This is a genomic window from Vibrio sp. 10N.261.46.A3, assembly GCF_041472995.1.
Classification (GTDB): domain Bacteria; phylum Pseudomonadota; class Gammaproteobacteria; order Enterobacterales; family Vibrionaceae; genus Vibrio; species Vibrio coralliirubri.
On the sequence record NZ_JBFRRH010000118.1, the window covers coordinates 1 to 40,748 of the forward strand.

At 45.0% G+C, this 40,748-nt stretch carries 35 protein-coding genes, 5 tRNA genes and 1 pseudogene; 12 read left to right on the forward strand and 29 right to left on the reverse strand.

What is annotated here, in order from left to right; translation table 11 throughout:
• Positions 1-70: 70 nt before the first annotated feature.
• From AB4484_RS23400 to lolB, 9 genes are all read right to left on the reverse strand, one after another.
• Positions 71-147 (reverse strand) — tRNA-Met (locus tag AB4484_RS23400).
• Between the two features lie 77 nt (positions 148-224).
• A tRNA-Gln gene (locus tag AB4484_RS23405) sits at positions 225-299 on the reverse strand.
• A gap of 30 nt (positions 300-329) precedes the next feature.
• A tRNA-Leu gene (locus AB4484_RS23410) sits at positions 330-414 on the reverse strand.
• Positions 415-481: 67 nt separating this feature from the next.
• A tRNA-Met gene (locus AB4484_RS23415) sits at positions 482-558 on the reverse strand.
• Positions 559-838: 280 nt separating this feature from the next.
• Positions 839-1,930 carry a redox-regulated ATPase YchF gene (gene ychF / locus AB4484_RS23420; RefSeq protein WP_010439159.1) on the reverse strand — a complete coding sequence of 364 codons (1,092 nt, stop codon included), beginning with the start codon at positions 1,928-1,930 and terminating at the stop codon, positions 839-841.
• Between the two features lie 10 nt (positions 1,931-1,940).
• On the reverse strand, positions 1,941-2,531 hold the full coding sequence (gene pth / locus AB4484_RS23425) for an aminoacyl-tRNA hydrolase (protein WP_004739815.1): 591 nt from the start codon (positions 2,529-2,531) through the stop codon (positions 1,941-1,943).
• A gap of 208 nt (positions 2,532-2,739) precedes the next feature.
• Entirely contained in the window at positions 2,740-3,684 is a 945-nt protein-coding gene (locus AB4484_RS23430; protein ID WP_004739814.1) for a ribose-phosphate pyrophosphokinase, read from the reverse strand.
• A 27-nt stretch (positions 3,685-3,711) separates the two neighbouring features.
• Positions 3,712-4,587 (reverse strand): 4-(cytidine 5'-diphospho)-2-C-methyl-D-erythritol kinase, encoded by an 876-nt coding sequence (gene ispE / locus AB4484_RS23435; protein WP_162290825.1) that lies wholly within the window; start codon positions 4,585-4,587, stop codon positions 3,712-3,714.
• A complete protein-coding gene (gene lolB / locus AB4484_RS23440; RefSeq protein ID WP_372080599.1) occupies positions 4,584-5,231 on the reverse strand; it encodes a lipoprotein insertase outer membrane protein LolB in 648 nt (215 codons plus the stop codon). Before lolB ends, ispE begins: the two co-directional genes overlap by 4 nt.
• Positions 5,232-5,391: 160 nt before the next feature.
• On the opposite strand from lolB, the gene hemA reads away from it, so the two are divergent.
• From hemA to ybaK, 8 genes are all read left to right on the forward strand, one after another.
• Positions 5,392-6,651: a glutamyl-tRNA reductase gene (hemA, locus tag AB4484_RS23445; RefSeq protein WP_019821588.1), complete on the forward strand. Its 1,260-nt coding sequence runs from the start codon at positions 5,392-5,394 to the stop codon at positions 6,649-6,651.
• Positions 6,652-6,679: 28 nt separating this feature from the next.
• Positions 6,680-7,768 (forward strand): peptide chain release factor 1, encoded by a 1,089-nt coding sequence (gene prfA / locus AB4484_RS23450; protein WP_019821589.1) that lies wholly within the window; start codon positions 6,680-6,682, stop codon positions 7,766-7,768.
• 5 nt (positions 7,769-7,773) lie between these two features.
• Entirely contained in the window at positions 7,774-8,634 is an 861-nt protein-coding gene (gene prmC, locus AB4484_RS23455) for a peptide chain release factor N(5)-glutamine methyltransferase (protein ID WP_065675631.1), read from the forward strand.
• 194 nt (positions 8,635-8,828) lie between these two features.
• Positions 8,829-9,212 (forward strand): SirB2 family protein, encoded by a 384-nt coding sequence (locus AB4484_RS23460; protein WP_009848726.1) that lies wholly within the window; start codon positions 8,829-8,831, stop codon positions 9,210-9,212.
• A 27-nt stretch (positions 9,213-9,239) separates the two neighbouring features.
• Positions 9,240-10,049 (forward strand): SirB1 family protein, encoded by an 810-nt coding sequence (locus AB4484_RS23465; RefSeq protein WP_017064164.1) that lies wholly within the window; start codon positions 9,240-9,242, stop codon positions 10,047-10,049.
• Positions 10,050-10,071: 22 nt separating this feature from the next.
• Positions 10,072-10,926, forward strand: coding sequence for a 3-deoxy-8-phosphooctulonate synthase (gene kdsA, locus AB4484_RS23470; protein ID WP_372080601.1), 855 nt, complete (start codon positions 10,072-10,074; stop codon positions 10,924-10,926).
• 456 nt (positions 10,927-11,382) lie between these two features.
• The gene (ushA, locus tag AB4484_RS23475; protein WP_372080603.1) at positions 11,383-13,044 is read left to right on the forward strand and encodes a bifunctional UDP-sugar hydrolase/5'-nucleotidase UshA; all 1,662 of its coding nucleotides are present in this window, start codon (positions 11,383-11,385) and stop codon (positions 13,042-13,044) included.
• Positions 13,045-13,162: 118 nt separating this feature from the next.
• Positions 13,163-13,636: a Cys-tRNA(Pro) deacylase gene (ybaK, locus tag AB4484_RS23480; RefSeq protein ID WP_372080605.1), complete on the forward strand. Its 474-nt coding sequence runs from the start codon at positions 13,163-13,165 to the stop codon at positions 13,634-13,636.
• A 107-nt stretch (positions 13,637-13,743) separates the two neighbouring features.
• On the opposite strand, the gene rluF is transcribed toward ybaK, so the two are convergent.
• From rluF to AB4484_RS23495, 3 genes are all read right to left on the reverse strand, one after another.
• Complete coding sequence (rluF, locus tag AB4484_RS23485) at positions 13,744-14,877, reverse strand: 23S rRNA pseudouridine(2604) synthase RluF (protein WP_372080607.1); 1,134 nt, start codon at positions 14,875-14,877, stop codon at positions 13,744-13,746.
• A 176-nt stretch (positions 14,878-15,053) separates the two neighbouring features.
• Positions 15,054-15,635: a DNA endonuclease SmrA gene (gene smrA, locus AB4484_RS23490; protein ID WP_017062320.1), complete on the reverse strand. Its 582-nt coding sequence runs from the start codon at positions 15,633-15,635 to the stop codon at positions 15,054-15,056.
• A 170-nt stretch (positions 15,636-15,805) separates the two neighbouring features.
• Positions 15,806-15,946: a DUF3149 domain-containing protein gene (locus AB4484_RS23495; protein WP_017062321.1), complete on the reverse strand. Its 141-nt coding sequence runs from the start codon at positions 15,944-15,946 to the stop codon at positions 15,806-15,808.
• Positions 15,947-16,201: 255 nt separating this feature from the next.
• On the opposite strand from AB4484_RS23495, the gene AB4484_RS23500 reads away from it, so the two are divergent.
• Positions 16,202-16,278: transfer RNA gene (locus tag AB4484_RS23500), tRNA-Pro, on the forward strand.
• 551 nt (positions 16,279-16,829) lie between these two features.
• Here AB4484_RS23500 and AB4484_RS23505 read toward each other — a convergent pair.
• Together AB4484_RS23505 and AB4484_RS23510 are read right to left on the reverse strand one after the other, a co-directional pair.
• Positions 16,830-17,252 (reverse strand): hypothetical protein, encoded by a 423-nt coding sequence (locus AB4484_RS23505; protein WP_048611271.1) that lies wholly within the window; start codon positions 17,250-17,252, stop codon positions 16,830-16,832.
• Positions 17,253-17,373: 121 nt separating this feature from the next.
• The gene (locus tag AB4484_RS23510) at positions 17,374-18,261 is read right to left on the reverse strand and encodes a TraB/GumN family protein (protein ID WP_372080609.1); all 888 of its coding nucleotides are present in this window, start codon (positions 18,259-18,261) and stop codon (positions 17,374-17,376) included.
• Positions 18,262-18,666: 405 nt separating this feature from the next.
• Here AB4484_RS23510 and AB4484_RS23515 point away from each other — a divergent pair, with 405 nt between their 5' ends.
• Positions 18,667-21,318, forward strand: a complete 2,652-nt coding sequence (locus AB4484_RS23515) for a beta-N-acetylhexosaminidase (protein ID WP_372080611.1) — start codon at positions 18,667-18,669, stop codon at positions 21,316-21,318.
• 536 nt (positions 21,319-21,854) lie between these two features.
• Positions 21,855-22,547, forward strand: a complete 693-nt coding sequence (locus tag AB4484_RS23520; RefSeq protein WP_017064150.1) for an oligogalacturonate-specific porin KdgM family protein — start codon at positions 21,855-21,857, stop codon at positions 22,545-22,547.
• Positions 22,548-22,793: 246 nt separating this feature from the next.
• Here the strand turns inward: AB4484_RS23520 and AB4484_RS23525 are convergent, their stop codons facing one another.
• Together AB4484_RS23525 and AB4484_RS23530 are read right to left on the reverse strand one after the other, a co-directional pair.
• Positions 22,794-23,234 (reverse strand): DUF411 domain-containing protein, encoded by a 441-nt coding sequence (locus AB4484_RS23525; protein WP_333010136.1) that lies wholly within the window; start codon positions 23,232-23,234, stop codon positions 22,794-22,796.
• Positions 23,224-26,037, reverse strand: coding sequence for a copper-translocating P-type ATPase (locus tag AB4484_RS23530; protein ID WP_372080612.1), 2,814 nt, complete (start codon positions 26,035-26,037; stop codon positions 23,224-23,226). The genes AB4484_RS23525 and AB4484_RS23530 overlap by 11 nt, the downstream gene beginning before the upstream one ends.
• 288 nt (positions 26,038-26,325) lie before the next feature.
• Between AB4484_RS23530 and gltX the strand changes: the two genes are divergently transcribed.
• Positions 26,326-27,753, forward strand: a complete 1,428-nt coding sequence (gene gltX / locus AB4484_RS23535) for a glutamate--tRNA ligase (RefSeq protein ID WP_017069020.1) — start codon at positions 26,326-26,328, stop codon at positions 27,751-27,753.
• Positions 27,754-27,842: 89 nt separating this feature from the next.
• Here the strand turns inward: gltX and AB4484_RS23540 are convergent, their stop codons facing one another.
• From AB4484_RS23540 to AB4484_RS23600, 13 genes and pseudogenes are all read right to left on the reverse strand, one after another.
• Complete coding sequence (locus AB4484_RS23540) at positions 27,843-28,307, reverse strand: Sbal_3080 family lipoprotein (protein ID WP_048609587.1); 465 nt, start codon at positions 28,305-28,307, stop codon at positions 27,843-27,845.
• Positions 28,308-28,315: 8 nt separating this feature from the next.
• Positions 28,316-29,539, reverse strand: coding sequence for a beta-ketoacyl-ACP synthase (locus AB4484_RS23545; protein WP_048611281.1), 1,224 nt, complete (start codon positions 29,537-29,539; stop codon positions 28,316-28,318).
• Complete coding sequence (locus tag AB4484_RS23550) at positions 29,536-30,261, reverse strand: 3-ketoacyl-ACP reductase FabG2 (protein WP_048611283.1); 726 nt, start codon at positions 30,259-30,261, stop codon at positions 29,536-29,538. The genes AB4484_RS23545 and AB4484_RS23550 overlap by 4 nt, the downstream gene beginning before the upstream one ends.
• Positions 30,258-30,722 carry a hotdog family protein gene (locus tag AB4484_RS23555; RefSeq protein ID WP_048611285.1) on the reverse strand — a complete coding sequence of 155 codons (465 nt, stop codon included), beginning with the start codon at positions 30,720-30,722 and terminating at the stop codon, positions 30,258-30,260. Before AB4484_RS23555 ends, AB4484_RS23550 begins: the two co-directional genes overlap by 4 nt.
• A complete protein-coding gene (locus AB4484_RS23560) occupies positions 30,715-31,914 on the reverse strand; it encodes a beta-ketoacyl-[acyl-carrier-protein] synthase family protein (protein ID WP_372080615.1) in 1,200 nt (399 codons plus the stop codon). The genes AB4484_RS23555 and AB4484_RS23560 overlap by 8 nt, the downstream gene beginning before the upstream one ends.
• 5 nt (positions 31,915-31,919) lie before the next feature.
• Positions 31,920-32,543 (reverse strand): DUF3261 domain-containing protein, encoded by a 624-nt coding sequence (locus tag AB4484_RS23565; RefSeq protein WP_372080616.1) that lies wholly within the window; start codon positions 32,541-32,543, stop codon positions 31,920-31,922.
• Positions 32,540-34,912 (reverse strand): MMPL family transporter, encoded by a 2,373-nt coding sequence (locus AB4484_RS23570; protein ID WP_372080618.1) that lies wholly within the window; start codon positions 34,910-34,912, stop codon positions 32,540-32,542. The genes AB4484_RS23565 and AB4484_RS23570 overlap by 4 nt, the downstream gene beginning before the upstream one ends.
• Complete coding sequence (locus AB4484_RS23575; protein ID WP_372080619.1) at positions 34,884-35,570, reverse strand: outer membrane lipoprotein carrier protein LolA; 687 nt, start codon at positions 35,568-35,570, stop codon at positions 34,884-34,886. Before AB4484_RS23575 ends, AB4484_RS23570 begins: the two co-directional genes overlap by 29 nt.
• Positions 35,557-36,084: a thioesterase family protein gene (locus AB4484_RS23580; protein WP_050633639.1), complete on the reverse strand. Its 528-nt coding sequence runs from the start codon at positions 36,082-36,084 to the stop codon at positions 35,557-35,559. The genes AB4484_RS23575 and AB4484_RS23580 overlap by 14 nt, the downstream gene beginning before the upstream one ends.
• A 56-nt stretch (positions 36,085-36,140) precedes the next feature.
• Positions 36,141-37,685, reverse strand: coding sequence for a histidine ammonia-lyase (hutH, locus tag AB4484_RS23585; RefSeq protein ID WP_372080621.1), 1,545 nt, complete (start codon positions 37,683-37,685; stop codon positions 36,141-36,143).
• Entirely contained in the window at positions 37,663-39,468 is a 1,806-nt protein-coding gene (locus tag AB4484_RS23590; RefSeq protein WP_372080623.1) for a glycosyltransferase, read from the reverse strand. Before AB4484_RS23590 ends, hutH begins: the two co-directional genes overlap by 23 nt.
• Positions 39,461-39,823, reverse strand: coding sequence for a 3-hydroxyacyl-ACP dehydratase (locus tag AB4484_RS23595; RefSeq protein ID WP_048615742.1), 363 nt, complete (start codon positions 39,821-39,823; stop codon positions 39,461-39,463). Before AB4484_RS23595 ends, AB4484_RS23590 begins: the two co-directional genes overlap by 8 nt.
• A gap of 89 nt (positions 39,824-39,912) precedes the next feature.
• Positions 39,913-40,737 (reverse strand): annotated as a pseudogene (locus tag AB4484_RS23600) (AMP-binding enzyme); the annotation flags it as partial.
• Positions 40,738-40,748 lie beyond the last annotated feature (11 nt).

Consider the following 40,748-nt stretch of genomic DNA (forward strand, 5'->3'; position numbering starts at 1 on the left):
AATCTTTATAGTTATATCGAAATTGGTAATTCAATATAACGTTGTTTGTTCTTCTTTCATAAAGAAAGAATGGTGGCTACTGCGGGATTTGAACCTGCGACCCCATCATTATGAGTGATGTGCTCTAACCAACTGAGCTAAGTAGCCATCTGAGAGCGAAGTAATATAATATAATCTCGCTTCCAATGCCATTATCTTTTTAAAGATAATTACACTTTAAATTGTGGCTGGGCTACCTGGATTCGAACCAGGGAATGCTGGCATCAAAAGCCAGTGCCTTACCGCTTGGCGATAGCCCAACAATGATATCACTTAAGATATCTAAATAATGGTGCGGTCGGAGAGACTTGAACTCTCACACCTCTCGGCGCCAGAACCTAAATCTGGTGCGTCTACCAATTCCGCCACGACCGCTTTACTTTCCTAAAAACTCTTGTCGTTAATAAATATGAGTTTAATAACAAACAGAGTGCTTAGGAAATGGTGGCTACTGCGGGATTTGAACCTGCGACCCCATCATTATGAGTGATGTGCTCTAACCAACTGAGCTAAGTAGCCATTTCCAAATTGTCGTTCATTTCGAGACGTTGCCGCTTCGTTGTGAACGGGGCGCATTATGCGTAGTTGAGCGAAACCCGTCAACTTTTTTTTTGAATAAATCGCGAATAAACATCTGTTCGGTTTCTTTTTAGGCAAAGAGGCGTATTTGTCGACAAAAAATAGGTCTAAAAGGCGATATATATAGGAAGTTAAGTTTCTGATGAGGGACAATTTAGAAACGGGAAAAACAAAAAGGCCAGTGAATTCACTGGCCTTTTTTCTAGATGTTTAATCAGAATTATACGTTGAAGCGGAAGTGAACAACGTCACCATCTTTAACGATGTATTCTTTACCTTCAAGGCGCCATTTACCTGCGTCTTTCGCACCGCTCTCACCGTTAAATTCGATGAAGTGATCGAATCCAACTACTTCAGCACGGATGAAACCTTTCTCGAAGTCTGTGTGGATCTTACCCGCTGCTTGTGGCGCAGTTGCACCTACAGGGATTGTCCAAGCGCGAACTTCTTTAACGCCAGCTGTGAAGTAAGTTTGAAGAGTCAGTAGCTCATAACCAGAGCGGATCACTCGGTTAAGACCTGGTTCTTCGATACCCATATCGGCAAGGAACTCTTCGCGATCTTCGTCATCAAGTTCAGAAAGCTCAGATTCGATTGCTGCACAAACAGCAACAACAACGTTGTTTTCGTTTTCAGCGTATTCACGAACAGCGTCTAGGTATGGGTTATTTTCAAAACCATCTTCTGCAACGTTTGCGATGTACATGGTTGGCTTAAGTGTTAGGAAGTTTAGGTAGCCGATTGCTGCCGCTTCTTCTTTGCCAAGTTCAACAGTACGCGCCATACCACCTTCAGTTAGAACTGGAAGTAGCTTTTCTAGTACAGTGATTTCGAATTTAGCGTCTTTGTCGCCGCCTTTTGCTTTCTTCGCGTTACGTTGAATTGCACGCTCACAGCTGTCTAAGTCAGCCAGTGCAAGTTCAAGGTTGATCACTTCGATATCTTCGATTGGAGATACTTTGCCAGCAACGTGAACAATGTTTTCATTTTCAAAGCAGCGTACAACGTGACCGATAGCGTCAGTTTCACGGATGTTAGCTAGGAATTTGTTACCAAGACCTTCACCTTTAGATGCGCCAGCAACTAGGCCCGCGATATCTACGAATTCCATTGTCGTTGGAAGGATCTTCTGTGGATTAACAATTTTTGCTAATGCATCTAAGCGTAGATCTGGAACCGGAACGATACCTGTGTTTGGTTCGATCGTACAAAATGGAAAGTTTGCTGCTTCGATGCCTGCTTTAGTCAGTGCGTTAAACAGAGTTGACTTACCAACGTTTGGTAGACCAACGATGCCACATTTAAAACCCATGATATAAACCTTATTCTGCTTTGAACGTATGTAAGCGATTTTGTGCTTTTGGTAGGCCATCTTTTAATAAGATGTCTAGGCTGCGAACCGATTCGTCAACGACGGCCTCGATACACTCTTGCTCTTTTTGAGGAGCTTTGCCTAATACATAACCTGCAACTTTATCTTTGTGTCCTGGATGGCCAATGCCTAATCTAAGACGATAGAATTCTTTATTGTTACCCTGCTTGCTGATGATGTCTTTCAGACCATTGTGTCCACCATGACCACCACCTTTTTTAAACTTTCCAATACCAGGAGGCAGATCTAACTCATCGTGAGCGACCATGATCTCTTCTGGTTTAATTTGGTAGAACTTTGCTAAGGCTGCAACTGCTTTGCCTGACAAGTTCATAAAAGTCGTTGGGATCAGCAAACGAAGATCTTCACCGTGAACCATGATACGACCCGTTAGGCCAAAGAACTTTGGTTCGTTCTTTAGTGTCACGTTGTGTACACGTGCTAATTCTTCAACTACCCAAGCGCCCGCATTGTGGCGAGTTTTGGCGTATTCTGGACCTGGATTAGCCAGTCCAACGAGAAGTTTTATTTGTTGGCTCAAGGTATGGATCTCTCTTGGGATTTCAAAAAGCGCCGTATGATATCACAGTTTATGAAAAAGGTGCGAGCTAGCTGATAGCTGCGCGATTATTCCTGTTTGTGATAACCAGCAGTGCAATATTACTCAGACATAAAAAAAGCACTTCATTGAATGAAGTGCTTAATGTTTTTCTCTCGTGTGTTCCTAAAGCAAAGCTATTGGGCTTTGATTAGTTGAACATCGCTGAGATTGATTCTTCGTTGCTGATACGACGAATCGCTTCAGCAAGCATGCGAGAAAGGCTAAGTGTTGTCACTTTACCCGTCGCAGCCATCTCTGGAGATAGAGAGATAGAATCCGTTACGATAACTTGGTCTAGAACAGAGTTCTTGATGTTGTTCGCAGCAGTACCAGAGAAAACAGCGTGAGTTGCGTAAGCGAATACACGCTTAGCACCGCGCTCTTTAAGCGCTTCAGCTGCTTTACATAGTGTGCCACCCGTATCGATCATGTCATCAACGATAACACAGTCACGGCCTTCAACATCACCGATTAGGTTCATTACTTCAGAAACGTTAGCACGTGGACGACGCTTATCAACGATAGCGATGTCAACATCACCTAGCGCTTTAGCCGTTGCACGAGCACGTACAACACCACCAAGGTCTGGAGAAACCACTACTGGGTTTTCTAGGCCACGGTTAGCCATGTCTTCTAGAAGAACTGGAGTACCGAAGATGTTATCAACAGGTACATCGAAGAAGCCTTGGATTTGCTCTGCGTGTAGGTCGATAGTAAGAACGCGGTCAACGCCAACGTTAGAAAGGAAGTCTGCAACAACTTTTGCAGTAATTGGCACACGAGCAGAACGTACACGACGATCTTGACGGGCATAACCGAAGTAAGGGATTACAGCAGTAATACGGCCAGCAGAAGCACGGCGCATTGCGTCAATCATTACCACCAATTCCATAAGGTTGTCATTGGTTGGTGCACAAGTTGATTGAATCAGGAATACATCGCTACCACGAACGTTTTCATTGATTTGAACAGCGACTTCGCCATCAGAAAAACGGTCTACAGTAGCATCGCCAAGAGAGATGTATAGACGATCAGCAATACGTTGGGCTAGTTCAGGTGTTGCGTTACCAGCAAATAGCTTCATATCAGGCACGGTGGAAACCTCGGGTTGCGTCCAGTTTTAAATAGATTGTGGGTGGGCTGATTGGTATTCAGCCAGAGTTTCTTTTAAAGGAGAAATATTTCTTCCTTTCGCTACGAAAGCGGAAACTGTGTCAGGCAGTTGTTCTCGCACCAATTCGGCTTCTTTTTTGCTGTTAAATTCAGCAAAAACGCACGAACCTGTGCCAGTCAATCTCGACGGCGCGTATTGTAGCAGCCATGAAAGTTGCTTATCAACCTCTGGGTACAGCATTCGCACAATTTTTTCGCAATCGTTTACGTATTCTTGCTCTAGAAGCGTTGATAGCGCTCGCTTTGGCGTGTTTCGAGTTAATTCTGAATGTGTAAATATGTCTACAGTTGCTATGCTCACTTGAGGTTTAACCACAAGATACCATTTTTCATCCGGATTAGCGGGTTGTAGCTGTTCTCCAACCCCTTCAGCAAAGGCGGCGTGGCCTCGAACGAAGACGGGAACGTCAGCACCAAGTTTCAAACCGATCTCGGCGAGTTGATCATCCGATAGGTTGAGTTGCCATAAATAATTCAGAGCGACCAACACGGTTGCTGCATTTGAAGAGCCTCCGCCAATACCGCCACCCATAGGCAGTACTTTCTTGAGTTCAATATCGGCACCGAAAGAGGTTGAGGTATATTGCTGCAGCGCAGTAGCGGCTTTCCAGATCAAGTTGTCTTCAAGCGCTACTCCAGGAATTTCTGGAGTGATTGTTATCGAGCTAGTTTCTGAGTTTGCAGTCACCGTCAGTTCATCACCAAAATCGACAAACTGAAATAAGGTTTGAAGTTCGTGATAGCCATTGTCACGTCGACCTGTGATATAGAGAAATAAATTCAGTTTAGCCGGAGAAGGCCAATGGGTTGGCGTTGTTATCATTTTTTCAGTGTCCACTTCGAAACTACAATGTTGATTTTGTTATCGTCTTGCTTGAATGACAATCGAGTAGGGAGTGGGATTGTCTCTACCTTAGTGTTGTCTTCATCCGATAGTTGCTTATTCGGCACCTCTGTATTGCGATAGTTAGCAAAACTCAGTGTCCATAGTTGGTTGCTGACTTGTTTGGTGAGGGATTCAAGCGTGTTGGTGGTGTTCAATTGGTAGCTATCGGCTTGGTCTGGAATGCCAAGGAACCATTGTGGTAGATGATCAATAGGGATCTGTAAGCCTGTCAGCTGCTCAACCAAGACTGAAGCACTCGCATGAGTAAATACTTGATCATCATAGGTCACGACTTTTGCACCTGATGGATCAATGGTTAGGTTCAATGCCGTTTGACCGAGAAAAGTCGTAAGCCTTAATTGACTTTGATTCGGTGAATGCTTCCAAATGAAATTTAGGCTTTGGCGTTGCTCTGGGGAAATGTAAGCGAGCTTGCCTGAGGCTTGATAGTTTTCTATCTGTAAAAGCCGATCTTGATGACTTTGCCATTCAACGCTGGTTGGTTGTTCTGGGATAGACGAGCAACCCACCATAATTATGGCCATAAAAATAAGAGGCGTGATTTTGAGAAGTTTGCTCATATTTGCTCACAACTTGTTCAAATTTATCTAAAAAACGCTTCAACTATAGCATTGAATTCACGAAGTCAGGAAAACAAATCCCGCTTGCTCTTTAAATAGAGCCATGCATCAAGTAAAATTCGCCCCTTGTTTCCATTCCCTGATCGAGAACTTCTGATACATGTCTTTGCTTGCCGTAGGTATCAATCACAATACAGCGTCGGTTGAATTGCGAGAAAAAGTCGCTTTTGGTCCAGATAAATTATCTGAGGCACTCAAGCAACTTAACGCAAATGCACACGTAAATGGAAGTGTCATACTTTCTACCTGTAATCGAACTGAATTGTATTGTGACGTCAAAGGCGTGGCAAAAAACAAGCTCATCGATTGGTTGTCCGTTTTCCATCAAGTGAGCCCTGAAGAGCTAAAACCGAGCATTTATGTCCATGAAGAGCAGGCGGCGATTAAACATTTAATGCGCGTAGCTTGTGGCTTGGACTCTTTGGTATTGGGTGAACCACAGATCTTAGGTCAGGTGAAGCAAGCTTATACAGACTCGCGAGAGAACAAATCTGTTGATGCTTCAATGGAAAAGCTGTTCCAGAAATCATTCTCTGTCGCGAAGCGTGTTCGAACTGAAACGGAGATCGGCGGAAGCGCGGTTTCGGTTGCTTACGCAGCTTGTACGTTAGCCAAGCACATCTTTGAGTCGATTGCCGATTCAACTGTGTTATTGGTGGGTGCGGGTGAAACCATTGAGTTGGTGGCTAAGCATCTTTCAGCGAATGGCTGTACCAAGATGATTGTGGCTAACCGAACACGTGAGCGTGCTTTAGGGCTGGCTGAAGAGTTTGGTGCTGAAGTGATCAGCCTCAATGAGATCCCTGATCACCTGCATCGAGCGGATATCGTGATCAGCTCAACCGCAAGTCCGTTACCTATCATTGGTAAAGGCATGGTGGAAACTGCACTGAAAACAAGAAAACATCAACCTATGTTGCTGGTTGATATTGCGGTTCCGCGTGATGTGGAATCTCAGGTTGGCGAATTGAATGACGCCTACCTTTATTCAGTGGATGATCTGCAGTCGATTGTTGATGGCAACATTGAACAACGCAAAGTGGAAGCGATTCAAGCGGAAGCAATCGTTAGCGAAGAAAGTGCAGCATTCATGAGTTGGATGCGTTCACTGCAAGCTGTAGACAGTATTCGTGACTACCGTAAATCGGCCAACGAAATCCGAGAAGAATTATTAAGTAAGAGTTTACAATCACTTGCCGCTGGCGGTGACCCTGAGAAAGTCTTACTTGAGCTAAGCAATAAGCTCACAAACAAATTGATCCATGCTCCAACGCGCGCACTTCAAAGTGCAGCTGAGCAAGGAGAACCTGCAAAATTAATGGTCATTAGACAGAGTTTGGGCTTAGAAAACCCTCAATAATATTAGACCTCCAACAGAATAAGACATTATGAAAGCCTCGATTCTAGTAAAGCTTGAAACACTTGTTGAACGCTATGAAGAAGTTCAACATCTACTTGGTGATCCAGATGTAATCGGGAATCAAGACAAATTCCGTGCACTTTCTAAAGAGTACTCTCAACTAGAAGAAGTGACGGCTTGTTTCCAGTCATACCAGCAAGCTCAAGAAGATCTAGAAGCTGCTGAAGAGATGGCAAACGAAGATGACGCTGAAATGCGTGAAATGGCTCAAGACGAAATCAAAGACGCAAAAGCGGCGATTGAACGTTTGACTGATGAGCTACAGATTCTTCTGATTCCAAAAGATCCAAACGATGAGCGTAACTGTTTCCTTGAAATCCGTGCAGGCGCGGGTGGTGATGAAGCGGGTATCTTCGCGGGCAACTTGTTCCGTATGTACTCTAAGTTTGCTGAGAAGAAAGGTTGGCGCGTTGAAATCATGAGCAGCAATGCTTCTGAACAAGGCGGCTACAAAGAGATGATCGCTAAGGTTAGTGGCGACGCTGTTTACGGCACAATGAAGTTTGAGTCAGGCGGTCACCGTGTACAACGTGTACCTGAAACCGAATCTCAAGGCCGTGTTCACACGTCAGCATGTACAGTTGCCGTTATGCCGGAAATCCCAGAAGCGGATCTTCCAGAAATCAAAGCGGGCGACCTTAAAATTGATACTTTCCGTGCATCAGGCGCGGGTGGTCAGCACGTTAACACCACGGATTCAGCAATCCGTATTACTCACTTACCAACGGGTACAGTAGTAGAGTGTCAGGACGAGCGTTCTCAGCATAAAAACAAAGCGAAAGCGATGGCTGTTCTTGCTGCTCGTATTGTTCAAGCAGAAGAAGAGCGCCGCGCGGCAGCGGTTTCTGATACACGTCGTAACCTACTAGGTTCGGGTGACCGTAGTGACCGTATTCGTACGTACAACTACCCACAAGGTCGTGTTTCGGATCACCGTATCAACCTTACTATCTACCGTCTTAACGAAGTACTTGAAGGTGACATGCAAAGCTTGCTTGATCCTGTACTTCAAGAGCACCAAGCCGATCAGCTTGCTGCACTTGCAGAGAACAACTAACCAGTATGCAGTCAGCATATACGGTTGAAAGTGCTTTAAAAGCAGCAATCGTAAAGCTTCAAGAGGGTGATAACACATCACCCTCTATTGATGCCGCGGTACTGCTTTGTCACGCCTTAGATAAACCAAGGTCTTACCTACTGACTTGGCCTGAGAAGCATCTCACCTCAGAGCAAGAGTCTGAATTCAATGCCCTTCTAAAACGTCGCTTAACCGGTGAGCCTGTGGCTTACATTATCGGTGAGCGTGAGTTTTGGTCACTGCCGTTAAAAGTTTCCCCTTCTACATTAATCCCACGCCCAGATACCGAGCGTTTGGTTGAGGTGGCTTTGGATAAAACGTACGGCAAGCAAGGCGCGATTCTCGATTTAGGGACAGGTACAGGTGCTATCGCGTTAGCATTGGCGTCTGAGATGCCGAATCGACAGGTAACGGGTATTGATCTTCGCCCTGAAGCGCAGCAGCTTGCTACAGAGAATGCACAACGTCTCAACATCACCAACGCGACCTTTTTGCACGGCAGTTGGTTTGAGCCTTTGAGCTCTGAAGAAACTGTGAAATTCTCTCTGATTGTCTCTAACCCGCCATACATTGAGAAGAATGATCCTCATTTATCTCAAGGCGATGTGCGTTTTGAGCCAATCACAGCACTGGTTGCTGAGGAGAAAGGGCTTGCAGATATCCGATACATTTCTGAAAACGCTCGCGGCTTTTTGGAAAATGAAGGTTGGTTAGCATTTGAACACGGCTATGACCAAGGTTTGGCAGTTCGTGAAATTATGCAGGCGCTCGGTTATCTCGATGTTGTCACAGAGAAAGATTACGGTGGTAATGACCGAGTGACATTGGGTCGTTACTGTTCATAGTGAGTGATTGTTAATCGTCTTGTGAGCAATGGATGATGAACTTGCTAAATTGATACCTTTAACTCGACAATACATTTAACTCGCTAATGCATTTAACGCAGAAATACAGAGATTTTATGCGGAACTACAGAGCATTAACGGGTATTGTGAGGCTCGTGTTAACGAAAGCACATATAAAAATATAAAGGAATACCATGTACGAAGGTCTAAAACATTTTCACCTATTAACGATTGCTATAAGTGCGCTACTTCTTTCGATTCGTTTCGCTCTTATGATGGCTAACTCACCTAAGCTTAAGCATCCTTTCTTGCAGCGTTTCCCTCATATCAATGACTCGTTGCTATTGCTATCGGGTATTGGTTTGATTTTCATCACTGGCTTTATTCCATTCACACCAGCAGCACCATGGTTAACCGAAAAACTAACTTGTGTTATGGCTTACATTGCATTGGGTTTCTTTGCGCTTAAGCTAGGTAAAAACAAGCTACTGAGAGTATTCTCTTTCTTTGGTGCGCTTGGCTGGTTAGCGATGGCAGGCAAAATCGCAATGACCAAGACGCCAACATTTTTCGGTTAATTATCTCCTTATTTCGGTTAACTATCTATGTACGAATTTTTTGATGAAGACTTTGACCAGCTAGAATTAGCTGAAGGTGCATTGATCTTAAATAAAGCGATTAACCCAGAAACTCAAGACAGTTGGGCAGAGCAAGAGCTGGCGAGATTGTTAAAAGACGCCGAGTTTGCTTTGGTTAATGAAACCGATGAACAGCAGAAGTTTGAATCTTTTATTCGACTATTCTTTTATGAATGGGGCTTTGCTGGCGATAAAGATGCGTATTTCTCTTCGGAAAACGCGTTCATCGATAAAGTGCTTGAGAGAAAGAAAGGCATTCCAGTGAGTCTGGGAGCGATCTTTCTTTTTCTAGGTCGCAAGCTAGGCTTTCCTGTAGAGGGCGTCTCTTTCCCGACTCAATTCTTACTTAAAGTAAGTTGGTACGGGCAAGCTGCAGCCTATATTAATCCTTATAACGGTGAGTATGTTGGCGAACAAACGCTGCGAGCATGGTTAATTGGACATGACGGCCCATTAGCTAAGGTGAAACCCGAGCACTTAGAAGTTGCCGACCACCCAACAATTATTGGTAAGTGGTTAGCCCTGCTCAAGAGTGCACTACTGCGAGAAGAGCGTTATACGCTTGCATTGAAGTGTACTGACCTTGCTTTGACGTTTGTACCTGATGACCCATATGAAATCCGTGACCGCGGTTTTATCTATCAGCAGCTAGACTGTCACCAAGTAGCCGCAACCGATTATCAATACTTTATCGACCAATGCCCAGATGACCCGGCATCTGAGTTACTGAAATCTCAAGTGAACGTCATGAACGAAAAGACAGTGGTTGTTCACTAATTAATAATTATTTAGAGAGAATATGATGGAACAGAAAACAGTTCATATTGGCGATATGCCAATTGCTAACGACAAGCCATTTACGCTATTTGCAGGCATGAACGTTCTTGAATCTCGCGATCTTGCTATGCAGATCTGTGATCACTATGTAAAAGTAACCGAGAAGCTGGGCATCCCTTACGTATTTAAGGCGTCTTTTGATAAAGCGAACCGCAGCTCAGTTCATTCATACCGTGGTCCAGGAATGGAAGAAGGTCTTAAAATCTTCCAAGAGCTGAAAGATACTTTCGGCGTGAAGATCATTACTGATATCCACACAGAAGCTCAAGCTCAGCCTGTTGCGGATGTGGTTGATGTAATCCAACTACCTGCATTCCTAGCTCGTCAAACTGATCTTGTTGAAGCAATGGCTAAGACTGGCGCAGTAATCAACGTGAAGAAGCCTCAGTTCATGAGCCCGAACCAAGTTGGCAACATCGTTGATAAGTTCGCTGAGTGCGGTAACGACAACATTATCCTATGTGAGCGTGGCGCTTGCATGGGTTACGATAACCTAGTCGTTGATATGCTTGGCTTTGGCGTAATGAAGAAGTCTTCAAACGGTAGCCCAATTATTTTTGACGTGACGCACTCTCTACAAATGCGTGACCCATCAGGTGCAGCATCTGGCGGTCGTCGTGAGCAAACGGTTGAACTTGCTAAAGCGGGTCTTGCTACTGGTATTGCGGGTCTGTTCATTGAAGCTCACCCAAACCCAGACCAAGCTCGTTGTGATGGCCCATCTGCGCTACCTCTAGACAAACTAGAGCCGTTCTTGAAGCAGATGAAAGCACTTGATGACCTTATCAAAGGCTTTGAGCATATTGATATTAAATAATTGAGATGGATGTGAAGTAACGGAAACGTTATTTAACAAAGTTGATCTAAGAAAGCCCAGTTCTCTGAATTGGGCTTTTTTTTAATCTCGTAAAAGCAGCCGAATATAAACCGTTCATTTAAAGAGTTGTTAACGTGGCGGGTTATTACCTAAGAAACTCGTATATGAGTGTGAGGTCAGTCCTGTTTGCAGTAAATTACTGATGTTCATCACACTTTGTAAGTAAACGATTGCTTGTGATGCAGGGGAAGTTTGAGTGTAATCTCATAATTTTGTTACACTTAACTGTTGATCTATGCGTGACCAATTCGACATAAATATGAAATCGTCGTGTTACATCTAGAATGTTAATTTAAGATTAGTCATGTTGAAGTCTTATTGTTCGAACTCCAGGAAAGGGGTCGCAATAGATTATAAAAAGCAGTGGATTCCCCTAAAAAGTTCAAAGGTATGACAATGAAGCAACGCCTTATTCTAAAGACAGCACTAAGTGCTGCAATTCTAGCTACTCTAGCTGGGTGTGCGTCTCAATCAGCTCATGATTGGAACCAAGATGAAACTTACAAGCTAACGATTCTTCACACAAACGATAACCATGGTCGTTTCTGGCAGAATAAATACGGCGAATACGGCATGTCTGCGCGTAAAACGCTAGTTGACCAACTTCGTTCAGAAGTTGAAGCAGAAGGCGGTAGCGTGTTGCTTCTATCTGGCGGTGACATCAACACGGGTGTCCCAGAATCAGACCTTCAGGACGCAGAACCTGATTTTAAAGGTATGAACAAAATTGGTTACGATGCAATGGCATTGGGTAACCACGAGTTTGATAACTCTTTAGACGTACTACAAAAGCAGATCGACTGGGCTAACTTCCCAATGCTATCTGCAAACATCTACGATAAAGCGACAGGCGAACGTAAGTTCCAAGCTTACGAGATGTTCGAAAAGCAAGGCATCAAGATTGCGGTTATTGGTTTAACAACGGAAGATACCCAAAAGATTGGTAACCCTGAATTTATCGCGGGCATCGACTTCCGTGATCCTAAAGAAGAAGCGAAGAAGCTAATCGCTGAACTTAAAGAAACAGAAAAACCGGATCTAATCTTTGCTGTGACTCACATGGGTCACTACGAAAATGGCCAACGTGGTGTTAACGCTCCGGGTGATGTCGCACTTGCTCGTTACCTAAACGAAGGCGATCTGGACATGATCGTTGGTGGTCACTCTCAAGAGCCTGTATGTATGGAAGGCCCTAACGTTGCGAAGAAAAACTTCAAGCCGGGTGAAGAGTGTAAGCCTGACGTACAGAACGGTACTTACATCGTTCAAGCTCACGAGTGGGGCAAGTACGTAGGTCGTGCTGATTACGAATTCCGTAATGGCGAGCTAGAGATGGTGAGCTACGACCTGATTCCAGTTAACCTTAAGAAGAAAGTTAAGATTGACGGTAAGAAGCAACGTGTTCTTATTCAAGATGAAATCGCACAAGACCCAGAGCTACTTGAATTCCTACGTCCTTTCCAAGAGCAAGGTCAGGCACAGCTAGAAGTTCAAATCGCAGAGACAAATGGTAAGCTTGAAGGCGATCGTAACGTCGTTCGCTTCCAACAGACCAACCTAGGTCGTTTAATTGCGACTTCTCACATGGAGCGTGCAAAAGCAGACTTCGCAGTGATGAACTCTGGTGGTGTACGTGACTCAATTGAAGCCGGTAATGTTACTTACAAAGACGTGCTAACAGTACAACCTTTTGCAAACATCCTGACTTACACAGACATGACGGGTAAAGAAGTTCTAGATTACCTAAACGTAGTGGCGACTAAACCAATCGATTCTGGTGCTTACGCTCAGTTTGCTGGTATCTCTATGACAGTAGCGAACGGTGAAGTATCGAATGTATTCATCGGTGGCAAACAGCTTCGTCTAGACGAAACATACCGTTTCACAGTACCAAGCTTTAACGCTGCTGGTGGTGACGGTTACCCTAAATTGTCTGACCACCCAGGTTACGTAAATACTGGTTTTGTTGATGCTGAAGTACTGAAAGAGTACCTAGAAGCAAACAGCCCGGTTGACGTGAACAAGTATGCGCCTTCAGGCCAAATGGTTTACAAGTAATTGAATCCAAGCAATTGTATCAATAGGTGCTAAATTAGATTGACTCTAGCACCATGATAAATTTAACTAAAGCGACGCCGAGGCGTCGCTTTTTGTTTATCTATCGTTTGGATTTGTTATGACCCCTGCAATCAATCTCGCCAAGAAAAAGAAAATCGCTCATAGCGTGCATCAGTATCATCATGATGCCAATAATACCAACTATGGTTTAGAAGCCGTTGAAGCGCTTGGTCAAGATCCTAAGCGTGTGTTCAAAACGCTTTTGTTCTGTTTGAACGGTGTGGCTAAAGACTTGGCTGTGGCGGTTATTCCTGTGGACCAAAAGCTAAACCTAAAACTTGCGGCAAAAGCAGCGAAAGGTAAAAAAGCAGAGATGGCGAATCCTGAAATTGCACAGAAAACCACGGGTTATGTGGTGGGTGGAATCAGTCCGCTTGGTCAAAAGAAAGCACTGCCTACCTTTGTTCATTCGAGCGCTACCGATTTTGAAACGATATGTGTGAGTGCAGGAAAGCGCGGGCTAGAAATTGAATTAGACCCAAAAGACTTAACACTGCTCACTCGCGGCCAGTTTGCTGATCTATGTTTATAGATTGTCGTTGTCATGAATGATAAAACTATCGAATGACCAACAAAAACGCCCGCTAGACTAATCTAGCGGGCGTTTTTCTATCGAGTGTCTCGTCTTACTGACTCTGACTACTTCTTCAGACCTAAAGTACCACCAACACGCTTTGGTGCAGGTTTGTTCGGTCTGTTTGAATCTTGGCTGCGATTTGCCGGTTTACCGCTTCTACGATCATTATTGTCGCGATCTGTGCGATTGTGATCCGAACGGTTTCTATCTGAATTTGAACGCTCTGAACGAGAATTCGACTTCCAGTTTTCGGTATTACCACCGCTTTCACCGTTCGATGAATTGCGGCCACGCTTTGAGTTAGGCGCATGACGGAATTCATCCGCATTGTTACCGCGGTAAGTGCGAGTACGGTTCTCGTTTTGATTACGGCGCGCTGTTGAAGCTTGGTTCTCTTCACGGCTATCAAAAAGTTTCGCGTCAGTCGCTTTACGAATGCGTTGACCTTTCGCGTTCATTTTTGACGCATCTTCCGTACTTACTGAGCCCTCACACATCGCTAAGATCTCAGTGATCTCTTCGTCGCTCAGGTAGCGCCATTTGCCGTTAGGAATGCCGTCTAGTGAGATATTCATAATACGAACACGACGTAGTTTAAATACTTCATAACCGAGCGCTTCACACATGCGGCGAATTTGGCGGTTAAGGCCTTGCGTTAATGTGATTCGGAATGAGAACTTAGTCTCTTTCTCTACTTTACATGGCAAGGTAACAGTATCGAGGATATGAACACCAGCGCCCATTTGCTTCAAGAATTCCGTCGTAATCGGCTTATCTACACGCACCACGTATTCTTTCTCGTGGTTGTTACCTGCACGTAGGATCTTGTTTACGATGTCGCCATCGTTGGTCAAGAAGATAAGGCCATCAGAAGGCTTATCTAGGCGACCAATCGGGAAAATACGTTTGTGGTGGCCGATAAAGTCGACGATGTTGCCAGGAATATCACGCTCAGTCGTACAGGTGATACCTGTTGGTTTATTAAGAGCAATGTAAATCGGCTTCTCTTTTGAGCGAACAGGCTTATTGTCGATCTCAACATCATCACCTGGCAAGACTTTAGTACCCATTTCAGGGATCTTACCGTTAATAGTAACTCGGCCTGCATCAATGAGCTTATCGGCTTCGCGGCGTGAGCAAAAACCAGTTTCACTGATGTATTTATTAAGGCGTTTAGCTTGGGATTCTTGTGACATGATATTCTCTTAGCGTTTCACAACGGAAATATAGATAAACTCAAAGCAACCTTTGGATAGTTGCTTTGAGTTGGGATTCGTTAACTGAGGACAATTTTAGCACTTGGTGTGAGTCTAGGCACGAAATATCGATCTTGATGCAATTCGCTATCAGTGTACTTGTCTGCTTCAACCAGTTAACTGGTGCGTTTTTGATGGCGCTCTCTGTTCTCTAGCTTTTTCTCATTACTCTTTCTGAGCATAACGTAGACTGCGCCAGTACCACCATGAAATTGCTGAGCAGAATGAACACATTGAACGTCGTTAATTTGCGTGAGCCAATTCGCCACGTAGCTTTTCATCATTGCTGGTGGGTTCGAACGCTCACCCTTACCGTGAACAATGATGACGGTACGAACATCCATTCTTAAACACTGACGCAAGAATGAAAGCACTTCGTTACGTGCGTCTTTCAGTGTTTTCCTATGAAGGTCGAGCTTGGCTTGAATAGGGTATTTGCCTAGGCGCAGCTTTTTGTATACGCCTTCTTGTACACCGTCTTTTTTATAAGCAACGACATCGTCTGGCTTGATCATTGGCGAGTAATCTAATGATAAGTAGTCTTTCTCGTCGTCAGACAGCCACATAGCGGCTTCACGCTTAGCAAGGTGAGATTCGGTGACTCGGTGTACTTTCTGGTGTTCAGCGGTGTCATGGTCGATACGTTTAACGTCGCCCATCATTTCTTGGAATAGATCTAAGTCGTCATCATGAGACATAGTGTGTATCTCAAGTTGGGGAAGGATAGGGTAAGTATACCTAAGTTGAGGCTGGGTTTAAAAATGAAAAAACCGGAGAAGACAATAAGTCTGCTCCGGTGCAAAGCGTTTTGACATTTACTTATAAAGTAAAAGAATACTTAAAAGTAAATGATTTAGGCTGAGCGATTCTAGTGAGGAGATTTTTCAGTCATAACTTTGTAGATGAAGAAGCCTCCATAAAACATCATGAGACCCAGAGCCCCGAAGATTACTATCATTGAAGATAGTCCCACCGCATTACCAAATAGGAGATCTAGCCAAAAGTCCATGTGTATACCTCAAAGTTATATGACACGGGTTAGTGTATTAACTGGTATTATCAATTCACTGATCTGGATCAATCCTGTTTCATAAGTTAAATACTTGTTGGTAACTGTGTGTTTTTCGTCACATCAAGCGTGTTGTTGTATGTCTTTTGTTCGAACGATTCGAATTCACAATAAATATGAGAAAAAGCGCTTGCGGATAAATTTAGAATCCGTATTATACGCTCCATCGACAGGCAATCAGCCAGTTAGATATCTCGGTGAATAGCGCAGCTTGGTAGCGCATCTGGTTTGGGACCAGAGGGTCGGGGGTTCGAATCCCTCTTCACCGACCACATTAAGAAAGCCTGCTCATTGAGCAGGCTTTCGTCGTTTCAGGGCATGGAAAATGGGATTTGAACCTAAGTGGGTTCGCCTGATGTTCAAAATAAGCTCTTCACCGACCATATTAAAGAAAGCCGTAGCACTCTTTGTAATAGAAGGGGCTACGGCTTTTTTGCATTTTAACCCTTTTGTTTCGATTTGGTTTGGGACATGAGGGTGGTGGCTGGTGCGCCAGTCCGATGGAAGCCCAGCCGCGTCGAATCCCTGCTTCACCGACCACATTAAGAAAGCCTGCTCAATGAGCAGGCTTTCGTCGTTTTAGATCATAGGAAATAGGATCAGAACCAAAGTGGGGTTCGCCTGATATTCAAAATAAGCTCTTCACCGACCACATTAAAGAAAGCCGTAGCACTCTTTGCAATAGAAGGGGCTACGGCTTTTTTGCATTTTGGTATGTGCGTAATTCTCTAGAGTGACCAAGGAGCGAGTTGGGAATCTCTTGTTGTTCTAAACACCTTGCTTAGAGACAAGGATTGACCCAATAAGCCAGTCCCCAAATTATTTACTTAACATCACACGTGATGTCTTTTATCGGTGTTTCCGAGGTAACAAAACAAACATACGCTTCCGCTGGCTTATTAGGGCCTATTCGAATGTAACCTGCCTTTACTTCATCTTCATCAAACGTCACCGAGTGAGAGCTTCCCGTTTGGTTGTCGTAAAAGTTTGCTTCAAAATTGTTGTTCATTTGGCTTGCGATACGGTTTCGTGTTGTAGATGTTGTGAACGTAATATTGGCGCAGCGCATGGGTGGCTTTTCAGTAATCAAAAACTGTCCGCTTTCTTTATCTAGCACGCCGCCTTTGGTATCCGGTTGTATGTCTATTGCCTGAAACTGTTCGATGGTGCATGTTTCTTTGGCTGAGGCTATTGAGGGCATCAGCATCGTGAGGGCTAGAGGGAAAGCAAAAAGTACTGGTTTCATTAGAACAACGCCATAGGTAAAAAGAGCGAAAGATAATAGCACCGCAATGGTGCTATTAAATGTAAAGATTCTGTTATTAAGGAAATGCTTTTATAACGAAAACAAAATGAGGTGAGTATTGTTAGCCTTTTGGGCTAGCCTCAAATTGACATTGGGCTTGTTGGTTTTGTGATTGCTGGATGACACTGAAGCCTTTCTTTTCTAATAACTGTATAAGGTTACCTTCTCCAATTAGGTGCAAGGTGCCAACTACTATCAAGTAGTTCCCTTTAGACTTAAGTTTCCAATTATTGGCGGATAGCTTGTTTGCCCAGTCTATGTTGCGATCGGTTAAGAACGCTTTTTCAAGTTCAGGCGACATCTCTGATAGCTCTGAAAAGGCTTCCAGCTTCGCTAAATCACCTGCTTTCCAGCTTTCAATCAGGCAATGAACCACACGATCAGTTTGGTCAAACTCTTCAAGGCTACTGACTAACCACTCTTTACCGTCATCCTTTTGTTTTGTCATCAGGTCTATTTGGAATTGTAGTGGCTCTAAACTGATAACCGGAACATCTTGGATAGTCGCTTTGTAAGCTAGCGTCGCATCAACGCCGCCGGCGGAGCCATAACCAAGGTTTTTTAGCTGCTGCATCTGTATCGAAAGAGAAGTCGCCCAAGGCGGTGAGCTAAGCAGTTGTTGCGTCGGCATGTCCAATGATTTTGAGATGTTGGTTAATAATTGCAGCTGTTCTTCATTGAGTACATCGGCAGTTGTGAGTTTGTTGTGGGGATATACAACGCCATCAGACTTTCTGATATCCGTTTCGATAATTAACCCATCACTGTTTTTTAGCGCGTCGGTGATCGCCGAAGGAAGTGGGTACATACTCTCGTCCCCAACGTGCACAGAACCTAAGATAGTGAGTGTTAGATCATCCTTTTTTGCTTGCCAATAAAGAGGTTCGGCGACCGCTTGCCTAGCTGAAAAAGCGAGAACGAATAAAACCATGTACCAGAGTGGGCGCAAAGAGAGCTCCTTAAGGAAGTATTAAACTCGTTAAAATCGATTTTGACGGTGTTTTTTAACGGTTTTTTTTGAGAACGATGTCACGTTGTTTGTATGAAAAGTATAACAACCCGAACACACTCTTAAACCTTTCTCTGTATCAACGACACGATTTTATGAAATCCTTTAAAAAGATTGTGATTCAATTCTCAATTTTTACGTCAAAATAAAACTGACGGAAGTGCCGTTAATTCTAACTTAATGATTTTTATATAATTAATTTTATCGTTGTTTTTGAGATTTGAAGCTGATCACTTTATTAGCTTGATTTAATTCACGGTAAAAAATAAGCCCATATAGTTTAGCTAACTTTCGAAGCGCTCCAATTTGCTTCTTACTCAATTTTTAAATTTATGGGTGAATACGATGTTGAAGAGAAACTTACTATCTGTAGCGGTACTGGCTGGTTTGGCGGGTTGTGCTGTGACACAAGCACCAGAGCAAAAGGTGGTTAATGCACTGGCTGATAACCTTGATGTGCAATATGAAATCTTGACGAACCACGGTGCAAACGAAGGCATGGCTTGTCAGGACTTAGGCGCAGAGTGGGCATCATGTAATAAAGTGAACATGACGTTAACTAACGATGGTGAAGCGATTGATTCAAAAGATTGGACTATCTACTTCCACAGTATTCGCCTTATCTTAGATGTTGATAATGAGCAGTTTAAAATCACTCGCGTAACCGGCGACTTACACAAGCTAGAACCAACAGAAAAGTTCGATGGTTTTGCAGCGGGTGAAGAAGTGATTCTTCCATTAACCAGTGAATACTGGCAACTGTTTGAAACCGACTTTATGCCGGGTGCATTTGTAACGGCACCAAATGCAGAACCTAAGATGATTGCTTCATTGAATACGGAAGATGTCGCGTCGTTCGTAACAGGTTTAGAAGGAAACAACCTAAAGCGTACGCCTGATGATAACAACGTAATGGCGACTGCTGTTACGCGTTTCGAAAAGAATGCGGATCTAGCAACGCAAGACGTATCAACTACTTTACTACCAACGCCAATGTCGGTAGAAGCCGGTGAAGGTTCAGTTAGCATTGCTGGTGGTATTGCCCTACCTAAAGACGCATTCGACGCTGAGCAATTCGCAGCAATTGAAGAACGTGCAGATGTGGTAAACGTAGATGTGAGTGGCGACCTACCTGTGAGTGTCGCTGTTGTTCCTACTCAGTTTACGGGTGATTTAGCGAAATCTGGCGCTTATGAACTAAGCATCTCGAAAGAGGGGATTGCAATTAAAGCGTTTGATAAAACAGGCGCTTTCTACGCAGTTCAGTCTATTTTTGGCCTAATAGACAGTCAGAATGCTGAATCATTACCACAACTGTCGATCCAAGATGCGCCACGCTTTGATTACCGTGGTGTGATGGTGGATGTTGCTCGAAACTTCCACTCAAAAGATGCCATCCTAGCGACGCTAGATCAAATGGCAGCCTACAAGATGAATAAACTGCACCTTCACTTAACGGATGATGAAGGTTGGCGTTTAGAAATCCCAGGTTTACCAGAGCTAACGGATGTAGGGTCTAACCGTTGTTTCGATTTGGAAGAGCAAAGCTGTTTACTGCCTCAGCTAGGTTCAGGTCCAACAACAGACAACTTCGGCTCTGGTTTCTTTAGTAAAGCGGATTACGTCGAGATCTTAAGCTACGCAAAAGCGCGCAGCATCGAAGTTATCCCAGAGATTGATATGCCAGCACACGCTCGTTCTGCTGTGGTATCAATGGAAGCACGTTACACTCGCCTAATGGCGGAAGGTAAAGAAGCGGAAGCGAACGAATACCGTTTGATGGATCCACAAGATACATCGAACGTGACGACTGTTCAGTTCTACGATAAGCAAAGTTTCATTAACCCATGTATGGAATCGTCGACTCACTTTGTTGATAAAGTGATCTCTGAAGTGGCAGCAATGCACCAAGAAGCGGGGGTTCCGCTAACAACTTGGCACTTTGGTGGCGATGAAGCGAAAAACATTAAGTTAGGCGCTGGCTTACAAGATATTAATGCAGAAGACAAAGTGGCATGGAAAGGTAACATTGACTTATCTAAGCAAGATAAGCCGTTCCAACAATCTCCACAATGTCAGAAATTAATTGCTGACGGTACAGTAAGCGATTTCGGTCACCTGCCAAGCCATTTTGCAGAAGAGGTGTCTAAGATTGTTGCTGAGAAGGGCATTCCACACTTCCAAGCGTGGCAAGATGGCCTGAAATACAGCGAAGGTGAAGAAGCATTTGCAACAGAAAGTACGCGCGTTAACTTCTGGGATGTTCTTTACTGGGGCGGTACTTCATCAGTTTACGACTGGTCTGCGAAAGGTTATGACGTAATTGTTTCTAACCCAGATTACGTATACATGGATATGCCATACGAAGTAGACGCAGCAGAACGTGGTTACTACTGGGCAACGCGTGCAACTGATACTCGTAAGATGTTTGGCTTTGCTCCAGAGAACATGCCACAAAACGCAGAAACGTCATTAGACCGTGACGGCAATGGTTTCAGTGGTAAAGGTGAGATTGAAGCGAAACCTTTCTACGGTTTGTCAGCGCAGCTTTGGTCTGAAACAGTACGTACCGACGAGCAGTATGAATACATGGTATTCCCGCGCGTTCTTGCCGCAGCTGAGCGTGCATGGCACCGAGCGGATTGGGAAAACGACTACAAAGTGGGCGTTGAGTACTCTCAAGATACTGACTTAGTAAATAAGCAGGCTCTAAACAGTGACTTTAATCGTTTCGCGAATATTGTAGGCCAACGTGAGCTGGCTAAGCTTGAAAAAGCGGGTATTGATTACCGACTGCCAGTTCCGGGTGCAAAAGTGGTTGATGGCAAGCTTGCAATGAACGTTCAATTCCCAGGCGTAGAGCTTCAGTACTCAGCTGATGGTGAAAACTGGCTAACGTATGATGAGCAACAACGTCCATCGGTTTCTGGCGAAACTTACATCCGCTCTATCTCTGAAAGTGGCGAGAAAGTAAGTCGAGTGACTTCGGTAAAATAATCGATAAGCAACATTAATAGAAAAGCTCCCTAGCTATTGTCTTAATCAGATAAAAGTGGGAGCTTTTTTTTCGTCCAAACTAAGTTAGGCACTTCTCTTAAGCTGAAACATATAGAAATACTCTTTGTTTATATCGTCAACAATGCACATAAGGTGAGTTCCATCGCAAAAGTGACGCGCTTCTCATTATTCTCTTCAAAAAATAAGTCCCCCATAAAAAACTCTAAATCAAGTGTGATTGAACTAACTTATTCTAATTTCGCAGCGTGAAATAATGTGATCTGGATCTGTACGTTTTTTCGTCTTGAGTTTTTTATCAATTTTTATGTTTTTAACTATATGATTTTAAAATGTTAAATAACTTGTTCTTTTTTGATAGTGAGAGAGATCACTCTGCCCATTCTTTTATTTTTAAACGCGAATTAATTCGAGCAACATAGATTTCATGCCAGGGAGGCTACCAACTACTCAAGCGGTGAAGGTGAATGATGTACCGAAGATGTGCCGCTGAAAAAATTAAACTAAGGCAGTTTACTATGAAAAAAATTATCGCTCTAAGTGCTCTTTCTCTTGCTTTCGCTTCTAGTGCTTTTGCTGGTTCTTCTTACGTAACGGGTAACATCCAAATTCATGACGATGGCCGTATCCACGGTTCTGACATGACTTCTACGCTAGAAGCTGGTCACACGTTTGACAACTCTCTAGGCGGTTTCACGGTTTATTCTGAGTTTGATGGTATCCAACTGGGCAAACTTGAATCTGAAAATGGCGGTGCAGGTAATACTACTCCAGGCATCACTGTAGGTGGTGAGCAATCTTTCAACATCACTGACAACCTATGGGTTGCTGCGGGTTACCAACACCTATTCTCTGCAGGCGAAAGCATTCAGTTCCGTCCACTAGTTAAGATCGGTTACAACTTCGACAACGGCATCTCTATTAGTAACCGTACTCGTGCACACATCGATGATACTTCAGCTAATGCTGACACAGACTACCGCATGGATAACCGCATTGCTTACACAGTGAATGCTGATTTAGCGCTTAGCTACAACAACGTTTACATGATTGACGCTGAAGCGATGGACCACGAGTTACGTGCAACATGGACTCGTCAAGGTGTTCAACCTTACTTTGAGTTCCGTAGCCAAGCTAACGGTGTAGATTTCGCAAACGGCGATTCTAAGCAGAACAACGCATTCGTATTCGGTGCTTCTTACGGCTTCTAAGCTGATTCGCTTGGTTGCTTAGTCGATTAGATTATTAGCCGAGAGAACTTCTTTGTTAAATAGCTTGCTAGCTAATTAGCGAGGGGAACATAGCGGTACTAACAACCCGGTTGGTGCCGCGACAAGATTTGCTTTACTGTCCAAAAGCAAAGAGCCTAGCAAGTAAACCACAGTCTTGGGTTTACTGAATGCTAGGCTCTATTTTTATGACTTCTTTTTATTGCTGTATGTTGGTCTGTTTAGGTTCTATTTCCCGTTGTAGTGACGGTATTCAAACACCTGACCTTTTTCATTAAACGCATACACAGAATACTCGTCTTTCTTATCGCCATACTCCATGCCTGGCGAACCCATTGGCATACCCGGAACCGCTAAACCAATCGCATTACGTGGCGGGTTTTCTAGAAAGGCTTTAATGTCATCTGCTGGAATATGCCCTTCAAATATGTAACCGTCGATCTCTGCAGTGTGGCAAGAGGCTAACTCCTGTGTTACCCCTAGTTTCTGCTTGATTGGGTTCATATCATCGTGGAGCTTCTCAGTAACATCGAACCCAGCATCTCGCATATGTTCTGTCCATTCTGTGCAGCAGCCGCAGTATGGAGATTTGTGGTTTAGAACATCAGTAGCTAAAGCTTGTCCTGAGATTGCAGCGAGTGCAGTAAGAGTCATAATTTTACGAATCATGGTTAACCTCATGAATATGGTTTTTATTAATATTAGAATGAGTTGGTTTGAACAATCTTAGCCTGTTGGCATTGCTTACTACAGTAATTGACGACATCGCCATCGCTGCCCCTGCAACTACTGGACTAAGCAGAAATCCGAAAAATGGGTAAAGCACACCGGCCGCGATAGGAATACCAAGCGAGTTGTAGATGAAGGCACCAAATAGGTTTTGCTTCATATTTCTCACGGTCGCTTGAGATAGCTCGATCGCGTTGCTTACTGATAATGGCGATGAGTTGAGTAGCGTCATTTGCGCACTTTCAATCGCGACATCACTGCCACTGCCCATTGCGATTCCTATATCCGCTTGAGCAAGAGCGGGTGCATCGTTAATGCCGTCTCCGACCATGGCAACACTCTTATATTGCTGTTGAAGCTGAACAATATGTTGAGCTTTCTGCTCTGGAAGCACTTCCGAGATAACCTCGTCGATACCGACGCTTTTACCTATTGCTTGAGCTACAGAGTCGTTGTCGCCCGTTAATAGCACAGTGTGAATTCCGGCGGATTTTAGTTGAGCTATCGCCTGTTTGCTATCTATTTTTAACGCGTCTGAAATGCCCAATATGCCTTCCAGTTTTTGGTCAATCACAATGAAAATAGGTGTCCACGCTTGCGAGCGGCAAAGCTCGATGAAATCCGCGCCAATCTCTGTATTGATACCTAACTGGGTGAGGTACTTAAGCGAGCCAACTTGCACGTTCTTGCCGTTAATTGTAGCTTGAACCCCAAGCCCTCGTTGGTTTTCAAATTCGCTGTGTGGGAGAACTGAAACTTCCAAGTTCTCTGCATATTGGCAAACGGCTTTGGCAAGCGGGTGCTCAGATCCCACTTCTACTGAATAAGCGTAAGCCAGTAATTCTTGCTCCGTTAGATTAGCGTAAAAGGCCTGTTGAACGGTTGGTTTGCCTTGGGTCAATGTCCCTGTTTTGTCAAACACAACAGCATCGATTTTGCTGGCAGACTGCAATACATCCGCATCTTTAATAAGAACGCCAAACTCAGCCGCTTTACCTACGCCAACAGTAATCGAAAGCGGTGTGGCTAGGCCTAATGCACATGGACAAGCGATGATCAGCACTGTGGTTGATACCACTAACATGTAACTGGCGCTTGGTTGTGGACCTACAAAAAACCAAATTAGGGCGGCGACCGCTGCGATTGCGACCACAACCGGAACAAAAACGGCTGAGATAGAATCGGCAAGCTTGGCGATTGCTGGTTTACTGCTTTGAGCTTGGCGAACCATTTGAATGATTCTAGCCAGCATGGTGCTTGATCCAATCCCAGTCGCTTCAATAATTAAGCTACCATCACCATTAATGGTGCCCGCAGAAACGCCATCATTAGTTGATTTAACGTTGGGAAGTGGTTCACCGGTCAGCATCGACTCATCGATATAAGATTCACCTGAGACTACGACACCATCAACCGGCACTTTTTCTCCGGGTTTTACTCGTACCTGCATGCCTACCTGAATGGCTTCTACTGCGATGGTTTGTTCTTTGCCATCGACAATAACCACCGCTTTTTGAGGCTGTAAATTAATCAGTGCTTGCAGCGATTTTGTAGTACGTGCTTTGGCTTTGGCTTCGATGTAATGACCCAAAGAAATTAAGCCAACGATCATTGCACTTGCTTCAAAGTAGACATGGCGCGATGGTTCTGGGAACCATGATGGAATCAGCACAACCAGCATTGAATAGAACCATGCCGCGCCAGTACCTAGAGCGACTAGCGTGTCCATGGTTGCACGTTTGTGCATCAATGATTGCCAAGCATTCGTGAAGAAGCTACGACCTGAGGTAGCAAGCAGTATCAAACAAATGACACCAACCAAGCCCCAAGCCAGTTGATCGTTAAATGTAGCAATGGTCATGCTGCCACCGAACACGCCCCATGCCATCAGCGGAGCACCTATCACCAATGCACTTACTGAGTTTCTAAGGAAGGCTTGTTGAGTACGAAGTTGCTGTTCTTGTTGTTTTTGCTGTTGAGTCGCTGCATCGTCGACAAACTCAGCGCCATAACCAGCAGCTTTCACCGATTCTATTAGATCGTTTTCAATGATGTCTCTTGTTTGAGAGGTGAAAACCAAGGCTGTTTGTTCAGCGAGGTTGATCTGCGCTTGGTCGACAAACTCATTCTTTTTCAGTGCCTTCTCTACCGAAGAAACACAACTCGCACACGTCATACCGTCAAGAACAAGGTGATAGGTATATTGGCTAGCTGTGGTTTTATCTTCAGTATCTTCAATCTTTTTATCAGCTTGTTCGTTTTCTGAATCAGAATTAGATAAAAGGTTATCGGCTTCAGAGTAGGGAGCTGCGTGGTAACCCACACTTTCGATCAGCTCAATAAGCTCGGATTCTGAAAGTAGAGTAACCAACGACAATTCATCTTTGGTGACTTCTAGATTTGAGGCTTGCTCGGTTTGTTGAAGCGCTTGAGTCAGCTTGTTCACGCACTTACCACAGCTGAGCCCTGATAATGAAAGATGCAGTGAATTACCCATGGAATAACCAAGGGTTGCTAACTGTTCATTGAGTTCAACATAACTAAAAGGCGTCGAAATATCGATGTACGTCGGCGATATGTCATTGATCGTCGTATTCTCGAGATCATCAAACAGTGTGCGAACTTTCTTCGCACACCCCATGCAATTTAGGCCGTTGAGCGCAGTTGTGTAATGGTTCATATCGAAACTCCAATTCTCATCTAGCCCTAACATAAACCTTCCCGTAAGGGTAAGGTCAAACATAAATTCAAGAATTTAATATTTGTTGGAATATTGAGTGATGGAATGGATGAGATTTATCGCGAGCGTGGCGAGAATTTATCTTTTTAGAGCGTATGACATGGACTTGAGCTATTGGTTTTCTCCTTCTACGATAGCTTTCGTACAATATCAGCACATTAATCATTCACTACTGATTGTAGATTTAAGCGGTGGTGATAAAATAGCGCCCAAAATTTAGTGATATTTGTCTGTTACAGGCTTTGTAATGGCGAGCACTAAAAGAATCACCTACATAATCAAGGTATTTAAATGACGGTTAAAACTCGTTTTGCTCCTAGCCCAACTGGCTATCTTCACGTTGGTGGTGCACGTACTGCACTTTACTCTTGGCTATTCGCTAAGAACCAAGGTGGTGAATTCGTTCTACGTATCGAAGACACGGACCTTGAGCGTAACTCTCAAGAAGCGGTTGATGCAATTCTAGAAGGCATGCAATGGATGGGTATGGAATGGGATGAAGGTCCTTACTACCAATCTAAGCGTTTTGACCGTTACAACGAAATGGTTGATAAGCTACTTGCTGAAGACAAAGCATTCAAATGCTACGCGTCTAAAGAACTGCTTGATGAAATTCGTGCAGAGCAAGAAGAAAACAAAGAGATGGCTCGTTACGATGCTAACCACCCTAAAATTGTTGCAGCAAACGAAGCAGCAAAAGAAGGTGATGCATGCGTTATCCGTTTCCGTAATCCTAAAGAAGGCAGCGTAGTATTTGATGACCAAATCCGTGGTCGCATTGAAATCGCGAACAGCCAACTTGATGACCTAATCATTCGTCGTACAGACGGTGCTCCAACATACAACTTCGTAGTTGTAGTGGATGACTGGGATATGGGTATTACACACGTTGTTCGTGGTGAAGATCACATCAACAACACACCTCGTCAAATCAACATCTATGAAGCACTAGGCGCGCCAGTTCCAACTTTCGCTCACTGTGCAATGATTCTTGGTGATGACGGTGCGAAACTTTCTAAGCGTCACGGTGCTGTTTCTGTAATGCAATACCGCGACGAAGGTTACCTACCAAATGCACTAAACAACTACCTAGTTCGTTTAGGTTGGTCTCACGGTGACCAAGAGATCTTCTCTCAAGAAGAGATGATTGAATTCTTCAGCCTGAACGCTATCAGCAAGTCTGCTTCTGCATTCAACACTGACAAGCTACTTTGGTTGAACAACCACTACATCAAGACTTCTGAGCCCGAGTACGTTGCTAAATACCTGCAATGGCACCTAGACGCACAGAAGATCGATACAACAAACGGCCCGGCTATCACTGAAGTGATCAAGCTAGTTGGCGAGCGTTGTAACACGCTTATCGAACTTGCTGAGCAATCTCGTTACTTCTACGAAGATTTCTCTGAGTTTGAAGCTGGCGCAGCGAAGAAGCACCTACGTGGTGTTGCTAAAGGCCCACTAGAGCTTGCTCTTGCTAAGGTTGAAGCGCTTGAAGATTTCACTACTGCAAACATCAAAGACGGTGTGATTGCAGCAGTATGTGAAGAGCTAGAGATCGGCATGGGTAAAATCGGTATGCCACTTCGCGTAGCAGTAACAGGTGGCGGTCAGTCTCCTTCTGTTGATGCAGTGATGGAGCTTGTTGGTAAAGAGCGCGTAATCGCTCGCATCAAGATGGCTCTTGAGTTCATCGCTGAGCGCGAAGCTAACGCTTAATTGAGCGATTGCTAGAATCAAAAAAGGGTCAGTAACTTGGTTACTGACCCTTTTTACTTGTCTCGAGTTTTACTATCTGAACAATTTCGTTAGAGCTTGTCGTCGGCAATCATTTGAGTCGCTTGCGCGGCTGTTTTCTTATCGAACAAGATATCCATCATCGCCTTTATGCGTTCCATATCGTCACCAAACTTAGAAAAGTTTCCGCTGTTTGGCGCTTTGAATTCGACATTGCCTACGCGTTGTTGATCTTGATAAGCCGAGATCTTAGCGTCTGCCACAAAGGTTCTGAAATCCCAGCTCCAGCGAGAGACATAATCCAGCGTGATGTCTTCGGGATTGTGTTCTGAACCGTCTGCCACGACCTTACATTTAACCTGATTATTCAGGCACCAGTCGAGCATGGAATCGAGGAAAACCGCACGAGTTTTTTCATCTTCAACAATCGTTACTTGTTCGATTGTATTTGCCTCTGGTAGTGCGTTTCCTGAATACTTAGGAGCACTACAACCTGCGAGTAAAACGACAACAGCAGCAACTAACCAATTTTTCATTATCTATCCTAGATTTTTTTGAAGATGATTGAGGTGTTGATTCCGCCAAAAGCGAAGTTGTTGCTCATCAGATATTCAACGTCCAATTCGCGACCAGAGCCTGTGATGTAATCGAGCTTGCCGCACTGTTCGTCGATATTCTCAAGATTCAATGTTGGGCTGAACCAACCTGAATGCATCATCTCTAGGCTTAACCAAGCTTCAATCGCACCACACGCGCCAAGCGTATGACCAAAGTAGCTTTTCAATGAGCTGATTGGTACTTCACCAAAAATGTTCGCGGTCGCATTACTTTCCGCAATATCGCCTTTTTCAGTCGCCGTTCCGTGTGCAGAAACATAGCCAATCTTTTCAGCCGGAAGTTGCGCATCTTTCAAAGCTTTTTCCATACAAATTTGCATGGTTTCCATCTGAGGTTGTGTCACATGAGCGGCATCGCAGTTGCTGGCAAAGCCGATGATCTCTGCGTAGATCTTTGCGCCTCGAGCCACCGCATGTTCATACTCTTCAAGAACAAGCGTGCCAGCACCTTCACCGATAACAAGGCCATCGCGCCCACTGTCGTAAGGGCTAGGGGATTTTTTTGGTGTGTCGTTTTTTAAACTGGTAGCAAAAAGGGTATCGAAAACGGCAGACTCAGTTGGGCATAGCTCTTCACCACCACCGGCAACCATCACGGTTTGGTAGCCGTGCTTAATTGCTTCATAGGCATAACCAATCGCTTGGCTTCCTGAAGTACACGCACTGCTGGTGGGAATCACTCGGCCGCGCAGACCGAAGAACAACCCCACGTTGACCGCAGCAGTGTGTGGCATCATTTGAACGTAAGTGGTTGCGGTAATCGCACGTGTCGACTTCTCGTTGAGCATCACGCCAAACGCACCAACGGCATCAGTACTGCCGGTTGAAGAACCGTAAGCAATGCCGGTTTCACCATTGGTTAAAATATCGTGGCCGATCAGCCCTGCTTGCTCTAATGCATTTTCTGTCGCAACGGTGGCTAGGCGGGATACTCGTCCCATGCCACGCACTTGTTTACGCTTATAGTGTTTTGGCAGTTGGAAGTCATCAATAGGCGCAGCAAGCTTAGTGTTGAGACCATCGTACTGCTCAAAGCTTGGCATATATTGAGTCGCATTTTCACAGGCTTTTAGTTTTGGCTCTATCTGCTGCCAGTCATTACCAAAGGCAGTAACACCAGACATGCCAGTTACAACAACGCGGCGGGTCATACTAAGCCTCCATTAACTGAAATCACTTGGCGAGTCACATAGCCTGCAATGTCAGACATAAGGTAGCTGACTAGGCCGGCGACTTCTTCAGGCTCGCCCATTCGGCGCAGTGGAACTTGAGGAAGCGCATGATCTTTCACGTGCTCGTCAACCATACCTGTGTCAATTAAGCCAGGAGCCACACAGTTTACCGTGATCTTGCGTTTTGCGAGTTCTAGAGCCAGAGACTTAGTCGCGCCAATCACGCCGGCTTTAGCTGCTGCGTAGTTGGTTTGACCGCGGTTACCCATGATGCCCGATACCGACGCCAGAGTGACGATACGACCGCCTTTGCGTTTCTGTACCATAGGCATCACACATGGGTGGAGCACATTGTAGAAGCTGTCGAGGTTGGTATGAATCACGCCGTCCCACTCTTCTTCTGTCATCGCAGGGAATGCCGTGTCACGAGTAATGCCCGCGTTGTTCACCACACCATAGTAAGCGCCATGTTCAGCGATATCAGACTCAAGCTTTTCGCGACACTCGCTGCGGTTGCTGATATCAAATTGGATAAGGCGACCTGCGCCACCCAGTTCGATGATCGACTGCAGCGTCTCTTCTGCACCTTGCTTGTCACCCATGTAATGAACGGCGATTTCAAATCCGTCTTTCGCGAGTTGAATAGCGATCGCTTTACCAATGCCTTTGCTGGCACCAGTGACTAAAACCTGACGGCTCATGATGGGCTCCTAGTTTTCATTTCTTGTAATTTTTGTTCGGTCGGCACGTAGACATTGAGTTGGCATTGAGCCACCAACTCACCTTGGTCTTCGACTCTTGCGGTAAACACGGCCATGCCGCTGTCTTCCATTAGTTGCTCGGCGTAGATATCAAGGGTCTGACCTTGAGTAAATTCATCACACAGTGACTTGTAACGGCGAGAACCGAGTAAGAAACCGATTGGGGGAGTGGTGCCGTTTTTCAGTGCATGGTATCCAGACCAAGCAGCAACAGACTGCGCCATAAATTCGATTCCAACATAAGCTGGGACCGTTTGAGATTCGGCGTCAAAGAACAGATTATGGTCCCCAATATCGACTTGGCAGTGGATCGACAACGCCTCTACGCTGATAGCACGATCGATTAATATCATCGGATCATCGTGAGGGAGGAGTTGGTCTACAGAAGGGATATCAGTCATTTACTACACCAAAAATCAGGCTAATGTTGTTGCCACCAAAAGCAAACGAGTTGCTTAAGATGTTCTTTACTTTAAGTTTCTGGGTACAGTTTACCAAATCAATCTCAATATCTTCAGCTTTATCCTGACATTTTTGTAAGGGAAGCGGTAAGTCATATTTTAAAATATGCCATGCAATTGCCGCCTCAATCGCACTTGCAGCTCCTAGAGTATGCCCGGTAAGCGGCTTGGTTGAGCTAACGGGAACCTTGTTTGCAAAAATACGATGGATGGCTTTGCTTTCCATTGAATCATTGAGTGGCGTTGCTGTGCCATGGGCATTGATATAACCGATGTCCTTTGCTTGTAACTGTGCAGAATATAACGCTTTTCTCATCGCTTGCTCAGCGCCGTTGCCTTCAGGGTGGGGCGCTGAAATATGGTGTGCGTCAGAGCTGTCACCACAACCTAATAAGGCAATGTTTGACGTGTCTTGCGCTGTATTTACACCGGCTAGTTTTGTTTTGCTGAGCAACATAAATGCCACCGCTTCGCCGATATTGATACCATCTCGGGTTGCACTAAATGGCTTACAATGTGTCGTTGATAGTGCTTCTAGGCCATGAAAACCGTTGAGTGTCAGCTTACATAAGGTGTCCACACCACCGACTAACACAGCATCAGCCATGCCTGAATCTAGCAAACGTTGCGCAGTGAGGAACACACGACCACTGGACGAACAAGCTGTCGATATCGCATAGCTTGGCCCGGTTAATGAGCAGTATTGGCTAACGAACTCGGAAGTGTTCCCTAGTTCTTGTTTTGAGTAGTGATAATGCACGGGAAAAGAACCTTGGTCGAGCTTGTGTTTAAAAGCGGCTTCACCGTCCGAAATTCCCGAAGTACTGGTGCCGATAACCACTGCAATTCTATCTGCGCCAAACTGAGACTTTGCTTGCTCGATAGAATCTTCAATTTGATTAAGAGCCGACAGCGCCAGTTGATTGTTGCGAGTGGCGTATTGCGTAAGATCTGAAGGAATCGGTGGCAGTTCACCCGCGATCTGACCAACGACAGTATGTTTACCATCGTTCAGCATATCATTTACTTCGACCATATTTGATTCACGCTCGTCTTTCAGACAACCATGAATGTCTGAAAGACTTGAGCCTAACGCTGAGTGGAAACCACAGTCTTGGATGTAAATAGGCATAGTGTTCAACTCTTACTTGGGTTGTCGACAATCGTTGAGTTCAACGTTTGTATGGTGATGGTGTAGCCTTGGATTAGATGCTTGAAAACAATCTCTCCAGATGTCTTTGGTTCGCCGACTTTTGCTTGGTATTCAATACGAATGATGGCTTGTTGGTTGTCGTCCCAAACGGTTCTTGTTTTGTCGGTATCGACCAGATGCCAACCTATGCTCTGTAAAGACTGCGCCCATGCGTCTGCTGGCCATAAGGTCAGCATTAAATTAAATAGTACCTGTTCGGGTTGCGGTAAAGTCGCGCCAAGGCCAGATAGAACTTGTGTGTCAATCACTTGATTCTGGTATTGCAGCGATAGAATGCGAGTACCCCATGAGGAGAACCCAGCTAAAACCACTTTATCCGCTGTGACCTCGACTTGAACAGGCAGTTGCTGTGTATCATTTTCCCACGTAGCGCTAATCAGTTGACTGGCCGTGAGGGAGTATCCCAGTTCAGCTGGCAATGGTAGTGCGAGCTCAGTGTCATTGTTGATAGACACACTGGCACCACTCGGCTGCTGAGAAACCATCGAGCAGGCAGTGAGTAGGATACCCACTAGCGTGGAGAATGTTACCTTTAACGTCTTATTCATCTAAAAGCCTCTCGAGAGGTTGGGCGTTCTACGCTTTTACGACTGTTGATCGCGAGCGGAGAAAGTAGCCACGCGACAAAGATCCCTGTCAGAACCGTCACCCCAAAGCTATGAATGGCATGAGTCTGACTTAGTGACAATAAGCCAAACGAGAGTAGCGTCGTGAGGCCTGACAAGGTGATCGCTAGTAAGGTGCTCAATGACTTTTTCTGCTCAGAAAAGAACAGGGTGTAGTCGATGCCAATTCCTAAAATCAGAATTAAGCCCAGCAGATTAAACAGGTTCAACGTGGAACCTAAGATACCCGTGACCGCTAATCCCGCTACGCCGGCAATCAATGAAGGCAACAGCATTAATAGGCTTTGCTTCACACCGTAACGCCAACCTAAAACCATTCCAATAGCGGCTAACGCTATCAATAATAACTCTGTGATTTTGACTCTGTATTCCGCAAAGAGAGCAGAGATTTCATCGGCTTTATTAAGGTATTTAACACCTTGTTGCTGAGCAAAGCTTGAATCGAGCCATTGAGAGAACTGTTCTGAATCTGTGACGTCTTTGATCAAAATGACCGACGCGGCTTGCCCATCGATCGGTTTTAACCAAAGTGGTCGAACGGGTTCTGACACCGGTGACTCCAAAAATCCAGATACCGTGATGGGTGCGAATTTTGGTAGTTGTGGAAAAGTAGACCAGCCTAGCGTGCTTTGTAATATATGGCTTTGTTGGCGATAGAGCTTTTCAACTAACTGATAGTTATCATGTTGTTCTTTTTCGCTTAGCAACTGTTGATTGATGCTGCGATACCCTGAGATACCTTGGCTATCGACTAGAGAATCTAAGCTTGTGGTGATTTCTGCCAGTTTTTTGAGTAGCTTCTGGTCGCTCTTGGCAGTCACCAAAAGCATATTTTGACCACTGCCTAACCCTGAGATTTCAGTAATGGCTTGCTCTTGCTGTTTGAGTTGCTCTGGCATCGCCTGAAGTTGGCGAATATCGTCGTCGTAGCGAATTTGACTGAGTGATATCAGGCTCAAGACAGTCACAGCTAACGGTAAGCCAATTCTAAATTTTTGGTTGCTCCAGAGGCTTAACCAAGTATGCCAAAGCTTCGACAGGGGAAGAGGACGTTCTTGGCTTGGTTTTGCCGCTAAAACGGGATACCAACACACCACACTGGCGTAAGCTGCGATCAGCCCAATCGACGAAAACAGAGCAAGTTGCTGCAATCCCGGGAAAGGCGCGACTAACAAACCTAAGTAGCCAATCAAGCTGGTGATAAGACCCAAGGTGATCGCAATGAGAATGTGTTTCAAGCCTTTGTCACTTTGCCATTGACTTCCAGCTGCCAAGCGGTCAGTCAGGTAGTGAAAGGAGTAATCGATCGATACGCCAATCAAGCTGGCACCGAACACCAAACTAAACAGGTGAACCTTGCCGAAGATAGCGACGGTGCTTGCCAGCGCAACCAATAATCCAGTACTGATTGAGAGCAAAGATAAGGCAAGTGGTAGGGCACTACGAAACGTCAGCCACACCAATAAAATAACACCGGCCAATGAGCCCAAGCCAATGGTACTGATTTCTGATTTCGCACTTTCGGTACCGTAATTGGCGTAGAACACCACACCGGTATGCTGCACTTTGACGTTAAATTGTTTTTCGACTTCGCGCTCAATTGAATCAAGATCGGGAAGTTGTTCTTGAATCGCCAAGCTATAAGGCGAGCCAGCCAGAGTTGCTGTAACCAAAATATGAGTTTGGTCATTAGATTGAGCGGTGAGGTATCCCTCTTTCAGAACAAAATTACTTGATTGAACGCCAACGGCACTGATGTAGTCGCGAAATAGTAGAAATGGATCCATCGACAGTTCGGCTGCAGTCACGCCTGAAAACGGATTGTACAGAGACTGAATCACATATTGAGCTCGTGAATCAGGCGAGTGGGTCAGCGTCTCTTTTTGTTGCTGGGTAAGCAGTTGAGCTCGGTGACGAAAGTAGAAATCGCTCCATTGGCTTTGGGTGCTGGCGCTGATTTTGCCTTGAACTTGCTGAAACAGAGTTGGCTGACTTGAAAAGGCTCTTTGGTTGAGAGCTTTTTCAAAAGCGTCGGTCGCAACCATGGCCTGTTCGATGTCGGGGGCGCTGATGATAAACACCACTTGCTCGCTCATCGAGCTGGATATCTGCTGAAAGGCTTGCTCTACCATTGGGTCTTGCTGGTTTTCTGGCAGTAACTTTAGGATGTTGCTTTCAATCGGTACCGACGAAGAAAAAGCGAATTGTTTTATCAACAATCCGCTAAATAGCATCACGAAAACAAGCCAAACAAGGGCAAGACTAGAGTTGGAATTGTTGCGCTTCAGCATCTGATAATACTTCCGGTAGATGGCTTAACTGACTAAATTCGATCACCGTGCTGTCTCCACGAATCTCTCTCAGTTCAATGCGTTCAATATCATTTTGGCCTTGCAGAGTAATGGCTTCAAACACCGCGTTCATCGGCGCACTTTTTGGCTTTAGAGTGAGCGTCCATGACTTATTCTCTGTATTTTCATCAGAGCTTGTGACAGTTGCTGGCTCAAAATCGAGTGCGAACTGTTCCTGAAGTTTTTGCGTGTCCCCATGAAACACCGACAAGAATATATGGCTGAAATAAAACGCCATTGGGTTTTCTTTATCGGTGATGATTTTAGCGGGTTGATCGGCAAACCTTTGGCTCAGTTTGTTATCGGTTAGCACCAAGCTCACAGGGAACGGTGTTGTTTGTGTCCAGAGTAAGCCACTTGATTTGTCTAACAGAAATGTACCTTGTGATGTTAGAGGCTGGGCGAACATTTCCATGTTGCGTGTTTGGGTGAACTCACCGCGCACTATATTGTTTGCGCTTAATACGGTTTGCAGATCTGAAATAGAGCCGACGGTTACTGAATTTTCGTTAGCAATAACAAAGCTACTCGCCACCACAGAGGCAAGCCCTAGTAGTGCGATGCTGATTTGCTTACTTCCCCGCTTAAACAGACTCATGTTTCACCTGCTGTGTGTTAGATACTTGAGATGGGTCTGATTGTTGGTCGCTTGGCTGCTGCTCAGTTGACTGGGATAAGCAGCCAAATTGATGCCAGTGCTCGACTTTGTCTGTAAACACTTTCGGTGAAGCGAAGCACATCTCTTGCTCTTCAATAGTCACTGCAACCTGCATTGTGTGTGCTCGAGTCATGCGAGCACCGGTTAGGGCATCATGAATTTCATAATCGACGCGCAGGCGGTTTTCCCACTCGGTGAGCTTCGCCGTGACCTTAATCTTGTGATTAAACGGTATCGCCTTAATGTACTTTACACGCGTGTCGATGATCGGCCACATGTAGCCTGAATCCTTCATCTCATGGTAGTTGTACTCAATCTTATCCATCATGATGCGTCTTACTTCTTCAAAAAATCGGAAGTAGTTGCCGTGATAGATCACGCCCATCGGATCGGCATCTTGGAATGAGGTGATAAGTGTGACCTCAGATTGTAATGGATGAAGGATTTCAGACATAAATCGCTCTCAACAATATTGCGTAAATGGTTGGCTACTTTATGAGTAAAGTTCTTTTAGTAAAGTGACCAATGCTGATTTTGAATACGAGAAATAAAGTGGCGCAGATCGCCTTCAAGTGGACGGTCCTCGACTATAAACTCGAACTCTTTCAGTACTTCGTCACGAATGTGCTTGAGGTTTTCACTCATGTGGTACTCATCAAGTTCATTGTGGCGTTTACGAAGTTCAAGTGCTTGCGTACCAGCCAGAAGAGAAGCAGCCGCTACTTGTTCTGTCAGTTCAAGAACGCGTAAGCAGTCACGAGCCGCAATGGTACCCATGCTGACTTTGTCTTGGTTGTGACACTCTGTTGAGCGAGAGAACACGCTTGCTGGCATGGTGTGTTTTAATGCCTCTGCTGTCCAAGCTGAAACGCCAATCTGTACTGCTTTAAAGCCGTGGTTAATCGGTTTACGCTCGCCTTCAGCGCCCGTTAGGTTAAATGGTAAGCCGTTGTTGAACTTGTAATCCATCAACTGCGCCATTTGGCGATCAAGCAGGTCAGCAAGGTTGGCTATGGCAGTTTTTAGTGTATCCATTGCCATTGCGATATGACCACCATAGAAGTGTCCACCGTGCAGTACGCGCTCATTATCACCATCGATAATTGGGTTATCGTTAGCACTGTTTAACTCGTTCTCAATCATTTGGCGTAGCCAAGGCAGAGAGTCTTGAACCACACCAATCACATGTGGCGCACAACGCAGAGAGTAACGATCTTGTAGGCGATCACTGTTGCATGGCGGGCGATCTGCTTGCAGATCATCGCGCAGCCATGCCGCAACTTGTTGTTGACCAGGGTGAGGTTTTACTGCGAACAAGGCTTCATCGAAGTGGAAATCGTTGCCTTGCATACCGACAGATACCATTGCCGTTATCTTAGTTGATAGCTGAGCTAGGTATTCCGCACGCTTGTAAGCGATACACGCTAAAGCCGTCATTACTGACGTGCCATTCATCAATGCCAAGCCTTCTTTTGGCTTAAGCTTGATAGGGCTAATTCCTAGCTCTTTGTAGACGTCACTAGTAGGGCGAACTTCGCCTTTGTAGATAACATCTCGCTCACCGATTAGGGCTGCAGCCAAGTAAGAGAGAGGCGTTAAGTCGCCACTGGCACCGACAGAGCCTTCTTGAGGAATACGCGGTGAAATGTCTTGGTTAATCAGAGTAACGATCTGGTTGAGCAAATCATGAGTCACACCAGAGACGCCTTGTGACAACGAACAAAGACGTGTTGCAAGGACTGCGCGAGCTTGTTCGTGAGACAGTATTTCACCTAAGCCACAACCGTGGAAGCGTGTTAGATGCAGTGGTAATTCATCAACAAGGTTTGGTGGAATCGCAACGGTACATGAATCACCGTAGCCCGTTGTTACACCATAAATTACGCCTTCCTCTTTCAGTAGGCGCTCTAAGAATGCGACACCACGGTCGATCTTAGATGTGAATGCTTCACTTGAGTTCATCGAGGCTTTTGCGCCTTGTGAGATAGCGACAACATCCTCAATTGTGAGGCGTTCGGCACCAAAGGTGATGCTATTTGGATTCTTTTTCGTCATGGTGCTTGCTCAATGTCCAAAAATTAAAAAAGTTGTACCACTGAAGCGGTGCTTTCAGTGTGTAGTGCTGAAGTCGGTCTGCGTATTTCTGTACGACTTGCTGTAAAGATTGTTCGCGAGTCTTTCTTGGTAGTTCTATCTTGTCGCTAAAATGCTCAAAATAGACATTAAAATGCGGCTTAGATTGTGAGTCGTCACGTAGTCCAAATAATAGAAATACTGGCGCTTTGAGAACCGAGGCTAACATAAATGGTCCTTGAGGGAAGGGCGCTTCCTTACCCAAGAACTCAGCCCATACAGAGCGACTCTCTTTGCTAGTGGAGGTTCTATCGCCAACAATCACAATCCACTCACCTTGTTCCAGTTTCTGTTGCAACAAGATTGCGGTATCAGGCCCCATTGATGTCACCTGAATCAGGTTTAGATCAGACTGAGGATTGACCGCTTTCATTACGGAATTAAAACGTTCGGCGTGTTCTGTAAAAACCAGCGCGTTGATTTTGATGTTCGAGTGTCTGCGACCCAAAGCACGGCACAGTTCAATATTGCCAAGGTGAGAGCCAAGGATTAGCACACCTTGCTTATTTGCTACCATGCTCTCGAATTGGTCTTGGCCATGAATCGTCAGGTTATCCGCCGAGAAATCACCTTTCCATGCTGCCAGTTTATCTAACATGGTATGGCCAAACGAAAGCAGATGGTTATAGCTGGTTAGCTCTGCAGGTAACTCAATGTTTTGTTGCTCTGCGTAAGCCTTTAGTTGAAACAGGTACTGTTCTGAGGAGTTTCGTGCGCGTTTGCCCGTTAGGTGGTAGTAACGCATCACACCACGCAAAATCAGGTTGAATACACCGCGACCTAACAGGGTGTAAATGGCTAGTAACAGCTTGATGCCAAGTACGGTACCGCGTTCTTGAGTGCGAGACCAATGAGGCTGTTCTGACTCGTTGTTGTTTGACCCAGTCGATGAATCTTGTTTTTGACCATCTTCAGCAGACGTTGATTTGAAATGGCGAGCAATCAGCTTTGGTGCTCTTGGCAACATGCCAAAGAACAATCGCGTGTGCATCCAGCTGATTTTTACGTTGTCCCACAGCGCATCGAAATGAGAGATACCGTTTTCAGGATAGATGACTCGCGTTTCAACGAAATCAATAGAGCAGCCTTCCCAATACAGTCGAACCAGAACTTCGATATCGAAGTCCATTCGAGACCCAACATCGTATTTGCTGAGCACAGCTTGTGTTTGGTTGATCGGATACGCTCTAAAGCCACACATGCTGTCTTTAATTGATAAAGAAAGGGTTTCTATCCATACCCAAATGTGTGTCGCGTAGCGTCCGTAGAGCCTTGCCTTGGGCACGCTCTCGTCATACACAGGCAGACCTGATATTAAGCGCTGAGGTTTGTCTTGCGAAGCTTGGATTAATGCAGGTAGTGCTTCAAGGTCGTGTTGGCCGTCAGCATCAATCTGAATGGCATGACTAAAACCAAGCTCTTGCGCTCGCTTGATACCAGCCTTTACTGCGCCACCTTTACCTTGGTTCTGTTCAAGCGTCACCAAAGTCACGCTTGGGCTATCGGCAAGTGGAGCCAGAAACTGCTTAGTCGCGAGTTCACTGCCATCGTCAACGATGATGATCGGCAACTCAAAATGATGGAGTGACGACACCACCGCGGGCATGGTTGCGCCATGGTTAAAGCAAGGAATCAGGAAGCATGCGTTATAGCTGCTCTCTTTAAGTTGGTGCTGAGAAATAGTCTCGAGCGGAGCGCTATTCACTTTTCTCTCCCAGCTTCATTTTGCCTGAAGAGTGGGTCTGTTCACCCTTGTTCGAGGTGTAGCTGAAGCTTAATTTATCTTTGTCAGCATCCCACTTGAGTGACAGTTGTATGGTCGAGTCGGGCAGGATAGGCTCTTGGAATTTGATGACCTCCATGCCTTTAAAGCAACCAGGGACATTAAGCTCTTGGACTGCATAGTAAAGCGCCCAATCAATCTGTGTGACGCCCGGAAGAATAGGGAAACTCTTGAAGTGCCCCTTAAAATCGGTGATGTCTCCAGTAACATGGAGTGTCAGGGTCGATTCATTCTCTGCAGTGTCAACAGCAATGATGTTTGGCTTTCTCTTATCCATAGCGTGTGCTTAGAATCCTTGGGCTGAAAATGGGTGTTCTGACAAAAATATAAAAAGATAAACTCAGTGTAAAACACGATAAGCGATTTCTATGATTTTACGAGCTGCTCTATGTGAGAAGTTAATCGCTTGCCTTGGCTGTTGAGGGGAATCTCATCAACCACACGATACTTTCTCGGGATGGCGATTGGCTCTAACCATTTTCTGAGTTCTGAACGCAGCATCAACCAGAACTTGCCTCTGCTCATGGTCGCGAGTGTCTCTTGGCCTTCGTCTGATAATACCAAAACCGACGCCAAGATTAAGCGTTCAGGCTCTTCAAATGGAATCACCACGCATTCACTTATCCAAGGCAGTTGCTCTAGTCGCTTTTCGACTTCAACCAGTGATACTCGTTTTTCTTCTATCTTGATCACTCGGTCGGTTCGGCCTTTCAATATGAATTGATTATCCGAGACCATTTCGCACTCATCGGCGGTTTGATACCAGTTGTTTTTGTCGATGTACGGCGACAATAACTTAATGCAATTCTCACTGTTGAGACTAGCCTCAATACAGTCAAAAAGTTGCCAAGGTGTTTGAGCGCTCTCTTGCTGACGAAATGCGATACCGCCGGTTTCAGTGCTACCAAAGACCTCGATAGGTAAATGACCAAGCAGGCTACGTGATTGGTGAGCCGATTCAGTTGGCAATGGGCCACCAGAAGAGAACACACCAGCAAGCTGTGCAGATTTTGTTTCGTGCTTTAATCGTTTGAGCAGAGCAGGGCTGCTGATCAGTACACAGTTTTTATTGGCGTGAGACAAGATCTGTTCTGGGTACTCAAGGTTGTTTCGAGCAAATGGAACACCAGAACAGAGCGGCCATAAGATTCGAAACAACAAACCATAGATATGCTGGTGCGAGACAGTTGATCAAATATAAA

Coding starts and splice junctions, on each gene's coding strand:
- hutH (WP_372080621.1), bottom strand. CDS start 37,685: ATGACGAAAAAGAATCCAAATAGCATCACCTTTGGTGCCGAACGCCTC.
- AB4484_RS23540 (WP_048609587.1), bottom strand. CDS start 28,307: ATGAAAAATTGGTTAGTTGCTGCTGTTGTCGTTTTACTCGCAGGTTGT.
- AB4484_RS23560 (WP_372080615.1), bottom strand. CDS start 31,914: ATGCCTATTTACATCCAAGACTGTGGTTTCCACTCAGCGTTAGGCTCA.
- AB4484_RS23595 (WP_048615742.1), bottom strand. CDS start 39,823: ATGGATAAGAGAAAGCCAAACATCATTGCTGTTGACACTGCAGAGAAT.
- AB4484_RS23465 (WP_017064164.1), top strand. CDS start 9,240: ATGTACGAATTTTTTGATGAAGACTTTGACCAGCTAGAATTAGCTGAA.
- AB4484_RS23565 (WP_372080616.1), bottom strand. CDS start 32,543: ATGAATAAGACGTTAAAGGTAACATTCTCCACGCTAGTGGGTATCCTA.
- ychF (WP_010439159.1), bottom strand. CDS start 1,930: ATGGGTTTTAAATGTGGCATCGTTGGTCTACCAAACGTTGGTAAGTCA.
- ispE (WP_162290825.1), bottom strand. CDS start 4,587: ATGATAACAACGCCAACCCATTGGCCTTCTCCGGCTAAACTGAATTTA.
- AB4484_RS23460 (WP_009848726.1), top strand. CDS start 8,829: ATGTACGAAGGTCTAAAACATTTTCACCTATTAACGATTGCTATAAGT.
- AB4484_RS23550 (WP_048611283.1), bottom strand. CDS start 30,261: ATGAGCCGTCAGGTTTTAGTCACTGGTGCCAGCAAAGGCATTGGTAAA.
- smrA (WP_017062320.1), bottom strand. CDS start 15,635: ATGTCTCATGATGACGACTTAGATCTATTCCAAGAAATGATGGGCGAC.
- rluF (WP_372080607.1), bottom strand. CDS start 14,877: ATGTCACAAGAATCCCAAGCTAAACGCCTTAATAAATACATCAGTGAA.
- prfA (WP_019821589.1), top strand. CDS start 6,680: ATGAAAGCCTCGATTCTAGTAAAGCTTGAAACACTTGTTGAACGCTAT.
- ushA (WP_372080603.1), top strand. CDS start 11,383: ATGAAGCAACGCCTTATTCTAAAGACAGCACTAAGTGCTGCAATTCTA.
- AB4484_RS23570 (WP_372080618.1), bottom strand. CDS start 34,912: ATGCTGAAGCGCAACAATTCCAACTCTAGTCTTGCCCTTGTTTGGCTT.
- AB4484_RS23515 (WP_372080611.1), top strand. CDS start 18,667: ATGTTGAAGAGAAACTTACTATCTGTAGCGGTACTGGCTGGTTTGGCG.
- AB4484_RS23555 (WP_048611285.1), bottom strand. CDS start 30,722: ATGACTGATATCCCTTCTGTAGACCAACTCCTCCCTCACGATGATCCG.
- kdsA (WP_372080601.1), top strand. CDS start 10,072: ATGATGGAACAGAAAACAGTTCATATTGGCGATATGCCAATTGCTAAC.
- AB4484_RS23575 (WP_372080619.1), bottom strand. CDS start 35,570: ATGAGTCTGTTTAAGCGGGGAAGTAAGCAAATCAGCATCGCACTACTA.
- AB4484_RS23525 (WP_333010136.1), bottom strand. CDS start 23,234: ATGATTCGTAAAATTATGACTCTTACTGCACTCGCTGCAATCTCAGGA.
- lolB (WP_372080599.1), bottom strand. CDS start 5,231: ATGAGCAAACTTCTCAAAATCACGCCTCTTATTTTTATGGCCATAATT.
- AB4484_RS23495 (WP_017062321.1), bottom strand. CDS start 15,946: ATGGACTTTTGGCTAGATCTCCTATTTGGTAATGCGGTGGGACTATCT.
- AB4484_RS23505 (WP_048611271.1), bottom strand. CDS start 17,252: ATGAAACCAGTACTTTTTGCTTTCCCTCTAGCCCTCACGATGCTGATG.
- AB4484_RS23545 (WP_048611281.1), bottom strand. CDS start 29,539: ATGACCCGCCGCGTTGTTGTAACTGGCATGTCTGGTGTTACTGCCTTT.
- prmC (WP_065675631.1), top strand. CDS start 7,774: ATGCAGTCAGCATATACGGTTGAAAGTGCTTTAAAAGCAGCAATCGTA.
- AB4484_RS23520 (WP_017064150.1), top strand. CDS start 21,855: ATGAAAAAAATTATCGCTCTAAGTGCTCTTTCTCTTGCTTTCGCTTCT.
- AB4484_RS23580 (WP_050633639.1), bottom strand. CDS start 36,084: ATGTCTGAAATCCTTCATCCATTACAATCTGAGGTCACACTTATCACC.
- ybaK (WP_372080605.1), top strand. CDS start 13,163: ATGACCCCTGCAATCAATCTCGCCAAGAAAAAGAAAATCGCTCATAGC.
- hemA (WP_019821588.1), top strand. CDS start 5,392: ATGTCTTTGCTTGCCGTAGGTATCAATCACAATACAGCGTCGGTTGAA.
- AB4484_RS23530 (WP_372080612.1), bottom strand. CDS start 26,037: ATGTTTGACCTTACCCTTACGGGAAGGTTTATGTTAGGGCTAGATGAG.
- gltX (WP_017069020.1), top strand. CDS start 26,326: ATGACGGTTAAAACTCGTTTTGCTCCTAGCCCAACTGGCTATCTTCAC.